The organism is Hydrogenophaga sp. T2, from assembly GCF_049843535.1.
GTDB classification, from domain to species: Bacteria; Pseudomonadota; Gammaproteobacteria; order Burkholderiales; family Burkholderiaceae_C; genus Hydrogenophaga; species Hydrogenophaga crocea.
In genome coordinates this window covers 1-54,937 of record NZ_JBBHZJ010000008.1, presented here as the reverse complement: position 1 = coordinate 54,937, position 54,937 = coordinate 1, and the positions used below count along the sequence as shown (strand labels likewise).

At 69.9% G+C, this 54,937-nt stretch carries 57 protein-coding genes (1 of these 57 cut by a window edge); 35 read left to right on the top strand and 22 right to left on the bottom strand.

Features of this window, described 5'->3' with window-relative positions; genetic code table 11:
• A protein-coding gene (locus WDZ95_RS17915; RefSeq protein WP_425780438.1) for an Ig-like domain-containing protein crosses the window boundary here: on the bottom strand, positions 1-1,558 show its 5' portion. Its footprint begins 560 nt before the window's first position; the window shows 1,558 of its 2,118 coding nt (coding positions 1-1,558); it begins with the start codon at positions 1,556-1,558; its stop codon lies off the left edge, out of view.
• Positions 1,559-1,788: 230 nt separating this feature from the next.
• Here WDZ95_RS17915 and WDZ95_RS17910 point away from each other — a divergent pair, with 230 nt between their 5' ends.
• The 7 genes from WDZ95_RS17910 to WDZ95_RS17880 all read left to right on the top strand — a co-directional run bounded on the left by WDZ95_RS17910 (position 1,789) and on the right by WDZ95_RS17880 (position 5,953).
• Positions 1,789-2,265: a TerB family tellurite resistance protein gene (locus WDZ95_RS17910; protein WP_425780436.1), complete on the top strand. Its 477-nt coding sequence runs from the start codon at positions 1,789-1,791 to the stop codon at positions 2,263-2,265.
• A 118-nt stretch (positions 2,266-2,383) separates the two neighbouring features.
• Entirely contained in the window at positions 2,384-2,818 is a 435-nt protein-coding gene (locus tag WDZ95_RS17905) for an RcnB family protein (protein ID WP_425780434.1), read from the top strand.
• 25 nt (positions 2,819-2,843) lie between these two features.
• The gene (locus WDZ95_RS17900; RefSeq protein ID WP_425780432.1) at positions 2,844-3,425 is read left to right on the top strand and encodes a DsbC family protein; all 582 of its coding nucleotides are present in this window, start codon (positions 2,844-2,846) and stop codon (positions 3,423-3,425) included.
• A gap of 264 nt (positions 3,426-3,689) precedes the next feature.
• Positions 3,690-4,154: a hypothetical protein gene (locus WDZ95_RS17895; RefSeq protein WP_425780430.1), complete on the top strand. Its 465-nt coding sequence runs from the start codon at positions 3,690-3,692 to the stop codon at positions 4,152-4,154.
• A 78-nt stretch (positions 4,155-4,232) separates the two neighbouring features.
• A complete protein-coding gene (locus WDZ95_RS17890; RefSeq protein WP_425780428.1) occupies positions 4,233-4,844 on the top strand; it encodes a hypothetical protein in 612 nt (203 codons plus the stop codon).
• A 323-nt stretch (positions 4,845-5,167) separates the two neighbouring features.
• Positions 5,168-5,308: a hypothetical protein gene (locus WDZ95_RS17885; RefSeq protein WP_425780426.1), complete on the top strand. Its 141-nt coding sequence runs from the start codon at positions 5,168-5,170 to the stop codon at positions 5,306-5,308.
• A gap of 105 nt (positions 5,309-5,413) precedes the next feature.
• Complete coding sequence (locus WDZ95_RS17880; protein WP_425780424.1) at positions 5,414-5,953, top strand: DUF4399 domain-containing protein; 540 nt, start codon at positions 5,414-5,416, stop codon at positions 5,951-5,953.
• 1 nt (position 5,954) lies between these two features.
• Here WDZ95_RS17880 and WDZ95_RS17875 read toward each other — a convergent pair whose 3' ends face one another.
• Both WDZ95_RS17875 and ylqF read right to left on the bottom strand, forming a co-directional pair.
• Positions 5,955-6,548, bottom strand: a complete 594-nt coding sequence (locus WDZ95_RS17875; protein ID WP_425780422.1) for an NAD(P)H-dependent oxidoreductase — start codon at positions 6,546-6,548, stop codon at positions 5,955-5,957.
• Between the two features lie 49 nt (positions 6,549-6,597).
• Positions 6,598-7,548, bottom strand: coding sequence for a ribosome biogenesis GTPase YlqF (ylqF, locus tag WDZ95_RS17870; protein WP_425780420.1), 951 nt, complete (start codon positions 7,546-7,548; stop codon positions 6,598-6,600).
• A gap of 145 nt (positions 7,549-7,693) precedes the next feature.
• Between ylqF and WDZ95_RS17865 the strand changes: the two genes are divergently transcribed.
• Entirely contained in the window at positions 7,694-8,176 is a 483-nt protein-coding gene (locus tag WDZ95_RS17865) for an SRPBCC family protein (RefSeq protein WP_425780418.1), read from the top strand.
• A gap of 18 nt (positions 8,177-8,194) precedes the next feature.
• Here WDZ95_RS17865 and gshA read toward each other — a convergent pair whose 3' ends face one another.
• Both gshA and WDZ95_RS17855 read right to left on the bottom strand, forming a co-directional pair.
• The gene (gene gshA / locus WDZ95_RS17860; protein ID WP_425780416.1) at positions 8,195-9,763 is read right to left on the bottom strand and encodes a glutamate--cysteine ligase; all 1,569 of its coding nucleotides are present in this window, start codon (positions 9,761-9,763) and stop codon (positions 8,195-8,197) included.
• Positions 9,764-9,798: 35 nt separating this feature from the next.
• Positions 9,799-10,785 carry a tRNA dihydrouridine synthase gene (locus WDZ95_RS17855; protein ID WP_425780414.1) on the bottom strand — a complete coding sequence of 329 codons (987 nt, stop codon included), beginning with the start codon at positions 10,783-10,785 and terminating at the stop codon, positions 9,799-9,801.
• 34 nt (positions 10,786-10,819) lie between these two features.
• Between WDZ95_RS17855 and WDZ95_RS17850 the strand changes: the two genes are divergently transcribed.
• The 6 genes from WDZ95_RS17850 to WDZ95_RS17825 all read left to right on the top strand — a co-directional run bounded on the left by WDZ95_RS17850 (position 10,820) and on the right by WDZ95_RS17825 (position 16,445).
• Positions 10,820-11,503, top strand: a complete 684-nt coding sequence (locus WDZ95_RS17850) for an RluA family pseudouridine synthase (RefSeq protein WP_425780412.1) — start codon at positions 10,820-10,822, stop codon at positions 11,501-11,503.
• A 10-nt stretch (positions 11,504-11,513) separates the two neighbouring features.
• Complete coding sequence (locus WDZ95_RS17845; RefSeq protein ID WP_425780410.1) at positions 11,514-12,293, top strand: SDR family NAD(P)-dependent oxidoreductase; 780 nt, start codon at positions 11,514-11,516, stop codon at positions 12,291-12,293.
• 23 nt (positions 12,294-12,316) lie between these two features.
• Positions 12,317-12,880: a histidine phosphatase family protein gene (locus WDZ95_RS17840; protein ID WP_425780408.1), complete on the top strand. Its 564-nt coding sequence runs from the start codon at positions 12,317-12,319 to the stop codon at positions 12,878-12,880.
• A gap of 60 nt (positions 12,881-12,940) precedes the next feature.
• A complete protein-coding gene (bktB, locus tag WDZ95_RS17835; RefSeq protein ID WP_425780406.1) occupies positions 12,941-14,125 on the top strand; it encodes a beta-ketothiolase BktB in 1,185 nt (394 codons plus the stop codon).
• A gap of 107 nt (positions 14,126-14,232) precedes the next feature.
• Positions 14,233-15,255: a methionine synthase gene (locus tag WDZ95_RS17830; protein WP_425780747.1), complete on the top strand. Its 1,023-nt coding sequence runs from the start codon at positions 14,233-14,235 to the stop codon at positions 15,253-15,255.
• Positions 15,252-16,445, top strand: coding sequence for a serine hydrolase domain-containing protein (locus WDZ95_RS17825; RefSeq protein WP_425780404.1), 1,194 nt, complete (start codon positions 15,252-15,254; stop codon positions 16,443-16,445). The genes WDZ95_RS17830 and WDZ95_RS17825 overlap by 4 nt, the downstream gene beginning before the upstream one ends.
• A gap of 24 nt (positions 16,446-16,469) precedes the next feature.
• Here WDZ95_RS17825 and WDZ95_RS17820 read toward each other — a convergent pair whose 3' ends face one another.
• Together WDZ95_RS17820 and WDZ95_RS17815 are read right to left on the bottom strand one after the other, a co-directional pair.
• The gene (locus WDZ95_RS17820) at positions 16,470-17,372 is read right to left on the bottom strand and encodes a c-type cytochrome (protein ID WP_425780402.1); all 903 of its coding nucleotides are present in this window, start codon (positions 17,370-17,372) and stop codon (positions 16,470-16,472) included.
• A 108-nt stretch (positions 17,373-17,480) separates the two neighbouring features.
• Positions 17,481-18,056 (bottom strand): DUF2889 domain-containing protein, encoded by a 576-nt coding sequence (locus tag WDZ95_RS17815; protein ID WP_425780400.1) that lies wholly within the window; start codon positions 18,054-18,056, stop codon positions 17,481-17,483.
• Positions 18,057-18,151: 95 nt separating this feature from the next.
• Between WDZ95_RS17815 and WDZ95_RS17810 the strand changes: the two genes are divergently transcribed.
• The 3 genes from WDZ95_RS17810 to WDZ95_RS17800 are packed head-to-tail and all read left to right on the top strand — an operon-like array spanning position 18,152 to position 19,330.
• Positions 18,152-18,679: a cupin domain-containing protein gene (locus WDZ95_RS17810; RefSeq protein ID WP_425780398.1), complete on the top strand. Its 528-nt coding sequence runs from the start codon at positions 18,152-18,154 to the stop codon at positions 18,677-18,679.
• Positions 18,680-18,729: 50 nt separating this feature from the next.
• Positions 18,730-19,023 carry a BrnT family toxin gene (locus WDZ95_RS17805; protein WP_425780396.1) on the top strand — a complete coding sequence of 98 codons (294 nt, stop codon included), beginning with the start codon at positions 18,730-18,732 and terminating at the stop codon, positions 19,021-19,023.
• Positions 19,010-19,330, top strand: a complete 321-nt coding sequence (locus WDZ95_RS17800) for a hypothetical protein (protein ID WP_425780394.1) — start codon at positions 19,010-19,012, stop codon at positions 19,328-19,330. Before WDZ95_RS17805 ends, WDZ95_RS17800 begins: the two co-directional genes overlap by 14 nt.
• A 10-nt stretch (positions 19,331-19,340) precedes the next feature.
• On the opposite strand, the gene WDZ95_RS17795 is transcribed toward WDZ95_RS17800, so the two are convergent.
• Entirely contained in the window at positions 19,341-19,748 is a 408-nt protein-coding gene (locus WDZ95_RS17795; protein WP_425780392.1) for a YkvA family protein, read from the bottom strand.
• A gap of 4 nt (positions 19,749-19,752) precedes the next feature.
• A complete protein-coding gene (locus WDZ95_RS17790) occupies positions 19,753-20,496 on the bottom strand; it encodes a 2OG-Fe dioxygenase family protein (protein ID WP_425780390.1) in 744 nt (247 codons plus the stop codon).
• 85 nt (positions 20,497-20,581) lie between these two features.
• On the opposite strand from WDZ95_RS17790, the gene WDZ95_RS17785 reads away from it, so the two are divergent.
• Positions 20,582-21,391: a DUF2189 domain-containing protein gene (locus tag WDZ95_RS17785; protein ID WP_425780388.1), complete on the top strand. Its 810-nt coding sequence runs from the start codon at positions 20,582-20,584 to the stop codon at positions 21,389-21,391.
• On the opposite strand, the gene WDZ95_RS17780 is transcribed toward WDZ95_RS17785, so the two are convergent.
• The 3 genes from WDZ95_RS17780 to WDZ95_RS17770 all read right to left on the bottom strand — a co-directional run bounded on the left by WDZ95_RS17780 (position 21,379) and on the right by WDZ95_RS17770 (position 23,827).
• Positions 21,379-21,738, bottom strand: a complete 360-nt coding sequence (locus WDZ95_RS17780) for a hypothetical protein (RefSeq protein WP_425780386.1) — start codon at positions 21,736-21,738, stop codon at positions 21,379-21,381. The genes WDZ95_RS17785 and WDZ95_RS17780 overlap by 13 nt on opposite strands.
• Positions 21,739-21,835: 97 nt before the next feature.
• Positions 21,836-22,090, bottom strand: a complete 255-nt coding sequence (locus WDZ95_RS17775; RefSeq protein ID WP_425780384.1) for a hypothetical protein — start codon at positions 22,088-22,090, stop codon at positions 21,836-21,838.
• A 15-nt stretch (positions 22,091-22,105) separates the two neighbouring features.
• Positions 22,106-23,827: a long-chain fatty acid--CoA ligase gene (locus tag WDZ95_RS17770; protein WP_425780382.1), complete on the bottom strand. Its 1,722-nt coding sequence runs from the start codon at positions 23,825-23,827 to the stop codon at positions 22,106-22,108.
• Between the two features lie 350 nt (positions 23,828-24,177).
• On the opposite strand from WDZ95_RS17770, the gene WDZ95_RS17765 reads away from it, so the two are divergent.
• The 13 genes from WDZ95_RS17765 (at position 24,178) to WDZ95_RS17705 (ending at position 37,355) form a co-directional block, all read left to right on the top strand.
• Positions 24,178-25,215, top strand: coding sequence for an amino acid ABC transporter substrate-binding protein (locus WDZ95_RS17765; protein ID WP_166224164.1), 1,038 nt, complete (start codon positions 24,178-24,180; stop codon positions 25,213-25,215).
• Between the two features lie 123 nt (positions 25,216-25,338).
• Positions 25,339-26,511 carry an amino acid ABC transporter permease gene (locus WDZ95_RS17760; protein ID WP_425780745.1) on the top strand — a complete coding sequence of 391 codons (1,173 nt, stop codon included), beginning with the start codon at positions 25,339-25,341 and terminating at the stop codon, positions 26,509-26,511.
• Between the two features lie 4 nt (positions 26,512-26,515).
• Complete coding sequence (locus WDZ95_RS17755) at positions 26,516-27,619, top strand: amino acid ABC transporter permease (protein WP_425780380.1); 1,104 nt, start codon at positions 26,516-26,518, stop codon at positions 27,617-27,619.
• A gap of 10 nt (positions 27,620-27,629) precedes the next feature.
• A complete protein-coding gene (locus WDZ95_RS17750; protein WP_425780378.1) occupies positions 27,630-28,373 on the top strand; it encodes an amino acid ABC transporter ATP-binding protein in 744 nt (247 codons plus the stop codon).
• Between the two features lie 53 nt (positions 28,374-28,426).
• Positions 28,427-29,479, top strand: a complete 1,053-nt coding sequence (locus WDZ95_RS17745) for a glycerophosphodiester phosphodiesterase (RefSeq protein ID WP_425780376.1) — start codon at positions 28,427-28,429, stop codon at positions 29,477-29,479.
• A gap of 13 nt (positions 29,480-29,492) precedes the next feature.
• The gene (locus WDZ95_RS17740; protein WP_425780374.1) at positions 29,493-29,771 is read left to right on the top strand and encodes a hypothetical protein; all 279 of its coding nucleotides are present in this window, start codon (positions 29,493-29,495) and stop codon (positions 29,769-29,771) included.
• A gap of 39 nt (positions 29,772-29,810) precedes the next feature.
• On the top strand, positions 29,811-30,224 hold the full coding sequence (locus tag WDZ95_RS17735) for a hypothetical protein (protein ID WP_425780372.1): 414 nt from the start codon (positions 29,811-29,813) through the stop codon (positions 30,222-30,224).
• A gap of 76 nt (positions 30,225-30,300) precedes the next feature.
• Complete coding sequence (locus WDZ95_RS17730; RefSeq protein WP_425780370.1) at positions 30,301-31,659, top strand: hypothetical protein; 1,359 nt, start codon at positions 30,301-30,303, stop codon at positions 31,657-31,659.
• 2 nt (positions 31,660-31,661) lie between these two features.
• On the top strand, positions 31,662-33,047 hold the full coding sequence (locus WDZ95_RS17725; RefSeq protein ID WP_425780368.1) for a multicopper oxidase family protein: 1,386 nt from the start codon (positions 31,662-31,664) through the stop codon (positions 33,045-33,047).
• Positions 33,004-33,960 (top strand): DUF411 domain-containing protein, encoded by a 957-nt coding sequence (locus tag WDZ95_RS17720; protein ID WP_425780366.1) that lies wholly within the window; start codon positions 33,004-33,006, stop codon positions 33,958-33,960. Before WDZ95_RS17725 ends, WDZ95_RS17720 begins: the two co-directional genes overlap by 44 nt.
• A gap of 16 nt (positions 33,961-33,976) precedes the next feature.
• Positions 33,977-34,264, top strand: coding sequence for a copper-binding protein (locus WDZ95_RS17715; RefSeq protein WP_425780364.1), 288 nt, complete (start codon positions 33,977-33,979; stop codon positions 34,262-34,264).
• 133 nt (positions 34,265-34,397) lie between these two features.
• Positions 34,398-35,960 carry a methyl-accepting chemotaxis protein gene (locus tag WDZ95_RS17710; RefSeq protein ID WP_425780362.1) on the top strand — a complete coding sequence of 521 codons (1,563 nt, stop codon included), beginning with the start codon at positions 34,398-34,400 and terminating at the stop codon, positions 35,958-35,960.
• 60 nt (positions 35,961-36,020) lie between these two features.
• The gene (locus WDZ95_RS17705; protein WP_166224134.1) at positions 36,021-37,355 is read left to right on the top strand and encodes a TAXI family TRAP transporter solute-binding subunit; all 1,335 of its coding nucleotides are present in this window, start codon (positions 36,021-36,023) and stop codon (positions 37,353-37,355) included.
• A gap of 13 nt (positions 37,356-37,368) precedes the next feature.
• Here the strand turns inward: WDZ95_RS17705 and WDZ95_RS17700 are convergent, their stop codons facing one another.
• The 7 genes from WDZ95_RS17700 to ettA all read right to left on the bottom strand — a co-directional run bounded on the left by WDZ95_RS17700 (position 37,369) and on the right by ettA (position 48,019).
• Positions 37,369-38,811: an HlyD family type I secretion periplasmic adaptor subunit gene (locus tag WDZ95_RS17700; protein WP_425780360.1), complete on the bottom strand. Its 1,443-nt coding sequence runs from the start codon at positions 38,809-38,811 to the stop codon at positions 37,369-37,371.
• Positions 38,811-41,072 carry a type I secretion system permease/ATPase gene (locus WDZ95_RS17695; RefSeq protein WP_425780358.1) on the bottom strand — a complete coding sequence of 754 codons (2,262 nt, stop codon included), beginning with the start codon at positions 41,070-41,072 and terminating at the stop codon, positions 38,811-38,813. Before WDZ95_RS17695 ends, WDZ95_RS17700 begins: the two co-directional genes overlap by 1 nt.
• 17 nt (positions 41,073-41,089) lie before the next feature.
• Entirely contained in the window at positions 41,090-42,394 is a 1,305-nt protein-coding gene (locus WDZ95_RS17690) for a hypothetical protein (protein WP_425780356.1), read from the bottom strand.
• Between the two features lies 1 nt (position 42,395).
• Positions 42,396-43,307, bottom strand: a complete 912-nt coding sequence (locus WDZ95_RS17685; protein ID WP_425780354.1) for a hypothetical protein — start codon at positions 43,305-43,307, stop codon at positions 42,396-42,398.
• Positions 43,308-43,643: 336 nt separating this feature from the next.
• Complete coding sequence (locus WDZ95_RS17680; RefSeq protein WP_425780352.1) at positions 43,644-45,725, bottom strand: DUF1631 family protein; 2,082 nt, start codon at positions 45,723-45,725, stop codon at positions 43,644-43,646.
• A 90-nt stretch (positions 45,726-45,815) separates the two neighbouring features.
• Positions 45,816-46,361 carry a DUF1415 domain-containing protein gene (locus tag WDZ95_RS17675; RefSeq protein WP_425780350.1) on the bottom strand — a complete coding sequence of 182 codons (546 nt, stop codon included), beginning with the start codon at positions 46,359-46,361 and terminating at the stop codon, positions 45,816-45,818.
• Positions 46,358-48,019: an energy-dependent translational throttle protein EttA gene (gene ettA / locus WDZ95_RS17670; RefSeq protein WP_287467819.1), complete on the bottom strand. Its 1,662-nt coding sequence runs from the start codon at positions 48,017-48,019 to the stop codon at positions 46,358-46,360. Before ettA ends, WDZ95_RS17675 begins: the two co-directional genes overlap by 4 nt.
• A 252-nt stretch (positions 48,020-48,271) precedes the next feature.
• Here ettA and WDZ95_RS17665 point away from each other — a divergent pair, with 252 nt between their 5' ends.
• On the top strand, positions 48,272-50,008 hold the full coding sequence (locus WDZ95_RS17665; protein WP_425780347.1) for a DEAD/DEAH box helicase: 1,737 nt from the start codon (positions 48,272-48,274) through the stop codon (positions 50,006-50,008).
• A gap of 109 nt (positions 50,009-50,117) precedes the next feature.
• On the opposite strand, the gene WDZ95_RS17660 is transcribed toward WDZ95_RS17665, so the two are convergent.
• A complete protein-coding gene (locus WDZ95_RS17660) occupies positions 50,118-50,501 on the bottom strand; it encodes a hypothetical protein (protein ID WP_425780345.1) in 384 nt (127 codons plus the stop codon).
• Between the two features lie 20 nt (positions 50,502-50,521).
• Positions 50,522-51,199, bottom strand: a complete 678-nt coding sequence (locus WDZ95_RS17655) for a response regulator (protein ID WP_425780343.1) — start codon at positions 51,197-51,199, stop codon at positions 50,522-50,524.
• Between the two features lie 191 nt (positions 51,200-51,390).
• On the opposite strand from WDZ95_RS17655, the gene WDZ95_RS17650 reads away from it, so the two are divergent.
• Genes WDZ95_RS17650 through WDZ95_RS17640 form a run of 3 tightly spaced genes read left to right on the top strand, consistent with a single transcriptional unit; the run spans position 51,391 to position 54,330 of the window.
• The gene (locus WDZ95_RS17650; RefSeq protein WP_425780341.1) at positions 51,391-52,059 is read left to right on the top strand and encodes a response regulator; all 669 of its coding nucleotides are present in this window, start codon (positions 51,391-51,393) and stop codon (positions 52,057-52,059) included.
• Entirely contained in the window at positions 52,056-53,390 is a 1,335-nt protein-coding gene (locus WDZ95_RS17645) for a sensor histidine kinase (RefSeq protein ID WP_425780339.1), read from the top strand. The genes WDZ95_RS17650 and WDZ95_RS17645 overlap by 4 nt, the downstream gene beginning before the upstream one ends.
• A 10-nt stretch (positions 53,391-53,400) precedes the next feature.
• Positions 53,401-54,330, top strand: coding sequence for a LysR family transcriptional regulator (locus tag WDZ95_RS17640; protein ID WP_166224109.1), 930 nt, complete (start codon positions 53,401-53,403; stop codon positions 54,328-54,330).
• Positions 54,331-54,336: 6 nt separating this feature from the next.
• On the opposite strand, the gene WDZ95_RS17635 is transcribed toward WDZ95_RS17640, so the two are convergent.
• Positions 54,337-54,906: a hypothetical protein gene (locus WDZ95_RS17635; RefSeq protein WP_425780337.1), complete on the bottom strand. Its 570-nt coding sequence runs from the start codon at positions 54,904-54,906 to the stop codon at positions 54,337-54,339.
• Between the last annotated feature and the right edge of the window lie 31 nt (positions 54,907-54,937).

Below are 54,937 nucleotides of genomic sequence, written 5' to 3'. Positions count from 1 at the left end.
GCGTGGCCAGCGACAGGCCGGTGAGGATGCGAAAGCTCGGGCTCAGGCGCGCGATCTCGGTGATCGAGCCGCCGGGCACGTTGGGCACGCCCGCCTTGATGTTGCGCTCGACGCCCAGCAGCATGGTGCCGTAGATGCCGCCGAAGGACTGGCCGGCGTAGTAGATGCGGTTGGGGTCGAGGTCGCGCGTGCCATCGCCGTCCACATCGATGCCGGCCTCGACCTGGCGCACCAGCTGCATCAGGTCGATCACCGTCTGGCGCAGGCCGTCGCGGCTGCTCACGATGGTTTGCGGCGCCGCGGCATTGACGCCCTCGGTCGAGTCGATGCTGCCGTTGCCGTCCTGGTCGATGCCGCGGCCGCCCGCGGGCACGACCACGGGTGCGCCGGCCGTGGGCAGCACGTTGAGCGTGCCAAGCGCGCCGCCGCCATGGCCCACCACGTTGATGGACAAGGTCGCGATGCCCTGCGACGCGAACACCGAGGCCACGGTCCAGGGCGCGCCGTACATGCTGTCGGTGAAGCCGTGGCCGAACAGCGCCACCGGCCAGCCACCCGCGGGCTTGGGCGAGGAAGGCAGGAAGAGCTGGAACACCAGCGACTGGCTGCCCAGCGGCCGGGGCGTGCCCGTGAGGGTGTCGGTGGCCGGAATCACCTTGGCCGCGTTCTGGTACTCGGGCGATTCGTAGCGGCCATAGGCCACATGACCCACCGCCCCCGGCACCACCTGCAGCGCGGGCGTGGGCAGGAAGCCGGGCGTGAAGGCCGGCGCGCTGCCGGTCTGGCGGTTGAACTGGATGCCCTGCAGGCCCGAGACCGGGAACACCGCGCGCACCGCACCGCCGTTGCCGATCATGAAGTTCACCGGCGCGGGCGTGCCGGACTTGATGCGCCGCTGGACCTTGAGCAGATCGCCCGTGGCCGTTTGCGTGGTGAACAGCGAGGCCGCCACCACGTTGCGCCCGCCGCCGCGCGCCATGGGCAGCGCGTCGCGCAGTTCGCGCGTATGGCCAGCGCCACCGCCCAGGAAGTCGGCCGCCTTGAGCTTCTTGCCCTGCGCGTCGCGCACGCCGTTCGTGACCACCAGCAGGTAGCGCGAGCGCTCCTGCAGCAGCTCGTCGGAGGTGAAAGCCAGCGTCTTGCTCGCGGGGTCCCACACCACCTGGTTGATGCCCACCTTGTCGCCGAAGCCGCGCAGGGTGAGCACGTCGCCCAGGTTGACCAGGTAGACGCTGTCGCTGTTGACCGAGGCAGGGTCGATGTCGCCCGTGAACGGCACGGTGATGCGCGGCTGGGTCGAGAAACCGTCGAGCGTGTTGATCACGTCGATGTCGGCGCAGTCGCTGGGGCGCGTGGCGCAATCGGGCTTGGGCAGGCTCACGCGGCGCAGCGTGGCGTTGCCGAAGTCGGGCACGGTGTAGCGGTTGCTCGGGAATGGTGACGCCGTGGCGTCGTAACGCACGGCGACGCCGTCGGCCAGGGCCAGTGCTGGCAGCAGGGCCAGTGGCAACACCAGGGGGAACGCCCAACGCAGAGGGCGCTTGCAAGGCTCGCTCATCGCTTGTCTCCTGATCTGATGGGCCGCTGGCGCGGCGGCTGCCCGGGGCGCTTCATGCGCTCCTCGCTCGTCTCCGGTCGGCGGTTATAGGCCTGCCCGCAACGCCGCGCCAGAGGGCTTTCGCCCTGACCGCCGGGACGCGCCCGGGGTTTTGTCGCCTGCGCGACCTTGCTGCACTGCGGAACCTGGCCGGCGCACCGGCGATCCACCGGTGTCACCGCGGAGAAGCCATGCTCAAGACCCTGAAAGACCTGTTTGACCAACTGACGCGCGAGTTGTCGCCGGACGCCGCCGCACCGGCCGACGGCCACACCCTGCAGCTCGCCACCGCGGTGCTCCTGGTGGAGGTGATGCGCGCCACGCCCGAGCTGCACGAGGCCGAGCGCGATCGCGTGCTGCACGCGCTGCGCCGCAAGTTCGCCTTGCGCGACGACGAGCTTGAGAGGCTCATTGAACTGGCCCACGAAACCGCACGCACCACGCACGACTACCACCGCTTCACGCGCCTGCTCAACGAGCGCTTCACGCAGCCCGAAAAGACCGCAGTCGTGGAAGCGATGTGGGAGGTGGCCTACGCCGACGACCACCTCGACGTGCACGAGAACGCCGTCATCAACAAGGTGGCTGGCCTGCTGCACGTCACCCATGGCGAATACATCGCGGCCAAGCTGCACGCACAGCAAGCGGTGCGCGGGACGGCGGGCTGAGCGCCACCGGTTGCAAAAAGCCGGCCGCACTTTGCCGCGCGGCTGCGCCGCGTTTACGCACGGGACACACCCGCCGCCGAGCATGGGGCCTCGTCCAACGCTTCCGAAAGGAGACACCATGCAAGCCCGCGACCTGCTCTCGATCGCCGTGGCGACCGCCACCTTCGCGATGGGCACCACCGCCTTCGCCGATGACGACCGCCGCGGCGGCCGGCGCCACCACGACGGCCCGCGCATCGAACACCGCCACGTGGAACGCCATGTCGACCGGCGCGTGATCCACCACGGCCCGCCCCGCCACGTGGAGCGGCACATCCACCACCACGGCCCGCGCGTGGTGCACCGCGACGTGCGCATCGTGCATCCGGGCCCGCGCTGGGCGCGCGGCCATTACGTGCCGCCCGAGTACCGCCATGGCCGCTACGTCGTGCGGCACCACCACCCGCGGCTGTACACGCCGCCGCGCGGCCACCACTGGATCCAGGTCAACGGCGACTTCCTGCTGGTGGCCGCCGCCACCGGCCTCATCGCCCACGTGCTGCTGAACCAGTGACGCACGGCCTGGGTACCATCGCGGCATGAAACGCCGCCACGTCCTCCCCGCCATGGCCGCGCTCGCGGCCATGGGCGTCCTGACCGCCTGCTCGCGCGAGCCCGAAGCGCCGCCGGCCCCGCCCATCGACCGCAGCCAGGCCTTGCAGGTGCTGGCCGCCGAAGGCAAGGGCTTCACCGTGGGCGCCCTGATGGCCGCCAACACGGTCTACGTGCTGTTCGATCCCCAGTGCCCGCACTGTGCCCACCTGTGGGAGGCCTCGCAGCCCCTGCTCAAGCAGGCGCGCTTCGTGTGGCTGCCGGTGTCCATCCTCAACGCCAAGAGCCTGCCGCAGGGTGCGGCCATCCTCGGCGCCAGCGACCCGGCCGCGGCCATGGCCGCGCACGAGACCAGCCTGCTCGCGGGCCAGGGTGGCACCTCGGCGTCGGCCAGCGTGCCGGCCGAGGTGAAGGCCGCGATCGAGAACAACACCCGGCTGCTCACCCGGCTGGGCGGCGAGGCCGTACCCTTCATCGTGGCGCGCGATCCGCAAGGCGGTGCGCGCACCGCGGGCGGGGCCATGGCCACGCCGCAGCTGGCCAGCTTCATCGGCCTGGGCGGGGGCTGAACCCGCGCCCACCCGGTGCGCGTTCAGAACGCGTTCGCGAAAGGTGCCGGGCATCCCGGGTTCACGGTCCAGGTGAACGCCGCCGGGTGCGCTCGCATTGCGGCAGGCGCGCCTGGCCGCCGCGCCTAGGCAATCGGTTTCGGGACTGTCCTCGATCTCCATTGAACGGCCGATGCAAGGAACCGTGGCGGGAGCGGTGCGCACCCAGGCGCAGACCCGAGAAGCCGTACGCGCTTGCCCCTCCACGAACCTGCCAAGGCCCACATGACCCCCCACAGCCGAAAACTTCCCCCGACGAAACTGTCGTCCGCGCAGCGTTGCGACAAAGTGTCCGGATTCCTCAAAGCCCAGGCCGGTTGGCTCAGTGGCGAAGCGAACCGCACCGCGGGGTTCGATTCCAGCAAGGTTCTTCTCAAGAAACGCGACGGAAGCGTGAAGCGGTCCGAGGCGCCCAGCCGCTTCAACATCTGGGCCAGACGCAGGCACGAGCGCAGGGCCGAGCGCTACGTCGATTCGCTCACGAGGCCCTTGAAGGATCTGATTTCTGCGGGGCTTGGCAATCCGGCCTTTCAGCGGGCCGCCAGGGAGTTCCTGGCGTTCACCGGCGAGCATCAGAAGCCGAACGGGTATCGCCATCTGGCACACACGATGCCGCTGGAGGCCCGCTTGAAAGCGCTTCATGTGGCGCTTGCGGCGAGCGCGCAGCACCTGTACGACAAGCAGGGCTGAGCCCTTGCTTCTTCGACCGCGGTGGGCCAGCCATGCCCCGCCACCGACGCCCATTCCTGCCCATGCTTCTGACCCATCATGATCGCCCACAGCCCCTCGAAAACCGCCTACAACCCCGCTGCCGAAGCGCCAGCCCACGAGGTCGCGAAGACCAACCTGATCGCCCTGGCCCGAGGCATGGTGGTCCGTGCTCACCTGCGCGGAGGCAGCTACACCAACAAGGTCTTGCTTGAACGGGGCGATGGCACCACAAAGCTGGGCAAAGCACCGAGCCGATTCAACCTCTTTGCCCGACGCAAGCACGAGAACAGGGCCGAGCGTTATGCCCAATCTCTGACGTCGATCGTGGAACGTTTGTTTGTTGGGGGAGACAAGGGCGTCAAGCAGGCGGCCGACCAACTAATGGACGTCATCCTCGCGCAGCGAGACAAGTCCGGGCGAACCCAGCTCAGAGACTCCAAGGCACTGAACGATGCCTTGACGGACCTGCATGCTGCGCTGACGGGGTCAGCGCCATTCATCAACGGCCTTCAGGGCAGCGTCCAGCCCGGGTCCTGCGCCTTTGCCGAACGCATGGCAGACGTGGAGCCCCGCCCGGTATCGGCCGGCACGCCGACCGACCACAGCACCCTGACGCTTTCCGGGTCCGCAGCGAAGGCCTTCGCCAGCCGCATGCAAGACCTCGGTTGATCGGGCTCGCCGAGGACGCTGCCCATCCGATCGGGCCGCCTCGATTGCCTGGCGCGACGCAAGTTCAATCGCCAGGCCGAGCGCTTCAAAGACACGCGTTGGAATGCGGTGTCTGTTCTGGGGACGAACGACACGTTCCATGCATCCATCAAAAAGGCGGCAGCCCTTGACATGCAGCGCCAACGGGAAGGCCGCGGCCATCCCCTCGTGGGGCATTTCGAGCACGCGTGACGAGCGATCGTCACGCGTGGCCGGCCAGACGGGTCGCGCCAAGCGCTACCATCGCGCGATCCGCCGACTGGCACACCCCCGAGGAGCACCGCATGGGCAAGGAACAGCGCAGCGAAAAAATGAGCAAGAAGCCCAAGAAGGACACAAGCGCCCCCAAGGGCCCGGCCAACTCCGACCGCCCCGTGGCGCCCATGACGTCGGTGATCCCGCGCGGCAAAGACAAGAACAAGTGATCGCGCACCGGCGGTGTACCCCCGGTGCATGGTCGGATGACCATGGACGCAACGGCCCGCACGGCGTACCGTGCAGCGCCTGTCCATCTGCCTGAGGAGCACCCCATGCGTCCCTGCCTTCTGCCTTCGATGGCCCTGGCCACCGCCCTGCTGGCCGGTTGCGCCGGCCACGGCATGCACCACCACCATGGGCCCGGCACCATGCAGCAGACCATGGACCGGTCCACGGCTTCGGTCACACCGCCGGCCACGGTCACGGCCAGCACACCCACGCTGCCGTCGGGCTACCAGAAGGTGACCGCGGCGCCGGGCACGCGCCTTTACTTCGTGAACCTGCGCGACGGCCAGACCGTGAGCAACCCGGTGAAGCTGGTGTTCGGCCTCTCGGGCATGGGCGTGGCGCCCGCGGGCGTGGAAAAGGCCGGCACCGGGCACCACCACCTGCTGATCGACGTGGCGGCCTGGGACGCCAATGCGCCCTTGCCCGTGAGCGATCAGGTGCGCCATTTCGGCATGGGCCAGACCGAGACCACACTGCAGCTCGCCCCGGGCACCCACACCCTGCAACTGGTGCTGGGCGATCAGAACCACATCCCGCACCACCCGGTGGTGGCGAGCGAGCGCATCACCGTGACGGTGAAGTGACTCAGGCCGCGGCGCGCCCGAGCTCGCCGAGCTTGTGCTGCCAGCGCGCCACGCCTTCCGCGCCCAGGATGTCCACGCGGCCGATCAGGGTCTCGTGCACGGGGGCGAAGCCCACGAAACCCAGCACGTTGCGCTCGAGCGCCTTGACGCTGTGCGCGCGGAAGTACCAGCGGTACAGCAGCGCCGGCATGCCCATGGTCACCACCACGCGCGCCGAACGCCCGGCGAGCGGCTTCTGAGCGAACGGCGACAGCCGATCCCGCGGCACGGCGAAGCCCGGCCGCGCCACCTGCTCCAGAAAGGCCTTCACCAGCGCGGGCATGTCGCCCAGCCAGAGCGGAAAGAACAGCACCACGTGGTGCGCCCACGCCAGGTCGTCCTGCACGGGCTCGAGGTCGCGCGGCACCTCGCCCCGGTTCCAGTCCTCGGCGCTGCGCAGCAGGGGAATGTCGAGCCCCGCCAGGCGCACGCGGCGCACCGTGTGGCCAGCCGCTTCGGCACCGGCCACGTAGGCGTCGGCCAGCGCGCGGTTGAGCCGTTGCGGGGCGCCGTCGGGGTGGCCTTCGATGACGAGCACATGGGTGGGGTCGGTCATGCGCCCATCTTGCGGGCGCCTGCCGCCTCACGCCTTGATGCGGATCAAGTCAACGGCGGCGTGGCCGTCCGCGAGGCCGCTCGTCGCCGAAGCGCTCGCGTTTCAAGCGCTGGCGCTCGGCATCGGCGGCCTGGCCGGCCTTGAGCCAGGCCAGGTACTGCTCGGGAGTTTCGAGCGTGATGCGCCCCATGAGCGCGGCGCGGAAATCGGCGATCACGAGTTCGGCGGCCTTTTGCGCATCGACCCGGCCGCCGCTCACCAGCGCGCCGCGCTGGCGGCCGATGGCTTCGAGCAGTTCTTCGGCGGGCCGGTCCGCGAGCGCGGCGTCGCTGTCGCCCAGCGGGTAGCGCGCACGCAGCAGGCCGGGATAAGCGAGCTTGAGGTTGTCGAGCAGTTCGAGCGCCACCTCCTGGTCGTCGTAGGCGTTGCGGCCCACGGCGCCACTGGCCGCCAGGTGGATGCCGCTTTGCGGCACCACGATGCGCGGCCACAGCACGCCCGGCGTGTCGAACAGGTACACGTCGTCGGCCAGCGCCACGCGCTGCTCAGTGCGCGTCACGCCGGCCTCGTCGCCGGTCTTGGCCGAGCGCTTGCCCATGAGCGTGTTGATCAGCGTGCTCTTGCCCACGTTGGGCACGCCGCAGATCAGCACCCGCAGCGGCTTGGCCATGCCGCCACGGTTGGGCGCGAGTTCGCGGCAGGCGGCCACCAGCGCACGCGCGGGCGCGGTGTGGCCCGCGTCGAGGGCGATGGCGCGCGTGCCCGGCTGCGCGTTGTAGTGCGCGAGCCAGGCCGCCGTGCGCTCGGGGTCGGCCAGGTCCTGCTTGTTGAGCACCTTGAGCGTGGCGCGCTTCTTCGTGAGGTCGGCAAGCAGCGGGTTGGCGCTCGAGCCGGGCAGGCGCGCGTCGAGCATCTCGATGACGACGTCGATGGTCTTCACGCGGTCGGCGATGGCCTGGCGCGTGAGGTGCATGTGACCGGGGAACCACTGGACGCTCATGGGGGTGCGGGAAACGGGGCGGTGGGCGAAGGGGCGGGGGTCGCATTGTGCCCTGGGTAAGCCCGCAGGCGCCCGGCCCGGGGAGTCTGCCTAGAATGACCGGCGCCCGATTCCCCTTCGCACCGCTGCTGCACGAAAGGCACCCATGGCCATCACCGTCAAGATCGACCTCGGCTACGAATTCGCCGTCAAGGCCAAGGCCGCCGACGTGTTCAAGCTGCTGTCCGACGTGCCCGCGTCGGTGGCGCACTTTCCCAAGGTCGAGAAGCTCACCGACCTGGGCGGCGGTGCCTACCAGTGGGAGATGGAGAAAGTGGGCACCGCGCAGGTGAACATCCAGACCGTGTACGCGAGCAAGTACACGAGCAAGTTCGACGCCGCCAAGGGCACCGGCAGCGTGAAGTGGAACCCGGTGAAAGGCGTGGGCAACGCCCAGGTGGGCGGCCACTGGAAGATCAGCGATCAGGGCAAGTCGACCGCGCTCGAACTCGCGATCGAGGGCACGGTGGACGTGCCGCTGCCCGGCCTCATGAAGATGGTGGTGGCCCCGGTGGTCGAGGCCGAGTTCGAGAAGCTGGTCGACAAGTACATCGCCAACCTCGTCAAGAAATTCGGCGGCGAGGCCTGAGCCCGCGCCGCCCCACACTCACACCGTGACCGCGCCCAGCGCCGGCGCTGCGGCGCGCGCGCGGCCCAGGCGGTCGGCCGACACGTATTCCTGGCGGTAGATCTCGAACGGCAGGCTGTCGTTGGCCTCGATGTCACGCTGGTCTTCGATCGAGCGTTCGGCCATGGCCACGAAGCGGGCCTGTTGCGCCTCGCTCCAGGGCAGGGCCAGCAGCTGCTCGTGCGTGCGCTGCGATTGCGCGCGCACGAAGCCGATGAAGGAATCGCCGTGCTCGTTCGCCATGGCCTTGAGCACTCGCGCCGAGGGCAGCAGGTCGGGCTGGCGCAGCGAGCTGCGCGCATGCGCCACGGCGAGCGCATGGGCGTCGGTGCCGCCCAGATCGTCGAGCGCGTCGGCGATGGGCTGCAACTGCTCGATGATCTCCAGGCCCCAGTCGGTGAGCTTCACGGGCGCGCCGCGGCGCAGCAGTTCCAGCCCGGGCTCGCGGCCGCGCGCGGCGGTCAGGTGCTGGTTCTGCGCGAGCTCGCGGATCTCGCCCGGCGTGTCGGGCGGACTGTCGGCGAGCAGGCAGTGCAGCAGGAACACGTCGAGGAAGCGCAGCGTCATCGGGTCGATGCCGATGGGCTCGAAGGGGTTGAGGTCCATCAGCCGGACCTCGATGTACTCGACCCCGCGCTCGCGCAGCGCGTGCAGCGGGCGCTCACCCGGGAAGATGACGCGCTTGGGGCGGATGGTGCCGTAGAACTCGTTTTCGATCTGCAGCAGCGTGGTGGCGAGCTGGTTGTAGTCGCCACCGGGGTTGCGGATGCCCACGGTTTCGTAGGCCGGCCAGGGCCGCGTGAGCGCGTCGTGCAGCGAGGCCGCATACCCTTCGAGGCCGTTGTAGCTCACGGCCAGCGTGCCCTGGGCTTCGCTCTGGTAACCGAGCCGGCCCATGCGCAGCGAGGTGCCGTGCGGCATGTACAGCGTGCCGCTCGCGCCGAGCTTCTGCAGCTCGTGGGGGCGGCCTTCCACGAAGCTCGAACACACGGCCGGCGAAGCGCCGAACAGCGTGAGCAGCAGGAAGGCGTGGCGGCGGAAGTTGCGGATCAGCGCGAAGTAGCCGTCGTTGTCCACGCCGGGCAGCGACCAGTTGTAGTGGATGCCCGAGATGGTCTGCATGCGCCGGCCATAGCGGTGGCCCAGGCCCATGCGGTAGACGCTCTTGGCGCGGCCCACGTTGGACGTGCCGTAGCGGCCGATGGGAATCGTCTCGTCGGGCGGCAGGCCGCAGGGCATGCTCGACACCCACAGGCGCTCGTCGCCCTGGGCCTTGAGCGTGCGCAGCACGAACTGGTGCACCTCGGTGAGTTCGGCCAGCATGCTTTCCACGCTGGCGTGCACGCCGGTGATGAGCTCCAGCTGCGACTCGCTGTAGTCGGTGGTGATGTGGGGGTGGGTGAGCGCACTGCCCAGCGCCACGGGATGCGGCGTGAGCGCCAGCTTGCCGTCAGGCTGCGAACGCAGGCTTTCCTTCTCGAGCCCGCGGCGCATGCCGCGCAGGCGCTCGGGGCCGAGGGCGGCCAGCCGTTGTGGCAGGGAAGACATAGGGGCGAAGGGTCTGGCGGAACGGGGGCCGGAAGTTAACACGGTTGCGCGCTTCGTGCTTCGGCCGCTTCCGGGCGGCCCCAGCGCTGCTGGGCCTGCTCGATCCAGGCCGCGATCGCCTCGGGATCGTGGTGTAGGCGCAGCTCGTCGAAGGCCTGTTGCGCCGCCGCGTGGCGGTGCCGCAGGTAGTTGAGCCACTGCTTGAGCCGGCCCGCGCGGTGGCGCCGCTCGACGCGCGCGCTCACGCGGGCCCAGAACAGCGGCAGCAGCGGCACGATGCGCGACCACGGCACCGGCTCGCCGCCCTGGATGGCGTGCGCGAGCCCGGGGTCGGTGATCTGGCCACGGCCGATCATGAGGTGCTCGCAGCCCGTGAGCGCGCGGCAGCGCGCGGCGTCCTCGGCGGTCCAGACCTCGCCGTTGGCGATCAGCACCGGGCGCTTGGCGGGCAGCGCCTGCGCCACCTGCGCGATGCGCGCCCAGTGCGCGGGCGGCTTGTAGCCCTGGGCCTTGGTGCGCGCGTGGATCACGAGCTCGTCGGCGCCGGCCTCGGTGATGGCGAGCGCGTTGTCTTCGGCGCGCGCGTCGTCCAGGTAACCCAGGCGCATCTTGGCCGACACCGGCACCTGCGCCGGCACCGCGCGCCGCACCGCGGCCACGATGCGACCCACGAGCTCGGGCTCGTCGAGCAGCACCGCGCCGCCGCGGCTGTTGTTCACGGTCTTGGCCGGGCAGCCGAAGTTCAGGTCGATGCCCGGCGGGTTCAGCGTGGCCAGGCGCGCGGCGTTCTCGGCCAGCAATTGCGGGTCGGAGCCGAGCAGTTGGGGCCGCACCGGCACGCCGGCCGCGGTGCGCCCGCCGTTGAGCAGCTCGGGCACCACACGGATGAAGGCGCGCTCGGGCAGCAGGGTGTTGGTGATGCGGATGAACTCGCTCGTGCAGCGGTCGACGCCGCCCAGGCGCGTGAGCACATCGCGCAGGGTGGCGTCGAGCAGTCCTTCCATGGGGGCGAGCAGCAACATGGGGGGATATTGTCCTCGGGGGACAATGTCCCCCATGACCGGCCTGCCCACGCCCACCGCCCTCGCCCTGTCCGGCGGCGGGCTCACGCTCGTCCACGAGGACGCGGCCTTCGTGGTGCTCGACAAACCCGCGGGCCTGCTCGCCGTGCCCGGCCGCGGCCCCGACAAGCAGGACTGCCTGAGCGCGCGCGCCCAGGCGCGCTGGCCCGACGCGCTGGTGGTGCACCGGCTCGACATGGCGACCTCGGGCCTGGTGATCCTGGCGCGCGGCCTGGCCATGCAGCGCGCGCTGTCCATGCACTTCGAAAAGCGGCGCGTGCACAAGCGCTACACCGCGGTGGTGGCTGGCGAACTGCGCAACCCCGACCCGGCCAACGGCTGGCAGACCATCGAGCTGCCGCTCATGATCGACTGGCTCAACCGGCCGCGCAGCATCGTGCACGCCGAGCACGGCAAGCCCAGCCTCACGCGCTGGCGGCTCGCCAGCCCCCAGCACGGCCCCGGCACGCGGCTCGAGCTCGAACCCGTCACCGGCCGCACCCACCAGCTGCGCGTGCACCTGCAGGCCATCGGCCACCCCATCGTGGGCGACCCGCTGTACGCCAGCGAGGCCCAGCGCGCGCTCGCCGACCGCCTGCTGCTGCACGCGGGCTGGCTCGCACTGCCCCACCCCGTGAGCGGCGCGCCGCTCGAATTCCACAGCCCCTGCCCTTTCTGAAGCCCTCACCATGACTGCCCCCCACCACCTCACCGTGCTCACCGGCGCCTCGCGCGGCATGGGCCTGGCCATGGCGCGCCAGCTGCTCGCGCCCAACCGGCTGCTGCTGTGCCTGTCGCGCCAGATCAGCGCCGAGCTGCAGGCCCAGGCCGACGCGGCCGGCGCACCGCTGGTGCAGTGGTCGCAAGACCTGGCCGACACCGCGGGCGCGCGCGAGCGCCTGGCCAACTGGCTCGCCAGCCTGCGGCCCGCCGAAATCGCCAGCGCCACGCTGATCAACAACGCGGGCGTGATCCCACGCATCGGCCCGATCGACGACTGCCCGCCCGAGCAGCTCGCCAACGCGCTGCGCGTGGGCCTGGAAGCGCCCATGCAGCTCACCGCGGCCTTTCTCGCGGCCACGCGCGCCTGGGCCGAGGCGGGCTGGTCCGGCCCGCGCAAGGTGCTCAACATCTCGTCGGGCCTGGGCCGCAACGCCATGGCCGCGCAGGGGCCCTATTGCGCGGCCAAGGCCGGGCTCGACCACTTCACGCGCTGCGCCGCGCTCGACGAAGCGCATCACCCGCGCGGCGCGCGCCTGGTCTCGCTCGCGCCCGGCGTGATCGACACCGACATGCAGCAGCAGCTGCGCGCGGGCGACCCGCAAGGCTTTCCCGACCGCCAGCGCTTCGTCGATCTGCGCGAGAAAGGCCTGCTGAGCACGCCCGAGGGCGCGGCGCAGCGCGTGCTGGCCTGGCTCGATCGACCCGACTTCGGTCAGCACCCCGTTGCCGACGTGCGCGACGCCTGAACCCCGCCACCCCCGAGGAGCCCATGCTGCAACGACGCCGCTTCATCGCCGCCACCGCCCTGCTCGCCGCGGGCGGCGCCCGGGCGCAGAACCGCGACTTCTGGACCCTGCTGCGCGAAGGCGCCAACGTGGTGCTGATGCGCCACGCGCGCACCGAGCCCGGCGTGGGCGATCCGCCCGGGTTCCGCCTGGGCGAATGCGGCACGCAGCGCAACCTCAGCGCCGAAGGCCGCGAGCAGGCGCGACGCGTGGGCGAGGCCTTCCGGCGCGAAGGCATCCGCCTCGACGAGGTGCGCAGCAGCGCCTGGTGCCGCTGCATCGACACCGCACAGCTCGCCTTCGGCCGCCACACGGTGTGGGCGCCGGTCAATTCCTTTTTCGACGGTGCGGGCGAGCGCGACGCGCAGACGCGCGCGGTGCTCGCGGCCGTGCGTGGCCTGCGCGCGCCCGCCAACTGGATGCTCGTGACCCACCAGGTCAACATCACCGCGCTCACGGGCGAGAACCCCGCCATGGGCGAGGTCTTCGTGGCGCGGCCCGAGGCCGATGGCCAGCGCCTGCGCGTGCTTGCGCGACAGGCCTTCTGATCCGCGCGGCTTAGGATGCCGCGTTCCCCTTCCCCGATCGATTCCCTGGAGAAAACCGACATGTCCACAGACGTCTTCGTCGTCAGCGCCGTGCGCACCGCCATCGGCACCTTCGGCGGCAGCCTCAAAGACAGCCCGCCCACCGCGCTCGGCGCGCTCGTGGTGCGCGAATCGCTCGCGCGCGCCCAGGTGAGCGGCGACGACGTGGGCCACGTGGTGTTCGGCCACGTGGTCAACACCGAGCCGCGCGACATGTACCTCTCGCGCGTGGCCGCGCTCGACGGCGGCTGCGCACAAGGCACGCCGGCCTTCAACGTGAACCGCCTGTGCGGCTCGGGCCTGCAGGCCATCGTGTCGGCGGCGCAGAGCATTCTGCTGGGCGACGCGAAGATCGCCATCGGCGCCGGCGCCGAGAGCATGAGCCGCGCGCCCTATGCCAGCCTGAACACGCGCTGGGGCGCGCGCATGGGCGACACCCAGCTCGTGGACATGATGGTCGGCGCGCTGCACGACCCCTTCCACACCATCCACATGGGCGTCACGGCCGAGAACATCGCGGCCAAGTGGGGCATTGCCCGCGACGAGCAGGACAAGCTCGCGGTCGAGAGCCACAACCGCGCCCAGCGCGCCACCGAGGCCGGGTACTTCAAGGACCAGATCGTTCCCGTGAAGCTCAAGACCCGCAAGGGGGAGGTCGCCTTCGACACCGACGAGCACTTCCGCGCCAACGCCACGCTCGAAGACATGGCCAAGCTCAAGCCGGTGTTCGTGAAAGAGAACGGAACCGTCACCGCGGGCAATGCCTCGGGCCTGAACGACGCTGCCGCGGCCGTGGTGCTCATGAACGGCGCCGAGGTGAAGGCGCGCGGCCTCAAGCCGCTGGCGCGGCTGGTGGGTTACGCACATGCGGGCGTGGACCCGAAGTACATGGGCATCGGCCCGGTGCCGGCCACGCAGGCCGTGCTCAAGAAGACCGGGCTGAGCATCCGGGACATCGACGTGGTCGAGGCCAACGAGGCCTTCGCGGCCCAGGCCTGCGCGGTGATCCGCGACCTCGGCCTCGACCCCGCCAAGGTCAACCCCAACGGCTCGGGCATTTCGCTCGGCCACCCCATCGGCGCCACCGGCGCGCTGATCACCGTGAAGGCGGTGCACGAGCTGCAGCGCACCGGCGGGCGCTACGCGCTGGTCACCATGTGCATCGGCGGCGGCCAGGGCATTGCCGCGGTATTCGAGCGCGCGTGACGCGCACCCCCGCCGCGCTGCGCGCGACCCCCTCCAGGGGGCGGCGCCAGCGGCCCGGCAAAGCCGGTTCCGCGGCACCTCTCGACAGGAAATCAGGAGACAAGATGCTGTTCACCACCGCCATCGCCGGCAGCCTGCCCAAACCCGCCTGGCTCGCCGAAACGCAGAAACTCTGGCCGCAGTGGAAGGCCGAGGGCGCCGAGCTGCAGCAGGCCAAGGCCGACGCCACGCTGCTGTGGATCAAGGCGCAGGAAGACGCCGGCCTCGACGTGATCGGCGACGGCGAGCAGGCGCGCCAGCACTTCGTGCACGGCTTCGTGGAACACGTGGAAGGCATCGACTTCATCAACAAGGTGAAGATGGGCATCCGCAACAACCGCTACGACGCCCTGGTGCCGCAGGTGGTGGCGCCCTTGAAGCTCAAGGGCCGCGTGCACGCCTTCGAGGCGCAGCTCGCGCGCCAGCACACGAAGAAGCCGCTCAAGTTCACGCTGCCCGGCCCCATGACCATCGTCGACACCGTGGCCGACCGCTACTACGGCGACAAGGTGAAGATGGCCATGGCCTTCGCCGAACTGCTCAACCAGGAAGCGCTGGCGCTGCAGGCCGATGGCGTGGACATCATCCAGTTCGACGAACCCGCCTTCAACGTCTACATGGCCGAAGCGGCCGACTGGGGCGTGAAGGCGCTGGAGCGCGCCGCACAGGGCCTGACCTGCAAAACCGCCGTGCACATCTGCTACGGCTACGGCATCGAAGCCAACGTGAAGTGGAAGGAAACCCTGGGCGAAGAATGGCGCCAGTACGAGCAGGTGTTCCCCGCGCTCGCGAAGAGCCGCATCGACCAGGTGAGCCTGGAGTGCTTCCACTCGCACGTGCCGCCCGAGCTGATGGCGCTGCTGCAGGGCAAAGAGGTGATGGTGGGCGTGATCGACGTGGCCAGCGACACCGTGGAAACGCCCGAGCAGGTGGCCGAGACCATCGGCCAGGCGCTGCAATACGTGCCGCGCGACAAGCTCATCGCCTGCACCAACTGCGGCCTGGCGCCCATGAGCCGCGAGGTGGCCCTGGCCAAGCTCGACGCGCTGGCCAAGGGCGCGGCGCTGGCCCGCGAGCGCTACGGCCGATGAGCACCCACGGCCTGCCCGTGGCCACCCCGGCCGAACAGGGCCTGTGCCCCGAGCGCACGCAGCACATCGTGCGCTGGCTGCAGCACGAGGTGGAGCGCGGTCGCCTGCCCGGCGCGCAGTTGCTGATCGCGCGGCGCGGCCGGGTGGTGCTCGACGCCTGCGTGGGCCGCCGCGACCCCGGGCGCGACGAGCCCCTGCGCCCCGATGCGATCTACCGCATCTACTCCATGACCAAGCCCATCGTCTCGGTGGCGGCCATGCGCCTGGTGGAACAGGGCCGCCTGCAACTGAGCGACCCGGTGGGCCAGTACATCCCCGGCTTCCTGCGCCAGCAGGTGGCCGTGCCCGGCCCGCATGGGGTGGCGCTGGTGCCCGCCACCCGGCCCGGCACCGTGCAGGACCTGCTGCGCCACACCGCCGGCCTCACCTACGAGTTCACCGGCAACGGGCATGTGAACGCGCTCTACGCCCAGGCCGGCCTGGGCCGGCGCGACCAGACCAACGCCGAACTCTGCGAACGCCTGGCCGCCCTGCCCCTGGCCCACCAGCCCGGCAGCGCCTGGGCCTACAGCCGCGCCACCGACGTGCTGGGCCGCGTGATCGAGGTGGTCACCGGCCAGGGCCTGGGCGATCACCTGCGCGAAACCCTGCTGCACCCGCTGGGCATGCACGACACGGCCTTTCACGTGCCGCCCGATCGGCACCACCGCATCGCCGAAGCCTTCGGGCACGACCCCGACGGCGGCGTGCAGATGCCCCTGCACGACCCGCGCGAAGTGCCCCGGCTCGAAATGGGCGGCGGTGGGCTCATGTCCACCGCGCACGACTACGCGCGCTTTCTGCAATGCCTGTTGAACGGCGGCGAACTCGGTGGCGTGCGCGTCGTGTCGCCGCACACCCTGGCGCTCATGACAGCCGACCACCTGGGCGCGAGCGTGCCCCACGCCGACAACCCGCTGCTGCCCCCCGGCCACGGCTTCGGCCTGGGCTTTGCGGTGCGCACCGCAGCGGGCGAGGCGGCGGTGCACGGCTCGGTGGGCACCTACCACTGGAGCGGCATCGGCGGCACGCACTTCTTCGTCGACCCGGCGCTCGACCTGTTCGCGGTCTTCATGGCGCAGGCGCCGAACCAGCGGGTGCACTACCGGGGCGCGATGCGCGGCCTGGTGTATGGGGCCGTGGTGGCCTGAGGGCGGCGGGCCCGCTTCGCGCGCTCAGCCGGGCAGGCCCTTCAGGTACAGGTGCAGCGCCCTCAGGTCGGTCTCGCTCATGGCGCGCAGCGACTCGAAAGGCATCACCTTCACCACCGTGCCGTCGGGCCGCTGGCCGCTGCGGAACAGCGCGATCAGCGCCTCGGCATCGGGGTAGCGCCCCATCACGCTGCCCTCGCCCGGTTTGAGCCGCGAGGCCGGCGGCCAGTCGGGCGGGCCGCCGGGGATCTTGCCGCCGGCCAGCGAAGCGCCGTGGCAGCCGATGCACATGTTGGCCACGTAGCGGCCGTGTTCGAGCGTCACACCCTCGGGCACGGGGGCTTGCGGGGGCAGCGAGTGGTCGATCTTGGCCGCGGCGTCTTTGATGGCGCCGAAGCCATAGAGCGCCTTCACGGGCGGCGGCAACTTCACCACCGCGCCCTGGCCGCTTTGCGGGGGCAGCGCGCGGATGTGGGCCACGAGCGCGGCCAGGTCGTCGTCGGTGAAGCGGTTGTAGTCCTCGCTCGGCATCACCATCAACGCGCGGCCCTGCGGGCTCACGCCATGGCGGATGGCGCGCACCCAGTCGATCGGCTGGTAGGCCGCCACCACGCCGCCCGGGCCGGGGGTGATGTTGGGGCCGGCGATGACGAGGCCGCCCTCGTCGGCAAAGGTGCGGCCGGCGCCGTTGGCGCCGTGGCAGTCCACGCAGCCGCGCGAGGCGTACAGGTAGCTCCCGCGCTCCAGCGCAACGGCGTCGCTGCGGTAGGCCACGGCCTGCAGGCCGGGCAGCTCCACGCGGCGTTGCATCTTGCGTTCGGCCAGGAACAGGCCGGTGGCCAGGGCCGCGGCCGCCAGCAGCAGCACGCTGCCCAGGCCGATGCCCAGCACGCGCCACCAGCGCGTGCGTTTTGCGTTGTTGGTCATGTTTTCACCCCTCCTCGTTGGGTGGAGCGATTGCACGCCGGCCGCTCGCGCGGCGTCAACCCATGGCGGCGGGAGAAAGGCGCCCGCAACGCCGGGTTAAGCAATTTTTCAGGTCGCGCCCTGGTCCGCGGGCTCGCGCGGGGCCGGCGGCCGCCAGCGGAAGAACATGGGGTAGACCTTCTCCACCACCGGGCCGTCGAAGTCCCACGAGCGGCACTGGCCCAGGTGCGGCGGCGGCCGGCCGTCGCTGCTGAGCGAGAACGAGCCCACGCGCGTCTGCATGGCGGCCGTGGCCAGGTTGAACAGCAGCTCGCGCAGGTGGGTGCAGCCCTCGATGCCGCCCAGGTGCCGCTGGATGGTGTGGCGCCAGCCCTTGCCCAGCACCTCGCCCACCATGCGCTGCATGGGCGGCAGCGCCTGCGGGCAGGGCTGGTGCGGGAACGCGTCCATGGCGACGTCAATGGCGCGGATCACCATGGCATCGTCGAAGGTGACGCGGATGCGCATGTGGTGCACCGGCTCGCCGCCCTTCCACTCGCGCTCGCCCTTGATGTGGAAATCGAAGGGCTTGCTGTCGTGCAGCTCGCCTTCGATGTCCCACAGGCCGTCTTCGCGCTGGAAGCCCTGGTAGGTGACGCGGCGGGTGTGCATGGCCTTTCGCGGTGCGGGGTCTGGCAGGGGCAAGGCGGGTCTCCGTGGGGGCTGCGGGAAAACCCGCGATTGTCGGGCCATCGCGCCCGCGCCGCTGGCACACTCGCGTCATCCCCGAGGAGCACCCCATGGCCCACGAGCACCACCCCGACGACGCCCACCCGCACGGACATGCCCACGACCACGACCACGGCGAGCCGCGCTGGAAGCACGACGGCGTGCGCGTGGTGCCCGGCAACCAGCTCGACGGCAACGTGCCCTCCACCCCGGGCATGGACCGCAAGGCGGCGATCAACTTCGCGCGCGTGGGCGCGCAGAAGCTCTGGGCCGGTACCGTCACCATCCACCCCGACGCCAAGACCGGCGCCCACCACCACGGCCACCTCGAAAGCGTGATCTACGTGGTCAAGGGCCGCGCGCGCATGCGCTGGGGCGATCAGCTCGAGTTCACCGCCGAGGCCGGCCCGGGCGATTTCATCTACGTGCCGCCCTACGTGCCGCACCAGGAGATCAACGCCAGCGCCGACGAGGTGCTCGAATGCGTGCTGTGCCGCAGCGACGGCCAGGCGGTGGCGGTCAACCTCGACATCGAGCCGGCCGAGAAGCCCGAGACGGTGCTGTGGGTGGACCCGACGCACCCCACGGGCGGGGTGTGAGGCGACGTGACGGTGTGTGCCGAAAAGGCACACATGCCTAGAATGCGGCCATGAAGCCGTTTCGGTGGAGTCCCGAAAAGAACGCTGCCCTGCTGGCCCAACGCGGCGTCTCATTCGAGGCCATCGTGGTGGCCATCGAGAATGGCGGCCTGCTCGACATCGTGGTCCATCCCAACGCCTCGCGGTACCCGGGCCAAAAGATCCTTGTTGTGGCACTCGATGGCTATGTGCACCTGGTGCCCTTTGTGCCAGACACCGATCACAGCTTCCTCAAGACCATCATCCCCAGCCGAAAAGCCACGCGCGACTACCTGTCCCTCGGAGCCAACGATGCCCAAGCTTGACGCCTACGAATCGGATTTGCTGGCTGCCTTCGAGAAGGGACAACTCAGATCGGTGGCCACGCGCAGCGAACTGGCCAAGGCGCGTGCAGCGGCCCGTGCCACGTCCATCAAAGACCGACGCGTGAACATTCGCCTGACGTCGGGCGATCTGCAGGACATCCAGACCAGGGCCCTGGAAGAAGGCATGCCCTACCAGACGCTGATCGCCAGCGTGCTGCATAAATATGCGACGGGCCGGCTCGTCGAGGTACGGACCGAAGAACCGGCACCACCGGCCTACGGCAGCGGCCGTCGACGCAAAGGCTGAAGCGCTCCGCTCAGGCGCCCGCGCCGTCCCACGCGCGCCAGCCCAACCACCCCAGGCCCGCCAAGGCCAGCACCCACAGGCCCACGATCACTGCCGCTCCCAGGCGGCTGCGCGGCCGCGCGTGGCCCGCGGTCTGCCAGGCATCGGCCTCGGCGCGCGCGTCGCTGAGCACCTGGGGCGGCAGCAGCCGCAAGGCCAGCGCGATCAGCAAGGGCAGCAGCAGCGCGTCGTCGAGCAGGCCCAGCACCGGGATCGCATCGGGGATGAGGTCGATCGGGCTCAGCGCGTAGCCCACCACCATCAGCACCAGCAGCTTCACCGCCCAGGGCGTCTGCGGGTGGCGGCGGGCGAACCACAGGGTCATGGCGTCGCGCTTGAGGCCGCGCGCCCACTGCTTCAAGCGCGCGATCGCGCCCATGGTCTCAGCCGCCCTGGAAGCCGCCGGCGCGCAGCGTCACCACCAGCGTGTCGCGCCAGCCGTGGCCCTCGGGGTCTTCGGGCTGGATGGGCGTGCTTTCGTGGATCACGCGCGGGTCGTCGAGCAGCAGCAGCGACCACGGGTCGCGCAGCGTGAAGCGCTGGCCATTCGGGCCGTTGGCCTCGAACACGCGGCTTTCACCGCCCTTGATCGCGTGGCGCCCCACGAGGAACACCGCCACCAGGTCCACGCCGTCGCGGTGAGCGCCCTCGGGCGTGGGGCGGCCGATGCCGTCGGTGGTGTCGATGCGGAACGGGTGGGCCTCGACGTACCAGGGCTGCGCGCCGCGCAAGGCGTCGGCCGAGGCGGCCAGGCGCTGCAGCAGCCGCGTCCAGGCGGGCGCAGCCACCATGGCCGGCTCCATGGGCTCGAACCAGCGCTGCATGCCGCCGTGCAAGGCGTTGTATTCCACCGGCTGCCAGTGGGCGCGGTGCGGCACCGGCTGCACCCGCCCACCGTCCACCACGAAGCAGCTGTGGCGGCGCTGGCGGTAGCGGCCACCGTCCTTGAGGTAGCCGTCCGCCACCAGGCGGTCCCAGTGGGGTTCGAGCGCCTTGAGCTCGGCCAGCGGCACGCCGATCCAGGCCGCGGTGTCTTCACCGCTGAGCAGGCCCACACCGCGCTCGCGCAGCGCGGTGTCGATGGCGTTGGGGGAAAGGTAAGGGGGCGAAAACTCGGCGGCGGACATGCCGGCAAGTGTAGGCCGGCGACCCCGGGCCTTCCCCGGGTAAGCCCTTGGCCGCGTGCGCGCGCGGCGGTGGCCCAATCGGCCCATGAACGCCGCCACCGACCCCACCCCGCCGCCGCCCGGGCCGGCGCCCGCCGCCATCGGCCCGCGCGTGGCCGCGCTGCGCGCCAGCGACCCCTGGCGCTGGTTGCGCGCGGGCTGGGCCGACTTCGTGCGCTGCCCCGGCATCGGCCTGTTCTACGGCGCGTGTTTCCTGGCCATGGGCCAGGCGCTGCTGTGGGTGTTCCGCGCCGCGCCGGCCTATGTGCTGGCCCTGTCGGCGGGCTTTCTGCTGGTGGGGCCGCTGCTGTGCCTGGGGCTCTACCACGCCAGCCGCGTGCTGCAACGCGGCGGCACGCCGCGGCTGGGCGACTCGCTGGGTGCCTGGTGGCCGTCCAAGGGCACGCTGGCCATCTTCGGCGGCGTGCTGCTGATTCTGGAGATGCTCTGGGGCCGCGCCTCGCTCGTGGTGTTCGCGGTGAGCTTCAACAGCATGCCCGATCCGCAGCGCCTGCTCGGCCAGCTGCTGTCGGGCGAGAACCTCGAATTCCTCATCACCTGGTGCTCGGTGGGCGCGGTGTTCGCGGGCCTGATCTTCGTCACCAGCGTGGTGAGCATTCCCATGATCCTCGACCGCGGCACCGACGCGATCACGGCCGGCCTTACGAGCATCCGCGCCTGCCTCGAGAACCCGGGCGTGATGCTCGCCTGGGGCGCGCTGATCGTGCTGCTCACGGGCGCCGCGCTGGCGCTGCCGCTGATGGCGGGCCTGCTCGTGGCGGGGCCGGTGCTCGGGCACGCGAGCTGGCACGCCTACCGCAGCGCGGTACCGGCCGATCCGGCTCAGGCGCCGTAGGAGCGGTCGCGCCGGTCGCGGCGCGTCGACGAGAGCAGCGAGGTCTCGATCAGGCCTTCGAACAGGGGCTGCAGGGCCATCACCTGGTCCATCGCGGCGCGCTCGTCCTGGGCGCGGCACAGCCACTGCAGCAGGTCGGGCCGCATGAACCACAGGGCCCGCGCCGACTCGGCCACCAGCAGGCGGTGGCGCAGCTGCTCGGCCTCCCAGTTGCTGGCGTCACCCACCAGCTCCAGCATGGCTTTTCGCACCCGGGCCAGGCGGTAGGGGTCGTCGTCGCGCCGGGAATCCGTGCCGTGCAGCCGCTGGGCCACGGTGTCGAACAGGGTGGAAATGAATTGCTTCATGTTGTGGGGTACGGCGCGGTGCAAGCGACGTCCGGCACACAAGGGCCGACGCGCGGCGACATTCCAGCACAAAACGCGCGACTTGTAACGGGCGTTGTCACCGTTTCGGGGCGTTCGTGGTCTTTGTCTCGCCGGCATCGCTTTCGCGCCACAAGCGGGCAAGCAACCACCAGCTCAGCAGGCTGTTGGTGAGGGCGAGCAGCCCCAGCGCCAGGCGCAGCCCCGGCGGCGGTTGCCGCACCTGGATGAACAGCACCAGCACACTGGAGAGCACCTGGAAGCCGAGCATGAGCCAGAACAGGCCATTGCGCGGTTGCCACAGGCGGCGGATGGCTTGGACGAGGGACGGCATGGGCCGCGATTGTGCCTAGGCGATGGGCGCCGCGGCGCGTGCGGCCTCCTGCTCCTGCAGCCAGCGCCACATCACCTTGCCGCTGCCGCTCTTGGGCAGCGCGTCCACGAACTGCACCTCGCGCGGCGCCTTGTAGACCGCCATGTGCTCGCGACACCAGTCGAGGATGTCCTGCTCGCTGGTGCGGCCGCGGGCGTCGGCACGCAACACCACCACGGCCTTCACGCTCTCGCCGCGGTAGGCGTCCTGGGTGGCGATCACGCAGGCCTCGGCGATCGCGGGGTGCTTGAACATCAATGCCTCGACCTCGGCCGGCCAGACCTTGAAGCCACTGGCGTTGATCATGCGCTTGAGGCGGTCGGTGATGAAGAAGTAGCCGTCCTCGTCGACGCGCCCCAGGTCGCCCGAGCGGAAGAAGCGCTTGCCCTCGAAGGTGATGAAGGCCGCGGCCGTGGCGTCGGGGCGCTTCCAGTAGCCATCGAACACCATGGGGCCGTGGATGATGATCTCGCCCGCCTCGCCGGGCGGCATTTCCCGCAGCGTGTCGGGGTCGACGACGCGCGCATCGCAGCTCATGAAGGGAATGCCCAGGCACTGCTGCTTGGGGTGGTCGGGCGGGTTGTTGTGCGAGGGCGCCGCGGTTTCGGTCAGGCCATAGCCCTCGACGAAACGCAGCCCGAACTGCTCGAGCAGGCGCTGCGCCACCGCCTGCGGCATGGCCGCGCCGCCGCCGCCGATGTAGACCAGGCTGGAGAGGTCGTACTGGTCGAAGCGTGGGCTGGCCAGCAGGTCGATCACCATGGTGGGGATGTTGGTCCAGTTGGTCACGCGCCAGCGCGAGATGAGCTGCCCGGCCAGTTCGCGGTCCCAGCGCGGCATCAGCACCATGGTCGAGCTGCTGTAGATGCCCGCGTGCATGCCCGCCACCATGCCGGTGATGTGGAACAGCGGCACCACCACCAGCGACACCGTCTCGGGCGAGGTGGTGCCCCAGAGGTTGGCGGCCACCGCGTTGTGCATGAGGGTGCGGTGCGGGTGCATGCAGCCCTTGGGCAGGCCGGTGGTGCCGCTGGTGTAGGGCAGCACGGCGAGGTCGTCGGGACCGCGGTTGTGCGCCGGCAGCGGGGCGGTGCAGGCCAGGGCCTCGGCCCAGTCGGCCACGCTGCCGCCCGGCAGCACGGGCCGTTCATGGCGGCTGCCCAGCCAGGCCTGCCAGCCCGGCGGAACCTCGGCCGCGGGCCCCATGGCGTCGCCGTAGTGCGCCACCACCAGGTGGTGCAGGCGCGCGCCTTCGGGCACGCCATCGTTGGCCTTCAGCAGTTCGCCCGCGAGATCGGCGGCGCAGATGGCCACCCGGGCATCGGGATCGGTGATGTAGTGCCCGAGCTCGTCGGCCTTGTTCATGGGGTTCACCGGCACCACCACGGCATTGGCGCGCAGCACGGCGTAATACGCCACGATCCACTGCGGGCAGTTCTGCATGAACACGATCACGCGGTCGCCGTCCTGCACGCCCTGGGTGCGCAGGTGCGCCGCCAGGCGCTCGGCCTGCGCGAGCAGCTCCGCGTAGGTGGTCTGCCGGTCGAAGAACACCAGCGCGGGCTTGTGCGGGTAACGCAGCGCGCTGACCACAAGGTTGTGCCAGAGCGAGGTGGCGGGCGGTTGCAGCGCGTGCGGCAACCGGCGCGGCCAGACACGGTGGTGGGCGCGCGCGGGCGCGGACGGGGCGGCTTGCATGGCGGCTTGTCTCCTGTCGTGGCGCCTTGTGTACAGGCCACAAGGCCTAGGCGTCTGGACAGCAGCATACGGTCGCCCGCTGCGAAACCGCATCGGGGTTTGTCGCAGCAGCGACCTAAGCCTCACGACCGGCGCGGTGGCAATGGCATGGAACGTGCTGACAATGCCGCCGACCGTGGCGAGCGGGGCCGGCCTGCCGATAAGTCGATAAAAGCTTTGCATGAGCCGCCCACGTAAACCCCGATCCCTCGCCCAAAAGGCGCGGACTACAGTGCCCCGCAGCCGCTCCCGCACCGAACGGGTGCGAGGCGGTGGCCCGAGAAATCCCTTTCCCTACCCGGAGTGACCGCATGAAATCCCCCTCCCAGAAGCTGACCGCACTGGCGCTGTGCGCCGCCGCCACGCTGCTCGCCCTGCCCGCGCACGCGGGCAAGGACGTCGACGCCATCAAGAAGCGCGGCGAACTCAACTGCGGGGTCAACACCGGCCTGCCGGGCTTCTCGGCCGCCGACAGCCAGGGCAAGTGGAGCGGCATGGACGTGGACGTGTGCCGCTCGGTGGCCGCGGCCCTGCTGGGCAACGCCGACAAGGTGCGCTACGTGCCGCTCACGGCGCAGCAGCGCTTCACGGCCCTGCAGTCGGGCGAGATCGACCTGCTGGCCCGCAACACCACCTGGACCCTCACGCGCGACGCTTCGCTGGGCCTGACCTTCACGGGGGTGAACTTCTACGACGGCCAGGGCTTCATGGTGCCCAAGAAGCTCAAGGTCAACAGCGCCAAGCAGCTCAAGGGCGCCACCGTCTGCGTGCAATCGGGCACCACCACCGAGCTCAACCTGACCGACTACTCGCGCGCCAACAACCTGGGCCTCAAGCCCGTGGTGTTCGAGAAACTCGAAGCCGCGCTGGCCGCCTACGCCTCGGGCCGCTGCCAGGCCTACACCACCGACGCCTCGGGCCTGGCCTCGTCGCGCGCCAAGGACATGGCGGTGCCCGACGACCACGTGATCCTGCCCGAGCTGATCTCCAAGGAACCCCTGGGCCCGGCCGTGCGCCGCGGTGACGACGACTTCGCCGCCATCGTGCGCTGGGTGGGATTCGCGCTGATCGAGGCCGAGGAATACGGCATCACGCAGGCCAACGTCGACCAGCTCAAGAGCTCCAGCACCAACCCCTCGGTGATGCGCATCCTGGGCATGGGCAACGAAGACACCGGCAAGCTGCTGGGTCTCGACAAGGAATGGGCGTACCGCGCCATCAAGGCCGTGGGCAACTACGGCGAGCAGTTCGAGCGTCACGTCGGCCCCAAGACGCCGATCCAGCTGCCGCGCGGCGTCAACAACCTCTGGACCAAGGGCGGCGTGCTCTACGCCCCGCCGATCCGCTGAGCGCCACCCGCGGGTGAGGCCGCCGCGGCGGCCCCACCCGCCTTCTCCGGTGCGTTCGCGGCGGCGCTGGCCGTGGCGGACGCCTTTCGTGTCCGCCCTTCAACGGCGAGGTCCATCTTGACCATCCCCGCATCCCCCCCTCCCCATTCCCGACGCTGGTCGCTCAACAGCCGTGCCACGCGCGGCGTGATCTACCAGGTCATCGCGCTGGCGCTGCTCGCGCTCGGCCTGTGGTACCTCGCGCACAACACGCAGCTCAACATGCGCGCGCGTGGCATCCAGAGCGGCTTCGATTTCCTCGGGGCCAACGCCGGCTTCGACATCGGCGAGAAACTGATCGACTACGACCCCAGCCAGAGCTACGGCAAGGCGATCTGGGTCGGCGTGCTCAACACCGTGAAGGTGGCCATCGCGGGCATCGTGTTCACCACGGTCCTGGGCGTCATGCTGGGCGTGGGCCGTTTCTCGCGCAACGCGCTGGTGCGCGGCCTCTGTTACGGCTACGTGGAAGCCTTCCGCAACGTGCCGCTGCTGCTGCAGCTGCTCATGTGGTACCTGGTGTTCATCGAACTGCTGCCCGCGGCCAACGAGGCCTGGGCCTTCGGTGGCCTGGTGTTCCTGAGCAAGGGCGGCCTGTCGTTTCCATGGCCCACCACGGGCGTGGGCGCGGTGCTCGGCGGGCTCGCGGTGGGTGCGGTGGCCGGCGTGTTCTGGCGCCGCCGCGTGCAGCAGCGCTTCGAGGCCACGGGCCAGGATGGCGACCGCTTCTGGGCGCCGCTGGCCATGCTGGTGGCCTTTGCCCTGGTGGGCTGGGTCGTGGCCGGCATGCCGCGCGCCTGGAGCGTGCCCGAGCAACTGGCCTTCATGGTCGACGGCGGCATGGCGCTCACGCCCGAGTTCATGGCCCTGCTGATCGGTCTCACCATGTACACCGCGTCCTTCGTGGCCGAGGTGGTGCGCGGCGGCATCCAGTCGGTCAGCCGCGGGCAGGACGAGGCCGCTTCCGCGCTGGGCCTGAACCCGCGGCAGAAGATGAAGCTCGTGGTGCTGCCGCAGGCCATGCGCGTGATCATCCCGCCGCTCACCAACCAGTACCTGAACCTCACCAAGAACTCCTCGCTCGCAGTGGTGGTGGGCTATCCCGACGTGGTCTCGATCGCCAACACCACCATCAACCAGAGCGGGCGCGCCGTCGAATGCATCGCGATCATCATGCTGGTCTACCTGAGCACCTCGCTCACGACCTCGCTGGTGATGAACGCCTACAACCGCCGCATGGCGATCAAGGAGCGCTGATCCCATGAGCGCACAGTTCCAACCCATCGCGCCGCGGCCGTCGCCGCTGCGCCAGTCGGGCCCCGTGGCCTGGGCCCGACGCAACCTCTTCGCCGACTGGCGCTCCACCGCCACCACGCTGTTCATCGCGCTGCTGCTGGTCTGGGCCCTGCCCGGCCTGTGGCGCTGGATCATCGCGGGCGCCGTGTTCCGACCCGACGCCGACGCCTGCCAGGCCGCGCGCGGCGTGGGCGCGTGCTGGGGCGTGGTGGCCGAGAAGTACCGCATCATCCTGTTCGGCCGCTACCCCTTCGACGAACAATGGCGACCGCTCGTGGCCACCCTGCTCGTCATCGGCGGCCTGGTCGTGAGCTGCATGCGCGCCTTCTGGAAGCGCTGGCTGATCGCGCTGTGGATCGCCATCCTCGCGCTGTTCTTCACGCTCATGGGCGGCGGCGTGCTGGGCCTGTCACCGGTGCGCACCGAGCTCTGGGGCGGCTTTCCGCTGACCATCATGCTGTCGGTGATCTCGCTGTTCCTGGCCTTCCCGCTCGCCGTGGTGGTGGCCCTGGGGCGGCGCGCCAAGCTGCCCGCGATCCGCACCATCTGCGTGCTCTACGTGGAGCTGGTGCGCGGCGTGCCGCTGATCTCGGTGCTGTTCATGGCCTCGTTCATGTTCCCGCTGTTCGTGCCGCAGGGCGTCACGGTCGACGTGCTGGTTCGCGTGATCGCGGGCCTCACGCTGTTCATCGCGGCCTACATGGCCGAGACGGTGCGCGGTGGCCTGCAGGCCGTGCCCAAGGGCCAGTTCGAGGCGGCAGACTCGCTCGGCTTGGGCTACTGGCAGACGCAGCGGCTCATCGTGCTGCCGCAGGCGCTGTCCATGGTGGTGCCGAGCATCATGAACACCTTCATCTCGCTGTTCAAGGACACCTCCCTGGTCACCATCGTGTCGCTCTACGAGCTCACGGGGGCGCTGGCCCTGGCCCTGAACTCCGACGTGCAGTGGCGCCCGTTCAAGCTCGAGGCCTACTTCTTCATCACCCTCATCTATTTCTCGGGCTGCTTCGCCATGTCGCGCTACAGCCTGTGGGTCGAAAAACAACTGGCCGCCAGCAAGGCGCGTTGAAAGACAGAACATGAGCGAACCCATCATCCGATTCGACAAAGTCAACAAGTGGTACGGCAACGACTTTCACGTGCTGCGCGACATCGACCTCTCGGTCGCCAAGGGCGAGCGCATCGTGATCTGCGGCCCCTCGGGCTCGGGCAAGTCCACGCTGATCCGCTGCATCAACCGGCTCGAAGAGCACCAGCAGGGCACGCTCACGGTGGACGGCGTGGAACTCACCGACAACATCAAGGCCATCGACCAGGTGCGAAAGAACGTGGGCATGGTGTTCCAGCAGTTCAACCTGTTCCCTCACCTCACCGTGCTCGAGAACCTCACGCTCTCGCCGATGTGGGTGGGCAAGATGCCCAAGAAAGAGGCCGAAGAACGCGCCATGCAGCAGTTGAAGCGCGTGCGCATCGCCGAGCAGGCGCAGAAGTACCCGCTGCAGCTCTCGGGCGGCCAGCAGCAGCGCGTGGCCATCGCGCGCGCGCTGTGCCTCACGCCCAAGATCATGCTGTTCGACGAGCCGACCTCCGCGCTCGACCCCGAGATGATCAAGGAGGTGCTCGACGTGATGATCGAGCTCGCCAACCAGGGCATCACCATGCTGTGCGTGACGCACGAGATGGGCTTCGCCAAGGCCGTGGCCGACCGCGTGATCTTCATGGACCAGGGACAGATCGTCGAGCAGAACACGCCCGAGGCCTTCTTCAACAACCCGCAGAACGAGCGCAGCAAGGACTTCCTGTCAAAGATCCTCGGGCATTGACTTGAGACGGTCACCGCGCGGGCGCACAATGCCCGCGCATCAAGGAGACCGCCATGCCAACGCTGGAACCCGCACCCGCGCGCCGCCTCACCTGGCTGCGCTGGGGCTGCACCACCGCCCTGGGCCTGTCGCTGTGGTGTGCCGGCGCCGCCCTGGCCTTCGACCTGCAAGGCCACCGCGGCGCCCGCGCACTCGCCCCTGAAAACACGCTCGCGGGCTTCGAGCGCGCGCTGGCCATCGGCGTCAGCACGCTCGAGCTCGACGTGGTGCTCAGCGCCGAAGGCGTGCCCGTGATCTCGCACGACACCACGCCCAACCCCGACATCACGCGCGACGCCAGCGGCCGCTGGTTGCAGTCGCGCGGCCAGCCCTTCAACACGCTCACGCTCGCCCAGATCGCCGAGTTCGACGTCGGCCGCATCGTGCCCTCGAGCCGCTACGCGCGCGACTTCCCGCAGCAGCAGGCCGTGGACGGCGAGCGCATCCCCACGCTCGCATCGCTGTTCGAGCTGGTCCGCAAGCTGCGCGCCGATCACGTGCGCTTCAGCATCGAGCTCAAGCGCAACCCCGAGCGGCCGCACGAATCGCCCGCGCCCGAGGCCTTCGTGCAGGCGGTGATGGCGGTGATCCAGGCGCACGGCATGGCCGGGCGCAGCACGCTGCAGAGCTTCGACTGGAGCGTGCTCAAGGCCGCCCAGCGCCTGGCGCCCGAGATGCCGCTGTCCTTTCTCACCATCCAGCGCCCGCGATCGAACAACCTGGAAAGTGGGGTCTGGTCGGCCGGGGCCCAGCTCGCGCGCCACAAGGACGCGCCCGCCATGGTGGCCGCGGCCGGCGGCCGGCTCTGGTCGCCGAACTTCAACGACATCTCGCAGCGCCTGCTCGAACGCGCGCGCGAAGAAGGCCTGCGCGTGATTCCCTGGACGGTCAACGAGACCAGCGACATGGAGCGCCTGATCGACTGGGGCGTGGATGGCATCATCACGGACCATCCCGACCGGCTGCGCGCGGTGATGATGCGCCGCGGCCTGGTCCTGCCGCCCGCGGTGGAGCCCGCCCAGGCCTCCCAGGCCCCGCAAGCCGTGCGCACCGCAACCACCCACTGAGCCCCGCGCCCCCATGGACGACCCCCGACTGCACGCCGCGCGCGACACCCTGCAAGCGCTGCAGGCCGACCGCCTGCGCCCCCACGAGGCCGCCGAACGCCTGCGCGCGCAGACCGAGCTGCTGGCCGCGCTGCCGCCGCGCTTCACCGAAGTGCTCCACCAATTGCTCGACCGCCTGGAATCGAGCGCGCTGTTCGATGGCGAGAGCTGCTCGTTCAGCCACAGCGAACTGCACGCCCACCTGCAGGGCTGGCTGGAGCAGGCCGGCCGGCGCCTGGCTGCGGCCGCCTGAGCACGGAACTTCGCCGCCCCTGCGCCTATCATTCGCCCCATGCGTGCCGTCTGGATCGCCCTGCTCATCGCCCTGCTGCCCCTGCGCGGCTGGGTCGGTGACGCCATGGCCCTGTCCATGTTCGAGGCCCGCGGCCACGGCGCCACGGCCGTGGTGGCCACCGCCGACGCGGTCATCGCGCCCCACGACCAACGCCCTCACGAGCACCACGATCACCGCGACCACGGCAGCCCGCACGCCGCGCCGGCCCTGGCCGATGCGCCCGCCGACAACGACCACGGCCCCGCCGGCGCCCAAGCCCACCTGCTCTGCGAGGTCTGCAACGGCCCGGTCCTGAGCCCGCCCGCGTCCGCGGTCGCGGTCACCGCCATCGAGCACGCGCCACGGGTCGAGCGCCAGCAGCGTTTCGCCAGCCTGGCCCCGCGCCAGCCCACCAAGCCGCCCATCGCCTGAGGTTTCGCACCCTTGGTGCGTCCGCTCGACGCCGTCCGGCGCCGGGCGAACGCCGGTTCGACCTTCAGGAGACCCCATGAACACCCCCTTCCGTTCGGCGCCGCTGTGGTGGGCGCTGACCCTGGCCCTGCCCGCCTGGGCCGGGCCGCCCGACGACGCCCTGCGCGCCGCCGATCCCGACACCCCGGTGGCCGTGTCCACCCTGGTCCTGCCGCCCGCGCAACGGCTGGACACCCCCGACGGCCCGGCCGACCTGGCGGCCGCCCGCGCCCTCTGGCGCGAGGCCAACCAGCGCGTGGCCGAGTTCCCGCGCGGCCACATCGACCTGCTGCGCTGGGAAGCCGCACAGGCCGACACCCGCCCCGCCCCGGCCCGTGCGGCCAGCGCCACGCCCCTCGGCGTGGGCGAGGTCCTGCGTGCCTCGCTGCGCCTGCGGCCCGGGCTCTTCACCCACGCCGGCATGAACCCGCTGGAACAGGCGCGGGTGCGCATCGCCTACGCCGAGCACGTGCGCGAGGTGCAGCACGCCTGGATCGCCGCGGTGGCGGCGCGCGAGCGTGCCCGCCTGCGCGCCGCGGTGCTCGACGCCAGCCGCCAGGGCAGCGAGCTCGGCCGGCGCATGGTGCGCGTGGGCAACTGGCCCGCCGCGCGGCTGATGCAGGAGCAGGCCATCGAAGCCGCCGCCTGGCAGGCCAGCGCCGACGCCGAGCTGGCCGCGCGCGACGCGATCGAACGCCTGGCCGGCCTCATGGGCCTGTGGCAGGCCGAGGCCGTGGCGGCCCTGGCCGAGCGGCTGCCGCCCGGCCTGCCCGCGCTGCCCGAGCGCGCCGATGCCGGCCTGCCCGCCGACGGCGGCGTCGAGGCCGCCGTGCTGCGCGCCGACCCGCTGCTCGCGCTCGAACGCGAGCCCGCGCGCCGCGCCTTCGCGGCCCTGCCCGACGGCCGCTGGCGTGCCTGGGACAGCGCCCGCGACGCCGCGCTGCAGGCCCTGCCGGAGCCCGGCCAGGGCCCGGCCATGCCGCCGCACATCGACCAGCTCGGCCTGCTGCGTGATGCCCGCCTGCAGGAAGCCGAAGAACAGCGCGCCCGCCTGATCGCGCGTGCCAGCGAGCGCCGCGCCATGGCGCGCAGCGCCTGGGCCCGGCTGCAGGCGAGCCATGCGTTCGCGCAACACGCCGAGCGCCACATCGCGGGCCTGGCCGACGCGCAGCAGCAGGAAAGCCAGCAGCGCTACAACGGCATGTTCGACAGCACCTGGCAGTTGCTGGCCAGCGCGCGACAGCGCCTGGACGCGCTCGACACCGCGCAACAGGCGCGCGCCGCCGGGTGGCGCGCGCAGGCGAGCTGGCGGGCCCTGCTCGCGGGCGCGCCCTACCAGCCCGACACGGCCGCCCCCGCGGCGGCCGCCGCCCAAGCCGACGCCGGAGGCCACTGAACATGCAACGCCGACACTTCTTCACCGGCGCGGCCACCGCGGTGGCCGCCGCCAGCGTGGGCCGCACGGCCCTGGCCGCCCTGCCCGAGGCCGTGCAGCAGACCTCGGCCGACACCGCCGCGCCCTGGACGCCACCAGGCGTCACAGGCGCGGGCCGGCCCTACAACCCCGTGGTCACGCTCAACGGCTGGACCCTGCCCTGGCGCATGAACAACGGCGTCAAGGAATTCCACCTGGTCGCCGAGCCCGTGGTGCGCGAGGTGGCGCCGGGCTTCCACGTGAACCTCTGGGGCTACAACGGCCAGAGCCCCGGCCCCACGATCGAGGTGGTCGAGGGCGACCGTGTGCGGATCTACGTCACCAACCGCCTGCCCGAGCACACCACCATCCACTGGCACGGCCAGCGCCTGCCCAACGGCATGGACGGCGTGGGCGGGCTCAACCAGCCGCAGATCCCCGTGGGCAAGACCTTCGTCTACGAGTTCGTGGCGCGCCGGCCCGGCACCTTCATGTACCACCCGCACGCCGACGAGATGGTGCAGATGGCCATGGGCATGATGGGTTTCTGGGTCACGCACCCCAAGGGCAAACACCCGCTGATCGACGAGGTGCAGCGCGACTACTGCTTCCTGCTCAACGCCTTCGACGTCACGCCCGGCAGCCGCACGCCCCAGGTCAACACCATGCTCGAGCACAACATCTGGTGCTGGAACAGCCGCGCATTCCCCGGCATCAGCCCGCTGGTGGCGCGCCTGGGCGAGCGCGTGCGCGTGCGCGTGGGCAACCTCACCATGACCAACCACCCCATCCACCTGCACGGCGTGGAGTTCGAGGTGACCGGCACCGACGGCGGCCCCACGCCCCGCGGCTCGCGCTGGCCCGAGGTGACGACCGACGTGGCCGTGGGCCAGATGCGCCAGATCGAGTTCGTCGCCGACGAGCCCGGCGACTGGGCCATGCACTGCCACAAGAGCCACCACACCATGGGTGCGATGGGCCACGGCGTGCCCACCATGATCGGCGTGGACCACCGCGGGCTGGTGAAGCCGCTGCAAAAGGCGGCGCCCGACTACATGGTGATGGGCGAGCGCGGCATGGCCGACATGGGCGAGATGCAGATGGAGCTGCCCGCCAACACCTTCCCCATGATGACCGGCACCGGGCCTTATGGCCCGATCGAGATGGGCGGCATGTTCACCGTGTTCAAGGTGCGCGCCGACCAGAAGCCCGGCGACTACCGCGACCCCGGTCCCTACGCCCAGCCGCCGGGCACGCAGGCCCGGCTGGTCGACACCACCGGCGCGCCCGCGGCCCCGCGCGCCGCGCCCAACCCGAACCCGGCCGATGCCAGCGCGCGCAAGCCCGCCGGCGGCCATGCCCACCATTGAAAGGCCCCCCATGAACAACCGACGCAGAACCCTGATCACGTTGCCGGCCCTGCTGCCGCTGGCCCTGGCCCTGCCCGCCGCGCGGGCCCACGGCAACGCGCCGCACCACGGCGGCGCGGCCGCGGTGGTGAAAGAGCAGAAGCCCTGGGGCATCGCCGGCGATGCCAAGGACGTGCGCCGCACGGTGACCGTGCGCATGACCGACGACATGAAGCTCTCGCCCAACCACATCGAGGTGCGCCAGGGCGAGACCCTGCGCATCCGCGCGGTGAACGCGGGCGCGGTGATGCACGAGATCGTGCTCGGCACGCGCGAAGAGCTCGCGGCCCATGCCGAGCTCATGAAGAAGCACCCGGGCATGCAGCACGAGGAGCCCTACATGGCCCACGTGCCGCCCGGCAAACAGGGCGAGCTGGTGTGGCACTTCAACCGCGCGGGCGACTTCGAGTTCGCCTGCCTGATCGCGGGCCACTTCGAGGCCGGCATGCGCGGCACCCTGCGCGTGAAGGCCGCGGGCCAGGCCGCGGCCCAGCCCGTGGTGCAGGTCTGGAAGGACCCCAACTGCGGCTGCTGCCACGACTGGGTCGAGCACCTCAAGGCCGACGGCTTTGCGGTGCAGACATTCGACACCGGCAACACCGCCATGCGCCGGCGGCTGCAAATGCCCGAGCGCCACGGCTCGTGCCACACCGCCCTGGTGGGCGGCTACGTGATCGAGGGCCACGTGCCCGCGCGCGAGATCCGCCGCCTGCTGGCCGAGAAACCCCAGGCCATCGGCCTGGCCGTGCCCGGCATGCCCGTGGGCAGCCCGGGCATGGACGGCGCGGTCTACGGCAACCGCAAAGACCCCCACGACGTGCTGCTGGTGCTGCGCGACGGCAGCGCCCGCGTTTTCCAATCCTATTTCCGCTGAATCAGGAATTCCCCACATGAAACACCGAATAATCCCTCTGGCATTGGCCGTCTGGAGTGTTGCGGCATTGGCGGCCGATCTGCCTTTCACCGACGCCGAAGTGCGCCGCGTGAATACCGCCGGACAGGAAATCACGCTCAAACACGGCGAAATCAAAAACCTCGACATGCCGCCCATGACCATGGTCTTCAAGGTGAGCGACCCCGCGCTGCTCGCCCCGCTCAAGGCGGGCGACCAGGTGCGTTTCACGGCCGAACAACGCAATGGCGCTTACACCATCCTTAAATTGGAGAAAAAACCTTGATCTGGATCAAAAGCCATTGATTTGTTTTGCCCGGCGCAAATCCTGCAAATTGCCGCTTCATTTGCGCAAAGGGCTGCCGATACTTCCGATACGGAGCGGTCAGGTGATCGCTTCATGAGAAGAAGGATCAGCCATGCGCGTCAACCTGCCCGTGACCCACCAGGAGTTCGTCATCCCCGACGGCGTCACCCTGGTGTCGACCACCGACCTGCAGAGCCACATCACCTACTGCAACCCGGCCTTCATCGCCGTGAGCGGCTACAGCCGGGAAGAGCTCATCGGGCAGCCCCACAACCTGGTGCGCCACCCCGACATGCCGCCCGAGGCCTTCCGCGACATGTGGGAAACGCTCAAGAGCGGCTCGCCCTGGTCGGCGCTGGTGAAGAACCGGCGCAAGAACGGCGACCACTACTGGGTGATGGCCAACGCCACGCCCATCATGAGCAATGGCCAGCCGGTGGGCTACATGTCGGTGCGCACCAAACCCACCCGCGAGCAGGTGCAGGGCGCCGAGCAGCTCTACGCGCGCATGCGCGCCGAGCGCGAGTCGGGCCAGAACCGCATCCGGCTGCACCGCGGCCAGGTGCAAATGGCGGGCTGGCGCGGCGCGCTGCAACGCGCCACGCGGCTCACGCTGGGCCGCAGCATCACGCTCACCAGCGTGGGACTGGCCATCGCCGGGCTGGCGATCGGCGAGTTCGGCGCGCGCCTGGGCAACGAGGCCCACCTGGCCATGGGCGTGCCCCTGGTGGGCGTGGCGCTGTTCGCGGCCTGGCTGCTGCGGCGCCAGACGCTCAAGCCGCTCGAAGGCGCGATCCGTTTTGCCAACACCATGGCCGCGGGCGACCTGACGGCGCGCCTCGAGGCGCGCGGCGCGGTGGAGTTCGGCGAACTCGCCAAGGCGCTCAACCAGCTCAATGTGAACCTGCAGGCGGTGGTGGCCGACGTGCGCCACGAGGTCGAGGGCGTGCAGGTGGCGAGCCATGAGATCGCCAGCGGCAACCACGATCTGTCGTCGCGCACCGAGGCCCAGGCCAGCAACCTCGAGCAAACCGCCGCCTCCATGGACCAGATGAACAGCACCGTGGCGCAAAGCGCGGGCACCGCGAGCGAAGCCGCGCGGCTCGCCGAGCGCGCCGCGACCGTGGCACGCGAAGGCAATGCCGCCATGGGCGAGGTCGTTCACACCATGGACGAGATCAGCCGCAGCTCGACCCGCATCGGCGAGATCATCCAGGTCATCGACGGCATTTCCTTCCAGACCAACATCCTCGCGCTCAACGCCGCGGTGGAGGCCGCGCGCGCCGGCGAACAGGGCCGCGGCTTCGCTGTCGTGGCCGCCGAAGTGCGCAGCCTGGCGCAGCGCACGCTCGACGCCGCCAAGGAGATCAAGACGCTGATCGACGAGTCCGCGGGCCGCGTGCAGCGCGGCAGCCAGCTCGTGCACAGCACCGGCCAGACCATGGCCAGCGTGGTGGGCGCGGTCGAGCAGGTCAATGCGCTGATCGGCGACATCACCCACGCCACGCAGGAACAATCGAGCGGCATCGCGCAGATCAACCAGGCCGTGGGTCAGCTCGACTCGGTGACGCAGCAGAACTCCGCCATGGTCGAACAGCTCGCGGCCGCCGCGAGTTCGCTGCAGACCCAGGCGCAGGTGATGCACGAGGCGGTGCAGATCTTCAAGCTGCGGTAACACCCGGCAACGCGTCAGCCACGCGGGCCCGGGCAGGCCCGTGCTATGTTCGCGGGCACCATGCCCAAGACGCTGCGCTACACCCTGATCTCACTCAAGGAGATGCTGCTCTCGGGCAGCCCGATCGTGCTGATCACGATCGCGCTGCTGGCCTTCACCTGGTGGTGGCTCAACCCCAACCCGCCCAAGCGCGTGGTGCTGGCCACCGGCCCCGAACAAAGCGCGTACGACACCTTCGGCAAGCGCTATGCCGAGGCGCTCAAGCGCAACGGCATCACGGTGGAACTGGTGCGCACCCAGGGCTCGGCGCAGAACCTCGAGATGCTGCGCCGCGAAGAGGTCGACCTCGGCTTCGTGCAGGGTGGCACCGCCGACATCGGCTACGACGACGAGGACGGCATCGTCTCGCTGGGCAGCCTGTTCGTGGAGCCGCTGTGGCTGTTCTACCGCGAAGACGCGGCGCGCCGTCTCAACAAGAGCGCCACGCTCACCAACCTCGCCGATCTCGCGCGCTGGCGCGTCAACGTGGGCACGCCGGGCAGCGGCGTGCCGCGCCTGTTCAACACCCTGCTCGAGGTCAACCGCGTCTCGCCGCGCGACATCGTGCTCAGCCAGCTCGAACAGACGCCGGCCACCGTGGCCTTCCTCGACGGCAAGCTCGACGCCCTGGTGTTCGCCTCGGCGCCCGAATCGCTGATCGTGCAGATGCTGCTGCAGACGCCGGGCGTGAAGCTGCTCGACTTCGCCCAGGCCGAGGCGTATTCGCGCCGCTTCGGCTACCTCACGCCCGTGACCATGCCGCAGGGCATGGTGGACCTGGCCAAGAACCTGCCGCCGCGCAACGTGCGCCTGGTGGCCTCCACCACCAGCCTGCTCGCGCGCTCGGGCACGCACCCGGCGGTGCTGCAGCTGTTCGCACAGACGGCGGTTGAACTGCATGGCGGTGCGGGCTGGTTCAACCGCGCGCGCGAGTACCCCAACGTGGCGCACAGCGAACTGCCCGTGGCGCCCGAGGCCGAGCGCGCGTTGAAGGGCGGCCTGCCCTTCCTGCAGCGCTACCTGCCGTTCTGGCTGGCCAACGTGGTGGAACGCATGTGGCTGGCGCTGGGCCTGATCCTCGCGCTCGCGCTGCCGCTGTCGCGCATCGTGCCGCCGCTCTACAGCTTCCGCATCCGCTCGCGCGTGTTCCGCTGGTACGCCGAGCTGCGCGACATCGAACAGCGCGCCGAAAGCGGCGCGGCCACGCCCGATGCGCTGCTCGAGCAGCTCGACGCCATGGAGGGCAAGGTCGAGAAGGTGGTGGTGCCGCTGTCGTACACCGACGAGCTCTACGCGCTGCGCAACAACATCCACCTGGTGCGCAAGAAGCTCTTGCGCAAGGCACAGCCGGCGTGAGGCCCGCTCGCGTTCAGCGCTCTCGCAGGCTTTCGTCGGCCAGGGTCTGAACGGGGCTGAGCAGGTAGTCGATCAGCCGGCGGCGACCGGTCTTGATTTCGGCGACCAGATTCATGCCGGGGGTGATCGGCACCTCGCGCCCATCGGCCATCAGGCTCGATCGGCCCAGTTTGAGGTAGGCCGGGTACGAGGCCTGGCCGGTGCGCTCGTCGACCGCGGCGTCGGCGCCCAATACCGACACCGTCGCGGGCAAAGTGCCATGGCGTGTGAACGGAAACGCTTCCAGCTTCACCGTGACGTCCTGACCCGGGCGCACGAAGCCCATGTCCTGGTTGGCAATGCTCACCTGCGCAGTCACCCGGTCGACCTCGGGCACGACGACCATCAGCGCCTGGCCGCCAGCCACGACAGCGCCGCCGTTGTGCACCGACAACTGCTGCACCGTGCCGTTCACCGGGGATCGCAGCTCGGTCAGGCGCTGGCGTTGTCCGACCTTCATGGCCTCGGCCTGCAGTTGCTCGCGTTGCGTGCGCGCCTGGGCCTCGCGCTCGATGAGTCCGCGGCGGATATCGGCCTTCATCGCATCCAGCGTCTGCAGGGCATGCGTCTGCGCCAACTGCAGTTCGCGCCACCGCGCCTGCTGTGTCGCCAGGTCGCGCTCCAGTTCAACGCGCTCGCGCGTGCGGTCCTGGGTGGCATGGCCCGAGATGAACCCCTTCTCGACCAGCAACCGGTAGTCGGACTCGCGCTGGCGGGCCATGGGCAGCGTGGCCTGGAGTTTGTCGAGCAAGGCATGCGCTGTCTCGCCCTCGCTGCGGCGCTGCTCCGCGTCGGCGCGGGCGCGCGTGAGGCGACCCTGGATGTCGGCCCATTCGGCCCGCAGCTGCGCGGTGGCCCGGCGCGCGTCGGCCGGCGTCCAGACCAGGTGCTGGGCAGGCGCAGGCAGCGGCTCCTGCAAGACTTCCTGATCGGGCAGTCGGCCCCGTTCCAAAGCGCGCAGCAGAATCCCCGTGCGCCAGGCCTCGCTGCTCGCGGCGCACCACGCCTCCTGCACACGGGCACTGTCGGCCCGGGCATCGGTGGCATCGAGTTCAAGGAGCAGTTGCCCCGCCTGCACGCGGTCGCCATCACGCACCCACACGCGGTGAACCAGCCCGTCCTGCAACGGCTGGATGCGGTTGCTGCGCTCGCTCACGATGACCCGGCCGCTGGCCACCGCGACGATGTCGACCTGCCCGAACCAGGACCAGGCCAGAGTCAGGGCAAACAAGGCCATGAGCGCGCGCGCCGTCCACAAGGGCAGCGGATGGGGCGGCGATTCCTGCACGCTGAGACGGGCCGGCAGAAAGGCCAGCGCCTGCGGCGATCCGCGGGCGGGTTCGCCGTCGAAGCGGCGCGTCCATGCCGCGCGCAGAGCCCGCAGATGGTGGGCCCATCCCGCTGACCGCGGCACCATCAGACGACCGCCTGCGCCGTGGGCACGGGCGACGCTTGCAGGCCCCACAAGCGCGCGTAGAGACCGGCCGGTCGGCGCACCAGCTCGTCGTGCGAGCCGGCCTCCACGAGGCGGCCCTGGTCCATCACCAGGATGCGGTGCGCCTGCCGCACCGCACTGAGCCGGTGGGCCACGATAAGCACTGTGCGGCCCCGACAAATCGCTGCCATGTTGCGCTGCAGGGCGGCCTCACTTTCGTAGTCGAGCGCGCTGGTGGCCTCGTCGAAAATGAGAATGCGCGGCTGGCTGAACAGCGCCCGTGCGATCGCGATGCGCTGGCGCTGTCCGCCACTCAGGCTGCTGCCCTGCTCGCTCACCACCGTGTCGTAGCCCTCGGGCCATTCACTGATGAACCCGTGCGCGCCCGCGAGGCGGGCCGCGCGAATCACCTCGTCCAGCCCGACACCTGGGTCGGCCACGGCGATGTTGTCGCGAACGCTGGCGTTGAACAGCAGGTTGTCCTGCAGCACCACGCCAATGTGGCGGCGCAGCTGCGCCACATCGACGGTGCCAATGTCCACGCCGTCGACGAGCACCTGTCCGGCCTCGGGACGGTACAGGCATTGCACGAGCTTGGTCAGCGTGCTCTTGCCCGAGCCCGAGCGACCCACAATGCCCACCACTTCGCCCGCCTGGATCTCCAGGCTCAGGCCATCAAGCACAAGCCGCGCTTGGTCGCGGTATCGAAACCGCACGTCTTTGAACGCGATGGCGCCCACCACACGGGGCAAGGTCGCGCGCTGGCGCTGCGGCGCCGCACCCGTATCAGGCTTGGCATCGAGCACGTCGGCCAGGCGACGCATGGACACACCGGCCTGTTGCACATCCATCCACAACTGGGCCAGGCGCATCACTGGCTGCGACACACGCCCGGCGAACATGTTGAAGGCCACGAACTGACCGACCGTGAGCTGCCCTTGCATGACCAGGTGCGACCCCCACCACAGCGTGGCCGCCTGCACCAGCTTGCCGATCAGGCCCACCGACTCCTGCGCCGTGCTGGCCGCCATCTGTGAGCGAAACGCCGCGAGCACGTACGCAGCGAGCTGACGGTCCCAGCGCTGCTCGAACTGGGGTTCGAGCGCAGCGGCCTTCACGGTCTGAATGCCGGTGACGGATTCGACCAGCATGGCCTGGTTCTCCGCGCCCAGCGCGAACTTCTGATCGAGCCGGCGCCGCAGCACGGGGGTCGCCCAGGTGATCACGCCCGCGTACATGGGCAGGCTGGCCAGAACGATGAGCGTCAGCAAGGGGCTGTAGGCCAGCATCACCGCCACGAAGACCAGCGAGAACGCCACGTCGAGCAGTGCGGTGAGGCACTGACCGGTGAGAAAGCCACGCAGGCTCTCCAGCTCTCTTACCCGCGCCACCGAATCGCCGACGCGGCGCGCCTCGAAGTACGACAGCGGCAGTGACAGCAGGTGGCGGTACAGCCGTGCGCCCAACTCCACGTCGATGCGCTGCGTGGTGTGGGTGAAGAGATAGGTGCGCATCAGGCCGAGCACCGACTCGAACACCACCACGACCACCAGCCCGAACACCAGCACATCGAGCGTGCTCTTGCCTTGGTGCACCAGCACCTTGTCCATCACGGCCTGGAAAAACAGCGGACTGACGAGCGCAAACAACTGCAACACGAAACTGATCAGCAGCACTTCGCCCAACAGCCGCCGGTACTTCACGAGACTGGGCATGAACCAGCTGAAGTCGAAGCCTTCGGCACGGGGGGCCAGGGCCGCGCGGCGGGTGATGAGCAGGGCGTCGCCCAACCAGGCCCGCAGGAAATCGTCGCGCGTGAGCGTTTGCACGCCGGCCTTGGACGCCGCGGTCGTCTCCGCGCCGCCACCGCGCGCTTCGTTTGCCAGGCCGTCGAAGTCCTGAATCAGCAATCGCTCACCTTGTTGCCTGGCCAGCACGACGCGGCGTTCGTGCACATCCGCACCGTCGACCGCCTTGAGGCACACCACCGCCGGCAACGGGATCTCGTGCAATTGAGCGGCAGTCCAGCGTGTCCAACGGGCCTTGAGGCCCAGCGATTGCGCCGCGATCAGCAAATCATCGCGGGTACAGGCGCCACCGGCAGGCAAAGCCAAGCGATGGGCCAGCGCCACCGGCTCCGCGAGGCACTGATGGAAGCGGGCCACGGCACACAAGGCGGCCAGGCCACGAGGCAGCTGTCGCGCCTCGGGCGGCCGCGATTCCGCGCAAATGTCACCGTCCACCGACGTCACACCACCACTCACGTCCAGTTCGACGCCAGCACGGGCGCCGGCACCGAGGCATAAGGGGTGACCGTCAGCGCCTGCGGGGCCGCGGTGCGCGGCGAGAAATCGACCATCGCCTGCACCAGCACATCGACCTGATCCCCAAACACCGGCTGCCCGCCGCCTGCTGCAAAGCCATCCACGCCCAGGGCCGCATCGTCGAGCCAGGGCTCATCGTCCCAAGCCTCACCGCTGTCGTCTGCGCTCCACGCGGCATCGTCCCCCATTTGGCGGTACCAGAGTTGGTCGGCGGCGATGCCGGGGGCGAATGCCTCCGCATCCGACCCGGCGTCCCACGTGCCTTCGCCCGAATCTGCAACCCCCAGTCCGTCCAGCGGCAGAGACCAGGATTCGGGACTGCCCCAGCGCGGCAGATCCTGCATTCCCGTCAAGGCAGCCACCGTGTCCACCATGCCGTCCCACCACTCCTGCATGTGAGCATCGGCAAACATCTTCAGAACGGTCGCATCCAACACCGACAGCGGCACGAACTGCGCCGCAGCACCGCCTGCCGTGGCATCACCGCCTTCGCTGCCCTCGCCCTGGATCCACACGTCGCGCGGGCTGGCGCCCTTGGGGTACACGATCCGGCACATATCGCCTGCCGGGTTGGCAACGCCCAAGGCCTGGCCCAGCGCCTCGTTCCAGAGAAAGCTGCCCGGCTGGCCACCGGGGGCAGGAATCATCACGCCCACCAGTTCGGGCAGCACGCCACCGAGCGCGGACTGGCAGATGGCAAAGTTTTCTTCTGGCGTGAAAGGCCCGCGGATCAGGCTGTCCTTGGTTCCGGCCGCGAGGTCCTTCAAACCCTCCAAGGCTTGTCCCGCCATGCCCGCCAGGCTGTTGTTCCATTCCACGCGGCCGTCCACGTAATGGGTGCGACCGCCGGCATCGACCGGGGACAGCATCAGCAAGGACGACTGGCTCTCGGTCTTGAACTGGGTGAAATGGGCCGACAGCGCATACATGGTTTCGGCGGTGGTCGCCAGTTGCATGTGCTCCATGATCGTCAGGCTGCGCTGCTGATTGCGCGTCTCGGCGTCCATCGCCATGCGGATGTATTGGCGATCGAGTTCGAGGAAGCTGTTGTAGTTCTGAGCGGCTTGCAGCTGATCGAGTTTGGCTTGTTCGAGCTGGGCATCAGTAGCCTTTCCTTGATCCACTTGACTCTGCACAGAAGCAATTTGCTTTTGTGCGGCCGTATTGGCCGCCTGCAACGACTCGAGTTGACCGCGCCATTGCGCCTTGACTTCCGGCAGAAAAGACGGTGCATATTTCATACTATTCCTCCTGAACTGCGTTGGTTAACTCGATGCATTCCTCGATCTCCGGGTGCCATTGACGCAATTGATTCAACTCCTCTTCCAAGGAGGCCCGCCGCTCGGGCGGAGCCTTGTTTCGATACACCACCAGTGACAGGTCCGCATCACTGAACCAGTACTTGGCGGCCTGAAAGCCCCAGCAATACACCAGCTGTCGATGGCGAACGCCGTCCAAACCCCGTTCTTCCACAGGACCCCAGAACGAAACCGCAGCCCGCAGGTATCCCGATCGAAGCGCCTTGATCAGCAAGTCGGTGCCGCGCGCCATGTCTTGCTGAAAGCCGGCGCTTCCGGCCCGCAATCGCCCTCCGAGTTGGATGTAGCAGTCGGGATGGCCGAGCGCCGCGCCTTTCTGCATCCAGTACCGCGCCAGCGATCGTTGCTCGGACCAATCGATCCCCGGGCGTGAAGGCAGCCGGTAGCTGATGGCGGACAGCAAACACATGGCGCCTGCATCGCCCTGCCGAGCCAACTCATCGAGCCGCTTGAGCACCGGCAAGGGGTTGTGCACCTGAACGGTGCTGGGTTCAAAAACCTTCAGGGTCAAATACGCCAACTCATAGCCCTCTGCGGCCATGGTCCGCCAACGCGCTTCCCTCTGAGCGAGCCCTTGCGGGCCGTTGTAGCGGCGGCTCTGGTCGTTCCACAGGTACACCTCGTTGAACAACTCGCGCTCGAGTTCGGTCCGGCGCTCGGCGCTCAACGTGGCCGCCTTGCCGGCATCAAAAAACACCCGCGGAGTGGCAAACGGATGCACGAAATAGGCCCAGATGCGCAGCGTCTGCTGATTCCACCAGATCAGCCCGATGCCTATCAGCAGCATCACCACAAAAATGGATTTCCGGTGATTGCGCCAATCCGCCACAGCCATCGCCAGAGCTTCTCTCACATTCCCTCCCGATCGAACCCGGATGGTTCCGGGAAGCGCCGAAGCCGCGACTGTAGCGAGACGCCGTCAATTCAAATGCGGTCGGCAAAGGGCAGGCGAAAACGTCACGAATACATCAGATTCGAGACGATTGTTCAAATCGTGCATTGAGCCGCTTGTCAATACCCGGCACGGTGTTGAATGCACCGATTGCTGCGGCTACCAACCCCGGGTAATTGCGCGCGGATTTACCGCGCTGATGGCGGATTCAGGGTGTGGCAGACGGGCCACGGCACGAGCAAGGCGCCGTCCGGCCCCTGCCCGCCGGGGCCGACGCGCTCAGCGCTTCCCCGAGTTCTTGAGCGCCTGCTCGGCCACCGCGTCGAGCGCCTCGTCGACCACGCTGTGGTCGGCCACCACGCGCAGCTTCTGGGTCTCGATCAGCCGGTCCACGCCGCGGCGCGTCATCGACAGCGAGCGGCCCGAGGCCGTGCCGAACAGGAACAGCGTGCCGTGCGGGCTGGCCCAGGTGAGCTGCACGCGCAGCGTCTGCTCGTCCTGCGCCAGGTCGAACCAGCTGCCCACGGCGAGCGACGAGGCGTCGCGCAGCGCCACCTCGGCCTTGATCTCGGACCAGTCGCGCTGCATGGGCAAGGTGTTCATGAACGCCGGCTGCGTGGTCTCGGGCAGCGCGTCGTCGTAGAAGTTCGTCTCGCGCGCTTCCTGGTGGCGCATCCAGAGCTCGGCGTCGTCGGGGTTGAGGCGGCTGGCGTCGGGGTCGACGGGCGCCTCGGGCTGGGCCTCGAGGGCGGCCGACTGGCGCTCGCTGCGCTGGGTCTTGTAGGCCGCTTCGTGCAGCCCCATGAGGGTCTGGAAGAAGGCCTCGACCTTCTCGCGCGGGTAGTCGATCGAATCCAGACCCTCACGCAGCGTGCGCAGCACCGGCGGGATCACCTTCACCAGGCGCGGCCGGTTCTGGCTCGCGAGCGCGAGCTGGCTCGACCACAGCAGATCGGACAGGATGTCTACGTAGCGCTTGGCCGTGGAATCGCCCGACAGCATGGGCGGCTGCTCGCTCTCGTCGATGCGCGCCTTGGCCACCACCTGCGCCCACACGCTGGTGAGGAAGCGGCGCACCGGACCGGGCGCCTTGGGGTAGTCGGGCCGGGCGCGGAATTCTTCGGCCACCTTCTCGGCCAGCAGCTTGCGCTGCTCCACACGCACCAGCGTCTGCACCGCACGGCCGCGCGCCTCGAGCTCGCCGCGCGGCAGCGATTCGTCCTGCGAGCGGCGCAGCCGCTCGAGCTGGGCCGGAAAGCGCGCCTCGAGCTTGCCGCCAGGGCGGCGCAGCTCGGTGACGATCTGGCGCAACTCCGACAGGAAGCTGCTGAAGCCTTCGTCCTTCTCGCTGGTGAAGGCCAGGCCACGCGCCGTGACGTTGTCGAGCAGGCGGCGCGCCGGGTTGTTCTTGTCGGCGAAGAAGCGCGGGTTGTCGCGCGCGAGCTCGTGCAGCGCCGGCGACATGTCGCGCAGCGCCGAGCGCACCGGCCGCAGCAGGCGGCGGTCACCGGTGATGCGCTGCGTGAGCAGCGTGACGACCTCGGCCGCGATCGAGCGCGACATGCCGTCGTCGGCGGCCTGGTCGCCCCCCACCTCTTCACTGCCCACGAGCAGCTGGTGCAGGTGGTCGAGCGTGAGCAGGGCCGCGCGCTCGGACATCGGCTCTTCGAGCAGGTCGGGGCCTTCGAGCTGTTCGTCGAGGAAGACCCGCGAGTCGGGCGCGGTCACCACGTTGTAGCCCGCGGGCTGCACGCCACGCGCGGCCAGCATCTTGTCAAGGCGCACGTACATGTCGGCCAGCGCCGCGCCGAGCGACTTGGCGCCCACCTGCAGCCAGCGCGCGCGCATGGCGGGCGCAATCTGCAGCGCCTTGAGGGCACCCGTGAGCGTGTCGATGTAGACCGACACGCGCAGCGGATTGGCGTCGGCGTTGACCGCGCGCAGGCCCTGGGCCGTGGACAGCCGCGCCGTGAATTCGTTGAAGTGCTCCTCGGCCGCCATGGTCGCGAGCTGCTGCACGCGCGCGGTCTCGACCTTCTCCTGCACCTGATCGTCGCCCATGAGCTCGAGCTCGTCCAGGCTCAGCGAGGTGCGGCGCACCGGGCCGGCTGACTCGCCCGACACCCCTTCGAGCTCTTCGGCCAGTGCCGACAGCCAGTGCCGGGCCACGTTGTCGCGCTGGCGCTGAAGAAGCGTGTAGGCGTCGATCAGCGCATTGCGCTCGGGGTAGTTGGGGGCCATGGCCTCGCGCTCGCGCAGCTGGACCTGGAGACGGTCGAGCCAGGCGGGGATCCATTGGCGGGAGGCTTCAAGCGCCTCGGTCAGGCATTGCTCGTAAACCGGCAGCGGGGCGTTGGGCATGAATCGGATGGGCGACGGTGGGGCCGGACGCATTGTCTACCCGCCACCGTATCCCAACAAGGATCGATCGGGCCCTTTTGGCCGATCAATTCACGGTTTCGGCAGAAGGGTGGCCCAGCCTTCGGCACCCAGGCGGCGCAGGGTTTCGATGTTGCGCGCCACGATGGCCTCGGCGTCGCCGCCCTCGGTGGCCACGGCCCGCGCCACGCTGTCTTCGCGCAGCAGGTGCAGCGTGGCGAAGGGCGCGCGGTTGGTGGCGTTGGTGATGTCGTCGGGCTCGGTGCCCTCGAAACGCCAGTCGGGGTGGAAGGCCGCGACCTGGATCACGCCCTCGAGTCCGTGCTCGGCAACCACCTCGTCGGCGATGTCGAGAAAGTCGTTGAAGACCAGGAAGTCGGGGAACAGCGTGGGGTGCACGATCAGCGTGGTGTCGATCCGCTCGGCCGGCGTGGCCGCGAGCAGATCGAGTTCGCGGTCGAGGTCGTCGAGCAGGCCGTCCACGTGGCGCGCCTGGCTCACCACGATGCGCACCTGGTTCTTCACCCACACGGCGCGCGCGAACGGGCACAGGTTGAGGCCGATGACGGCCTTCTCCACCCAGTGCCGCGTCGCGGCGATGACGGCGGCTTCGTTCACGCGAGCGACTTGAAGCGCGGGCGCTTGGGCGCGGCGCCCTCTTCACCCAGGCGCTGCTTCTTGTCGGCCTCGTATTCCTGGTAGTTGCCGTTGAAGAAGAACCACTGGCTGTCGCCTTCGGCGGCCAGGATGTGGGTGCAGATGCGGTCGAGGAACCAGCGGTCGTGGCTGACCACGAGTGCCGAGCCCGCGAACTCGAGCAGCGCCTCTTCGAGCGCGCGCAGGGTTTCCACGTCGAGGTCGTTCGAGGGTTCGTCGAGCAGCAGCACGTTGCCGCCTTCGCTGAGCATCTTGGCCAGGTGCAGGCGGCCGCGCTCACCGCCCGAGAGGTTCTTCACCAGCTTCTGCTGGTCGCCGCCCGAGAAGTTGAAGCGGCCGCAGTAGGCGCGGCTGGGCATCTGGAACTTGCCCACGGTGATCATGTCGAGGCCGCCCGAGATGTCTTCCCACACGGTCTTGTCGCCGGCCAGGCCGTCGCGGCTCTGGTCCACCGCGGCGATCTTCACGGTCTGGCCGATCTTGACCTCACCGCTGTCGGGCTGTTCCTTGCCGGTGATGAGCTTGAACAGCGTGGACTTGCCGGCGCCGTTGGGGCCGATGATGCCCACGATGGCGCCCGCGGGCACCGAGAAGCTCAGGTTGTCGATCAGCAGGCGGTCGCCGTAGCTCTTGCTCACGCCCTTGAACTCGATGACCTCGTTGCCCAGGCGGTCGGCCACGGGGATGAAGATCTCGTTGGTCTCGTTGCGCTTCTGGTATTCAACGTCGCTGAGTTCCTCGAAGCGGGCCAGGCGCGCCTTGCTCTTGGCCTGGCGGCCCTTGGCGTTGGAGCGCACCCACTTGAGTTCTTCCTTCATGGCCTTGCGGCGCGCGTCTTCGGAGCGCTGTTCCTGCTCCAGGCGGGCCTCTTTCTGCTCGAGCCAGCTCGAGTAGTTGCCCTTGTAGGGAATGCCGTGGCCGCGGTCGAGTTCGAGGATCCACTCGGCCGCGTTGTCGAGGAAGTAGCGGTCGTGGGTGATGGCCACCACGGTGCCCGAGAAGCGCTGCAGGAAGTGTTCGAGCCACTCCACCGACTCGGCGTCCAGGTGGTTGGTGGGTTCGTCGAGCAGCAGCATGTCGGGCTTGGACAGCAGCATGCAGCACAGCGCCACGCGGCGCTTTTCGCCACCGGAGAGCAGGCCGATCTTGGCGTCCCAGGGCGGCAGGCGCAGCGCGTCGGCGGCGATCTCGAGCTGGTGCTCGGAATCGGTGCCGGCGGTGGCGATGATGGCTTCGAGCTGGGCCTGCTCGGCCGCGAGCGCGTCGAAGTCGGCGTTTTCCTCGGCGTAGGCCGCGTACACCTCTTCGAGGCGCTTCTGCGCGGCGCGCACCTCGCCCATGCTGTCTTCCACGGCCTCACGCACGGTTTGCTCGGGGTTGAGCTGCGGCTCCTGCGGCAGGTAGCCGATGCGGATGCCCGGCATGGGCGTGGCCTCGCCCTCGATCTCCTTGTCCAGGCCGGCCATGATCTTGAGCAGCGTGGACTTGCCCGAGCCGTTGAGGCCGAGCACGCCGATCTTGGCGCCGGGGAAGAAGGACAGCGAGATGTCCTTGAGGATCTGGCGTTTGGGCGGCACGATCTTGCCGACCCGGTTCATGGTGAAGACGTATTGGGCCATGGTGGTCTGTGAAGAATTTGCAGCGCCGGGCACAGCGCAAAACCCCGGATTATCGACCCATGCCACAATACGGGCCGTCTGGGCACATCAGTTGGCCCGGCACCAGCTGTCTGCTGGGGGCGCGCTTCCCGCGCGGAAGCCGCCCAATCCCCCGGAAATCCATCGGCCCCCGACTGAGCGGGGCGGCGCCCCAACCGGCACCCCCGAGCGGCCGATGCTCCCCAGCACCCAGGAAGGGTGCCGCTTCACACAATGAATTTCGAAGAACTGAACCTGGCCCCGGCCATCGTGCAAGCCGTGCAGGAGCATGGCTACAACACCCCGACCCCGATCCAGGTCGAGGCCATCCCCGCCGTGCTCGCGGGCCGCGACCTGCTCGCCGGCGCGCAGACCGGCACCGGCAAGACCGCCGCCTTCACGCTGCCCATGCTGCAGCGCCTCTCGCAGGGTCCGCGCGGCGCCAACCGCTTCGGCGGCATCGGCATCCGGGCCCTGGTGCTCACGCCCACGCGCGAACTCGCGGCCCAGGTGGAAGAGTCGGTGCGCGTCTACGGCAAGCACGTCGACCTGAGCTCCGCCGTGGTCTTCGGCGGCGTGGGCATGAACCCCCAGATCAACGCCATGAAGCGCGGCGTCGACATCCTGGTCGCCACGCCCGGCCGCCTGCTCGACCTGCAGCAACAGGGCTTCCTCGACCTGTCCACCGTGCAGATGCTGGTGCTCGACGAAGCCGACCGCATGCTCGACATGGGCTTCATCCACGACGTGAAGAAGGTGCTGGCCCTGCTGCCCCAGAGCAAGCAGAGCCTGCTGTTCTCGGCCACCTTCAGCGACGAGATCCGCGAGCTCGCCAACGGCCTGCTCAAGGACCCGCAGCACATCCAGGTCACGCCGCCCAACACCACGGTGCAGCGCATCACCCAGGTCATCCACCCCGTGGGCCGCGGCAAGAAGAAGGCACTGCTGGTGCACATCATCCAGCTGCACAACTGGAGCCAGGTGCTGGTGTTCACGCGCACCAAGTTCGGCGCCAACAACGTGGCCGAGTACCTCAACAAGCACGGCGTCACGGCCATGGCGCTGCACGGCAACAAGAGCCAGGGCGCGCGTACCCAGGCGCTGGCCGGTTTCAAGAGCGGCGAGATCCGCGCGCTCGTGGCCACCGACATCGCCGCGCGCGGCATCGACATCGACGAGCTGCCGCACGTCGTCAACTACGACATCCCCAACATCTGCGAAGACTACGTGCACCGCATCGGCCGCACCGGCCGCGCGGGCCGTGAAGGCCAGGCGGTCAACCTCGTGAGCCTCGACGAAGAAGGCTTCATGATGGAGATCGAGCGCTTCACCAAGCAGCAGATCCCGGTCGAGATGTTCGCCGACTTCATGCCCGAACCGGGCGAGAAGGCCGAGCCCATCGCCATGGGCCGCCAGACCCTCTGGGGCGGCGCCGGCAAGCCGCCCAGCCGCGAGGTGATGGCCGCGGCCGCCAAGGCCGCGCGCCAGGAGATGGTGCAGCGCATCCGCGAGAAAAAGTCCAACGAAGGCCCGGGCCGCGGCCAGGGCGAAGGCAATGGCCAGGGCCAGGGTCAGGGCCAGAACCGCAACGGCCAGAACCGCCACAAGGCCAAGGGCCCGCGCCCGCAGGGCCAGGGCGGCGGCCAGGGCAATGGCCAGAACTTCAACGCCGGCGGCGGCCAGCAGCGCCAGCGCCCGCCGCGCGGCGATCGTCCGCCGCGCTTCGAGGGCGAAGAGGGCCACGAGCGCCAGCCGGGCCCGAACGCCCACCTCGGCAGCCTGCGCATCCGCGATCCCAAGCCGCGCCAGGCCAACCCCAATGGCCAGCCCGATCCGCTGCGCACCGGCATCGACGCCATGCGCACGAGCAACCGCCACAAGAAAAAGGGCAAGGGCGGTGGCGGCGGCCCGCGTGGCGATGGTCCGGTGGATCCGCTGCGCACCTCGTTCGGCCGCATCGGGAACAACTGAAGCGCCCCCACGCTCCGCCGCTGCGCGGGTCGGTGCCCCCCGAGGGGGCTGATCCGGCTTGGGGCGGCCCGGCGCCGGATCGCGTCGGCCCCCACGCTGCGTGGGTCGCTCAGCCCTTCACAAAGGCCGTCACCAGCGGCTCGTCGCCCACCTGGCGGCTCCAGTGGCCGTGCACGGTGGGGTCGAAGGTGGCGCCGGCCGGCAGCGTGTCGGCGGAATAGAAATGCTCGCCCGGGCCGAAGACCCGGCTGCTGCCGTCCTGCAGGCCGATCTCCATGCGCCCGCGCAGCACAAACAGCCACTGCGGGCTCTCGGTGCAATGGAATGGGCTGCGAAAACCCACCGGGCTCTCGCGCAGTTGCAGGCCGATGGCGGGCTGCAGGGCCGACAGGCGCGCCGCCGGTGTGCCCTGGTCGAGTGGCAGGCGCTCTTCGCGAAAGCGCGCGCGGCCGTCGGTGTCGGTGAAGAGGATGACGCGGGTGAAGCTGCTCATGCCCCGACACTAACCGAATCTCACGCGGCGCCGGCCAGCCAGGCGTCCGCGAGCAGCAGCACCTCGCGCACCGGCGCGCGCACCGCTTCGGTCCCGGCCCCGAGCACCGGCTCCAGCAGTTCGGCACATCGGAGCTGGCCGAGCGTGAGCGCGGCACCGTGCAGGCGACGCAAGGCCTGTTGCCGTTCTTCGATGTCGAGCGCGTCCAGGCCATCGAGCAAGGTCGTGGCCTCGGCCTGCCAGCGGCGGGTCACCTGCACCAGCTGGGTTTGCGAAATCCCCAGGCGGTTGCGCACCTCGGCGGCGGCCTCCACCTGGCGCTGGCGGCTCTTGCTCAGCACGCGCTCGAGCGCGGGACGGGCCGTCTGCGGGGTGTAGGGCTTGACGATGAAGCCCGCCGCGCCCGCCGACACCGCGCGCGTGACCGAGTCGCGGTCGGCGGCGGAGGACATCATGACGAAGGGCAGCGGCGCCAGCAGCGGATGCCCGCGCGTGCGCTCGAGCAGGCCGATGCCGTCGAGACGCGGCATGTACAGGTCGCAGCAGCACAGCACGGGCCGAAGGCCGGCGTCCAGCAGCGCCCAGGCGGCTTCACCGTCCTCGGCCTCGACCACGTCCGTGACGCCCGGCAGGGTCCCGATCAGCCGCACCAGGGGCATGCGGGAAATCTCGTCGTCGTCCACCACCAGTACCTTCATGCCATCGCTCCACGCACCCAACGCCGCACACCAAGCCGCCGCACCGCGACCGCTCCTGACCGGATCATCGACCGCAAGGCCCGCGTGACCAAGCCCCGCGACCGCCACAGGCGCTGCCGACAAGGTTTCCCCGCAGGCCGGGCACCAACAAGCCGGCGATCGGGCGCGGTTTTCGCGCACACTCTCGGTTCATGCGCATCCTGCTCGCCGAAGACGATCCCATGCTCGGACCCGGACTCGAGCGCGGCTTGGGCATGGCCGGCTTCGCGGTGGACTGGGTGCGCGATGGCGTCGAGGCCCAGACCGCGCTCGAGGCCGGCGGCCACGAGGTGCTGGTGCTCGACATCGGCCTGCCGCGCCAGGACGGCCTTCAGCTGCTGCGCTGGCTGCGCGCCGACCAGCACGACATCCCGGTGCTGGTGGTGTCGGCGCGCGACGGCGTGAACGACCGCGTGACCGGCCTGAACCTGGGCGCCGACGACTACCTCACCAAACCCTTCGACCTCGACGAGCTGATCGCGCGCGTGCACGCGCTGGCGCGGCGCCGCCAGGGCCGGCCCCAGCCCGAAATGCGGCTGGGCGCGCTCATGCTGCAGCCGCAGCGCCGTGAGGTCACGCTCGCGGGCCAGCCGGTGCAGCTGTCGCCGCGCGAGTTCGACCTGCTGGCCGCGCTCATGGAACGCCCCGGCCACGTGCTCTCGCGCGAGCAGCTCGAGCAGCGCCTGTACTCGTGGCAGGACGAGGTCGCGAGCAACGCCATCGAAGTGCACCTGCACCACCTGCGCCGCAAGCTCGGCCCGGCCTGGATACGCAACGTGCGCGGCGTGGGCTACAAACTGGTCGAACCGGATCCGGCATGAGGTCGATCCGCCAGCGCCTGCTGTCGTGGCAGGTGGGCGCGCTGATCGTCGCGGCCATTCTCGAAGGCCTGCTCACCCACCACCTGGCCTGGGGCGCGTTCAACGATGTGCGCGACAACAGCCTGCAACTGATCGCGCACTCGGTGGTGCGCCACGGCGTGCCCCCGGCCGACGACCCCGGCGCGGCGGCAGACGCCCTGGCCACCTCGCAGCCCATCTCGAGCGACCTCGGTCACTTCACGACCCAGATCTGGAGCCCCGATGGCCGGCTGCTGTACAGCTCGCTCGCGGGCGGCGGGCCCGCGCTGCAGCCGCCCGGGCTGCACGTGGTGCCCTGGGGCGGCGAGGAATGGCGCGTCTACACGCTCGCCGATCCGCGCCAGACCGTGCAAGTGGCCGTGACTTCGGCCGACCGCCTCGCGCGCTTCGCCGAATTCGTGCCCTGGCTGCTGGCGCCGCTGGCGCTGCTGGTGGCGGTGATGTGGCTGCTCATGCCCACCGCCGTCAACAGCGCCCTCGCCCCGCTCGATGCCTGGGGGCGCGACCTGCGCCGGCGCGACGTGCAGCACCTGCACCCCGTGGCCACCCAGGCCCTGCCCGACGAACTGGTGCCGCTGGGCGACGCGCTCAACTCGCTGCTCGCGCGCGTGGACACCCTGCTCAACGACCAGCGCGCGCTGCTCGCCGACGTGGCCCACGAGCTCAACACGCCGCTGGCCGCGATCAAGCTGCAGGCCCAGCTCGCGCGCCGCAGCGCCGAGACCGAGGCGCAGCGCCGCGCGGCCTTCGACGAGCTCGACCGCGGCATCGCCCGCGCCACGCACCTGGTGGCCCAGCTGCTGCAGATCGCGCGGCTCGAGCCCGGCGTGCGCGAGCACCGCACCGAACCGCTGCGGCTGGACCGCCTCGCCGCCGAGGCGGTGGGCGGCTTCTCGGCGCGCGCCGACGAGCGCGAGGTCGACCTGGGCCTGTCGCCCAGCGAGCCGCTGGACGTGATGGGCGACCCGCACGACCTGCGTGTGCTGGTCGACAACCTCATCGACAACGCCCTGCGCCACACGCCGCGCGGCAGCCGCGTGGACGTGGAGGTGCGCGCGCGCGACGGCTGGGCCTGGCTGGCCGTGAGCGACAACGGCCCCGGCATCGCCGCGCCCGACCGCGAGCGCGCGCTGCAGCGCTTTGCGCGCCTACGCCCCGAACAGACCACGGGCAGCGGCCTCGGGCTGGCCATCGTGCAGCAGATCGTGCAGCGCCACGGCGGTCAGCTGCAGCTCGACGGGGCCGAGGGCGGCGGCCTGCGGGTGCGCGTGGGCCTGCCGCTGCGCGGTTAAGCTCCGGCCCATGGACCGATTGCATTCGATGCGCACCTTCCAGAAGGTGGTGGACGAAGGCGGCTTTGCGGCCGCCGCCCGCGCCATGGACCTCTCCCCTGCCGTGGTCACGCGCCTGGTGGCCGACCTCGAAGACCACCTGGGCACGCGGCTGTTGCACCGCACCACGCGGCGCGTCTCGCTCACCGAAGCGGGCGAGATCTACCTCGACCGCGTGCGCCAGATCCTGCTCGACCTCGAAGAAGCCAGCGCGCTCGTGAGTTCGCAGACCCAGGAACTCGCGGGCGTGCTGCGCGTGCTCGCGCCGCCGGTGCTGGCCACCCACGTGCTCGCGCCCATGGTCGCGGGATTCCGGCAGGCCTACCCCAAGATCCGGCTCGACATCGACGTCGAGACCCACCGCGAGCCGCCGGTGGAAGACTACGACGTCACCCTGATCGGCGCCGACGGCAGCTTCGACGCCAATGTGATCGCGCGCAAGGTGATCAGCACCGAAGGCATCCTGCTCGCCTCGCCCGAGTACATCGCGCGCCGCGGCCTGCCCGCCACGCCCGAAGACCTCGCGCAGCACGACGTGCTGCGCCTCAAGCCCGCGGGCGGGCGCTCGCGCAAGTGGCGCCTGCTCAACGCCAACGAAAAAGACCGCGCGGTCGAGATCGACGTGCAGCCCGTGCTCTGGGCCAACCACACCGACACGCTGATGCATGCCGCGCTGGACGGTGCGGGCATCACCGCCACCTCGGTGGAGCTCGCCGCGCCGCTGCTGGCCGACGGCGATCTGGTGCGCGTGCTCAGCCCCTGGATCACCAACCGCCTCACGCTCTACGCCGCGCTGCCCAGCCGCAAGTTCGTGCCGCGGCGCACCCAGGTGTTTCTCGACCACCTCACGCAGAGCACGCGCGCGCGCGTCGACCAGGCGCTGTCGATCTGCGTGGCCTGAGCGGGCTCAGCGGCGCGCCTCCGAAAAATCGCCGCCCGGGCAGTCGAAGCGCACGACGCCGCGGCTGTAGCGCTCCACGTCCCAGCCGAACAGCACGCCCTCGGGTGCGAGCCGGAATTTCAGGCGCAAGCTGCCGGGCCTGGCCTTCAGGTCGCTCAGCACCGCGTCGGGGATGCGGGCCGCGACGGGCACGGTGTGGTCGCCGATCGCGCCGTCGTCGACCCAGGCGATGCGCTCCGCCGGGCAGTGGCCGCATTGGCGCCACACCACCCGCAGGCTCAGCGGCACGCGCCGCTGCACGAAGGCGCGGATCTCGCGGTAGCGGCTCGTCACCCGCGCCGAAGCGTGGATCAGGGCCCCCAGGTCGTCGTGGAAGGTGACGCCGTGCATGCGGGTGTCGGGCACCGCATCGACCAGCATCAACCAGTCCATGCCGCGAAAACGCCGCACCAGATCGGCCGGCCGCAGGGGCGTGCCGGTGTCGGTCGGCGCCCCGCCCGCGGGCGTCCCGCCCGAGGGCATCAACCCCGACCAGGGATTGGCCGGCGTTTGTGGATTCTTGCGTTCGCGTCCCATCGTCACTCCCGCGGCCGCTCAGTACCGTGTT

Coding starts and splice junctions, on each gene's coding strand:
- WDZ95_RS17910 (WP_425780436.1), top strand. CDS start 1,789: ATGCTCAAGACCCTGAAAGACCTGTTTGACCAACTGACGCGCGAGTTG.
- WDZ95_RS17905 (WP_425780434.1), top strand. CDS start 2,384: ATGCAAGCCCGCGACCTGCTCTCGATCGCCGTGGCGACCGCCACCTTC.
- WDZ95_RS17900 (WP_425780432.1), top strand. CDS start 2,844: ATGAAACGCCGCCACGTCCTCCCCGCCATGGCCGCGCTCGCGGCCATG.
- WDZ95_RS17895 (WP_425780430.1), top strand. CDS start 3,690: ATGACCCCCCACAGCCGAAAACTTCCCCCGACGAAACTGTCGTCCGCG.
- WDZ95_RS17890 (WP_425780428.1), top strand. CDS start 4,233: ATGATCGCCCACAGCCCCTCGAAAACCGCCTACAACCCCGCTGCCGAA.
- WDZ95_RS17885 (WP_425780426.1), top strand. CDS start 5,168: ATGGGCAAGGAACAGCGCAGCGAAAAAATGAGCAAGAAGCCCAAGAAG.
- WDZ95_RS17880 (WP_425780424.1), top strand. CDS start 5,414: ATGCGTCCCTGCCTTCTGCCTTCGATGGCCCTGGCCACCGCCCTGCTG.
- WDZ95_RS17875 (WP_425780422.1), bottom strand. CDS start 6,548: ATGACCGACCCCACCCATGTGCTCGTCATCGAAGGCCACCCCGACGGC.
- ylqF (WP_425780420.1), bottom strand. CDS start 7,548: ATGAGCGTCCAGTGGTTCCCCGGTCACATGCACCTCACGCGCCAGGCC.
- WDZ95_RS17865 (WP_425780418.1), top strand. CDS start 7,694: ATGGCCATCACCGTCAAGATCGACCTCGGCTACGAATTCGCCGTCAAG.
- gshA (WP_425780416.1), bottom strand. CDS start 9,763: ATGTCTTCCCTGCCACAACGGCTGGCCGCCCTCGGCCCCGAGCGCCTG.
- WDZ95_RS17855 (WP_425780414.1), bottom strand. CDS start 10,785: ATGTTGCTGCTCGCCCCCATGGAAGGACTGCTCGACGCCACCCTGCGC.
- WDZ95_RS17850 (WP_425780412.1), top strand. CDS start 10,820: ATGACCGGCCTGCCCACGCCCACCGCCCTCGCCCTGTCCGGCGGCGGG.
- WDZ95_RS17845 (WP_425780410.1), top strand. CDS start 11,514: ATGACTGCCCCCCACCACCTCACCGTGCTCACCGGCGCCTCGCGCGGC.
- WDZ95_RS17840 (WP_425780408.1), top strand. CDS start 12,317: ATGCTGCAACGACGCCGCTTCATCGCCGCCACCGCCCTGCTCGCCGCG.
- bktB (WP_425780406.1), top strand. CDS start 12,941: ATGTCCACAGACGTCTTCGTCGTCAGCGCCGTGCGCACCGCCATCGGC.
- WDZ95_RS17825 (WP_425780404.1), top strand. CDS start 15,252: ATGAGCACCCACGGCCTGCCCGTGGCCACCCCGGCCGAACAGGGCCTG.
- WDZ95_RS17820 (WP_425780402.1), bottom strand. CDS start 17,372: ATGACCAACAACGCAAAACGCACGCGCTGGTGGCGCGTGCTGGGCATC.
- WDZ95_RS17810 (WP_425780398.1), top strand. CDS start 18,152: ATGGCCCACGAGCACCACCCCGACGACGCCCACCCGCACGGACATGCC.
- WDZ95_RS17805 (WP_425780396.1), top strand. CDS start 18,730: ATGAAGCCGTTTCGGTGGAGTCCCGAAAAGAACGCTGCCCTGCTGGCC.
- WDZ95_RS17800 (WP_425780394.1), top strand. CDS start 19,010: ATGCCCAAGCTTGACGCCTACGAATCGGATTTGCTGGCTGCCTTCGAG.
- WDZ95_RS17795 (WP_425780392.1), bottom strand. CDS start 19,748: ATGGGCGCGATCGCGCGCTTGAAGCAGTGGGCGCGCGGCCTCAAGCGC.
- WDZ95_RS17790 (WP_425780390.1), bottom strand. CDS start 20,496: ATGTCCGCCGCCGAGTTTTCGCCCCCTTACCTTTCCCCCAACGCCATC.
- WDZ95_RS17785 (WP_425780388.1), top strand. CDS start 20,582: ATGAACGCCGCCACCGACCCCACCCCGCCGCCGCCCGGGCCGGCGCCC.
- WDZ95_RS17780 (WP_425780386.1), bottom strand. CDS start 21,738: ATGAAGCAATTCATTTCCACCCTGTTCGACACCGTGGCCCAGCGGCTG.
- WDZ95_RS17775 (WP_425780384.1), bottom strand. CDS start 22,090: ATGCCGTCCCTCGTCCAAGCCATCCGCCGCCTGTGGCAACCGCGCAAT.
- WDZ95_RS17770 (WP_425780382.1), bottom strand. CDS start 23,827: ATGCAAGCCGCCCCGTCCGCGCCCGCGCGCGCCCACCACCGTGTCTGG.
- WDZ95_RS17765 (WP_166224164.1), top strand. CDS start 24,178: ATGAAATCCCCCTCCCAGAAGCTGACCGCACTGGCGCTGTGCGCCGCC.
- WDZ95_RS17755 (WP_425780380.1), top strand. CDS start 26,516: ATGAGCGCACAGTTCCAACCCATCGCGCCGCGGCCGTCGCCGCTGCGC.
- WDZ95_RS17750 (WP_425780378.1), top strand. CDS start 27,630: ATGAGCGAACCCATCATCCGATTCGACAAAGTCAACAAGTGGTACGGC.
- WDZ95_RS17745 (WP_425780376.1), top strand. CDS start 28,427: ATGCCAACGCTGGAACCCGCACCCGCGCGCCGCCTCACCTGGCTGCGC.
- WDZ95_RS17740 (WP_425780374.1), top strand. CDS start 29,493: ATGGACGACCCCCGACTGCACGCCGCGCGCGACACCCTGCAAGCGCTG.
- WDZ95_RS17735 (WP_425780372.1), top strand. CDS start 29,811: ATGCGTGCCGTCTGGATCGCCCTGCTCATCGCCCTGCTGCCCCTGCGC.
- WDZ95_RS17730 (WP_425780370.1), top strand. CDS start 30,301: ATGAACACCCCCTTCCGTTCGGCGCCGCTGTGGTGGGCGCTGACCCTG.
- WDZ95_RS17725 (WP_425780368.1), top strand. CDS start 31,662: ATGCAACGCCGACACTTCTTCACCGGCGCGGCCACCGCGGTGGCCGCC.
- WDZ95_RS17720 (WP_425780366.1), top strand. CDS start 33,004: ATGCCAGCGCGCGCAAGCCCGCCGGCGGCCATGCCCACCATTGAAAGG.
- WDZ95_RS17715 (WP_425780364.1), top strand. CDS start 33,977: ATGAAACACCGAATAATCCCTCTGGCATTGGCCGTCTGGAGTGTTGCG.
- WDZ95_RS17710 (WP_425780362.1), top strand. CDS start 34,398: ATGCGCGTCAACCTGCCCGTGACCCACCAGGAGTTCGTCATCCCCGAC.
- WDZ95_RS17705 (WP_166224134.1), top strand. CDS start 36,021: ATGCCCAAGACGCTGCGCTACACCCTGATCTCACTCAAGGAGATGCTG.
- WDZ95_RS17700 (WP_425780360.1), bottom strand. CDS start 38,811: ATGGTGCCGCGGTCAGCGGGATGGGCCCACCATCTGCGGGCTCTGCGC.
- WDZ95_RS17690 (WP_425780356.1), bottom strand. CDS start 42,394: ATGAAATATGCACCGTCTTTTCTGCCGGAAGTCAAGGCGCAATGGCGC.
- WDZ95_RS17685 (WP_425780354.1), bottom strand. CDS start 43,307: ATGGCTGTGGCGGATTGGCGCAATCACCGGAAATCCATTTTTGTGGTG.
- WDZ95_RS17680 (WP_425780352.1), bottom strand. CDS start 45,725: ATGCCCAACGCCCCGCTGCCGGTTTACGAGCAATGCCTGACCGAGGCG.
- ettA (WP_287467819.1), bottom strand. CDS start 48,019: ATGGCCCAATACGTCTTCACCATGAACCGGGTCGGCAAGATCGTGCCG.
- WDZ95_RS17665 (WP_425780347.1), top strand. CDS start 48,272: ATGAATTTCGAAGAACTGAACCTGGCCCCGGCCATCGTGCAAGCCGTG.
- WDZ95_RS17660 (WP_425780345.1), bottom strand. CDS start 50,501: ATGAGCAGCTTCACCCGCGTCATCCTCTTCACCGACACCGACGGCCGC.
- WDZ95_RS17655 (WP_425780343.1), bottom strand. CDS start 51,199: ATGAAGGTACTGGTGGTGGACGACGACGAGATTTCCCGCATGCCCCTG.
- WDZ95_RS17650 (WP_425780341.1), top strand. CDS start 51,391: ATGCGCATCCTGCTCGCCGAAGACGATCCCATGCTCGGACCCGGACTC.
- WDZ95_RS17645 (WP_425780339.1), top strand. CDS start 52,056: ATGAGGTCGATCCGCCAGCGCCTGCTGTCGTGGCAGGTGGGCGCGCTG.
- WDZ95_RS17640 (WP_166224109.1), top strand. CDS start 53,401: ATGGACCGATTGCATTCGATGCGCACCTTCCAGAAGGTGGTGGACGAA.
- WDZ95_RS17635 (WP_425780337.1), bottom strand. CDS start 54,906: ATGGGACGCGAACGCAAGAATCCACAAACGCCGGCCAATCCCTGGTCG.